General features: G+C 66.9%; 63 protein-coding genes (2 of these 63 cut by a window edge). 44 read left to right on the forward strand and 19 right to left on the reverse strand.

What is annotated here, in order from left to right; translation table 11 throughout:
• Positions 1–79, forward strand: partial view of a UDP-N-acetylmuramate dehydrogenase gene (locus tag NV2_RS20570; protein WP_373863595.1) — the 3' portion only. Its footprint begins 1028 nt before the window's first position; only the last 79 of its 1107 coding nucleotides appear in the window; its start codon lies off the left edge, out of view; it ends in the stop codon at positions 77–79.
• A 64-nt stretch (positions 80–143) separates the two neighbouring features.
• Positions 144–1379 (forward strand): L,D-transpeptidase, encoded by a 1236-nt coding sequence (locus NV2_RS20575; protein WP_067877111.1) that lies wholly within the window; start codon positions 144–146, stop codon positions 1377–1379.
• A gap of 31 nt (positions 1380–1410) precedes the next feature.
• Here NV2_RS20575 and NV2_RS20580 read toward each other — a convergent pair whose 3' ends face one another.
• The 3 genes from NV2_RS20580 to NV2_RS20590 are packed head-to-tail and all read right to left on the reverse strand — an operon-like array spanning position 1411 to position 4497.
• Positions 1411–2145 (reverse strand): SDR family NAD(P)-dependent oxidoreductase, encoded by a 735-nt coding sequence (locus tag NV2_RS20580; protein ID WP_067876874.1) that lies wholly within the window; start codon positions 2143–2145, stop codon positions 1411–1413.
• A gap of 53 nt (positions 2146–2198) precedes the next feature.
• The gene (kstD, locus tag NV2_RS20585) at positions 2199–3869 is read right to left on the reverse strand and encodes a 3-oxosteroid 1-dehydrogenase (RefSeq protein WP_067876876.1); all 1671 of its coding nucleotides are present in this window, start codon (positions 3867–3869) and stop codon (positions 2199–2201) included.
• Positions 3870–3903: 34 nt separating this feature from the next.
• A complete protein-coding gene (locus tag NV2_RS20590; RefSeq protein ID WP_174550610.1) occupies positions 3904–4497 on the reverse strand; it encodes a TetR/AcrR family transcriptional regulator in 594 nt (197 codons plus the stop codon).
• A gap of 181 nt (positions 4498–4678) precedes the next feature.
• Between NV2_RS20590 and NV2_RS20595 the strand changes: the two genes are divergently transcribed.
• From NV2_RS20595 to NV2_RS20610, 4 genes are all read left to right on the forward strand, one after another.
• A complete protein-coding gene (locus tag NV2_RS20595) occupies positions 4679–5503 on the forward strand; it encodes an alpha/beta fold hydrolase (RefSeq protein WP_067876879.1) in 825 nt (274 codons plus the stop codon).
• Positions 5504–5850: 347 nt separating this feature from the next.
• The gene (gene mshA, locus NV2_RS20600; protein WP_067876881.1) at positions 5851–7206 is read left to right on the forward strand and encodes a D-inositol-3-phosphate glycosyltransferase; all 1356 of its coding nucleotides are present in this window, start codon (positions 5851–5853) and stop codon (positions 7204–7206) included.
• Positions 7203–7724, forward strand: coding sequence for a type III secretion system chaperone family protein (locus tag NV2_RS20605; protein ID WP_373863596.1), 522 nt, complete (start codon positions 7203–7205; stop codon positions 7722–7724). The genes mshA and NV2_RS20605 overlap by 4 nt, the downstream gene beginning before the upstream one ends.
• A gap of 61 nt (positions 7725–7785) precedes the next feature.
• Positions 7786–8721 carry an ROK family protein gene (locus NV2_RS20610; protein WP_067876886.1) on the forward strand — a complete coding sequence of 312 codons (936 nt, stop codon included), beginning with the start codon at positions 7786–7788 and terminating at the stop codon, positions 8719–8721.
• Between the two features lie 3 nt (positions 8722–8724).
• Here the strand turns inward: NV2_RS20610 and NV2_RS20615 are convergent, their stop codons facing one another.
• A complete protein-coding gene (locus NV2_RS20615; protein WP_245662708.1) occupies positions 8725–8976 on the reverse strand; it encodes a DUF4287 domain-containing protein in 252 nt (83 codons plus the stop codon).
• A gap of 201 nt (positions 8977–9177) precedes the next feature.
• Between NV2_RS20615 and NV2_RS20620 the strand changes: the two genes are divergently transcribed.
• The 4 genes from NV2_RS20620 to NV2_RS20635 all read left to right on the forward strand — a co-directional run bounded on the left by NV2_RS20620 (position 9178) and on the right by NV2_RS20635 (position 14246).
• Entirely contained in the window at positions 9178–9915 is a 738-nt protein-coding gene (locus NV2_RS20620) for a phosphoglyceromutase (protein ID WP_067876892.1), read from the forward strand.
• 153 nt (positions 9916–10068) lie between these two features.
• Entirely contained in the window at positions 10069–12120 is a 2052-nt protein-coding gene (locus tag NV2_RS20625) for a CocE/NonD family hydrolase (protein WP_067876895.1), read from the forward strand.
• Positions 12121–12309: 189 nt separating this feature from the next.
• Positions 12310–13560, forward strand: a complete 1251-nt coding sequence (locus NV2_RS20630; protein ID WP_067876898.1) for a sensor histidine kinase — start codon at positions 12310–12312, stop codon at positions 13558–13560.
• Positions 13557–14246, forward strand: coding sequence for a winged helix-turn-helix domain-containing protein (locus tag NV2_RS20635; protein ID WP_067876901.1), 690 nt, complete (start codon positions 13557–13559; stop codon positions 14244–14246). Before NV2_RS20630 ends, NV2_RS20635 begins: the two co-directional genes overlap by 4 nt.
• 77 nt (positions 14247–14323) lie before the next feature.
• Here the strand turns inward: NV2_RS20635 and NV2_RS20640 are convergent, their stop codons facing one another.
• The 3 genes from NV2_RS20640 to NV2_RS20650 all read right to left on the reverse strand — a co-directional run bounded on the left by NV2_RS20640 (position 14324) and on the right by NV2_RS20650 (position 16208).
• A complete protein-coding gene (locus NV2_RS20640; protein WP_067876903.1) occupies positions 14324–14680 on the reverse strand; it encodes a hypothetical protein in 357 nt (118 codons plus the stop codon).
• A gap of 66 nt (positions 14681–14746) precedes the next feature.
• Positions 14747–15280, reverse strand: coding sequence for an NADPH-dependent FMN reductase (locus tag NV2_RS20645; protein ID WP_067876905.1), 534 nt, complete (start codon positions 15278–15280; stop codon positions 14747–14749).
• Positions 15281–15308: 28 nt separating this feature from the next.
• Entirely contained in the window at positions 15309–16208 is a 900-nt protein-coding gene (locus tag NV2_RS20650; RefSeq protein WP_373863597.1) for a DUF3109 family protein, read from the reverse strand.
• Positions 16209–16317: 109 nt separating this feature from the next.
• Between NV2_RS20650 and NV2_RS20655 the strand changes: the two genes are divergently transcribed.
• The 9 genes from NV2_RS20655 (at position 16318) to NV2_RS20690 (ending at position 24633) form a co-directional block, all read left to right on the forward strand.
• Complete coding sequence (locus NV2_RS20655; protein ID WP_067876907.1) at positions 16318–17313, forward strand: Ppx/GppA family phosphatase; 996 nt, start codon at positions 16318–16320, stop codon at positions 17311–17313.
• Between the two features lie 33 nt (positions 17314–17346).
• Positions 17347–18834 (forward strand): Rv0497 family membrane protein, encoded by a 1488-nt coding sequence (locus NV2_RS20660; RefSeq protein ID WP_067876909.1) that lies wholly within the window; start codon positions 17347–17349, stop codon positions 18832–18834.
• Positions 18835–18883: 49 nt separating this feature from the next.
• Positions 18884–19729 (forward strand): sugar phosphate isomerase/epimerase family protein, encoded by an 846-nt coding sequence (locus NV2_RS20665; RefSeq protein WP_084475192.1) that lies wholly within the window; start codon positions 18884–18886, stop codon positions 19727–19729.
• Positions 19730–19788: 59 nt separating this feature from the next.
• Positions 19789–20676 (forward strand): thioesterase family protein, encoded by an 888-nt coding sequence (locus NV2_RS20670; RefSeq protein ID WP_084475181.1) that lies wholly within the window; start codon positions 19789–19791, stop codon positions 20674–20676.
• Between the two features lie 96 nt (positions 20677–20772).
• The gene (gene proC / locus NV2_RS20675; protein ID WP_067876914.1) at positions 20773–21591 is read left to right on the forward strand and encodes a pyrroline-5-carboxylate reductase; all 819 of its coding nucleotides are present in this window, start codon (positions 20773–20775) and stop codon (positions 21589–21591) included.
• 178 nt (positions 21592–21769) lie between these two features.
• Positions 21770–21997, forward strand: a complete 228-nt coding sequence (locus NV2_RS20680; protein ID WP_067877125.1) for a helix-turn-helix domain-containing protein — start codon at positions 21770–21772, stop codon at positions 21995–21997.
• Between the two features lie 254 nt (positions 21998–22251).
• Positions 22252–22353 (forward strand): 30S ribosomal protein bS22, encoded by a 102-nt coding sequence (locus NV2_RS30965; RefSeq protein ID WP_003402602.1) that lies wholly within the window; start codon positions 22252–22254, stop codon positions 22351–22353.
• 241 nt (positions 22354–22594) lie between these two features.
• On the forward strand, positions 22595–23626 hold the full coding sequence (locus NV2_RS20685; RefSeq protein ID WP_067877127.1) for an NAD-dependent epimerase/dehydratase family protein: 1032 nt from the start codon (positions 22595–22597) through the stop codon (positions 23624–23626).
• Positions 23623–24633, forward strand: a complete 1011-nt coding sequence (locus NV2_RS20690; RefSeq protein ID WP_067876917.1) for a lysophospholipid acyltransferase family protein — start codon at positions 23623–23625, stop codon at positions 24631–24633. The genes NV2_RS20685 and NV2_RS20690 overlap by 4 nt, the downstream gene beginning before the upstream one ends.
• A gap of 30 nt (positions 24634–24663) precedes the next feature.
• Here the strand turns inward: NV2_RS20690 and NV2_RS20695 are convergent, their stop codons facing one another.
• On the reverse strand, positions 24664–25701 hold the full coding sequence (locus NV2_RS20695; protein WP_373863598.1) for an HAD family hydrolase: 1038 nt from the start codon (positions 25699–25701) through the stop codon (positions 24664–24666).
• Positions 25702–25781: 80 nt separating this feature from the next.
• A complete protein-coding gene (locus tag NV2_RS20700; RefSeq protein WP_067876920.1) occupies positions 25782–26042 on the reverse strand; it encodes a glutaredoxin family protein in 261 nt (86 codons plus the stop codon).
• Positions 26043–26316: 274 nt separating this feature from the next.
• On the opposite strand from NV2_RS20700, the gene NV2_RS20705 reads away from it, so the two are divergent.
• The 4 genes from NV2_RS20705 to NV2_RS20720 are packed head-to-tail and all read left to right on the forward strand — an operon-like array spanning position 26317 to position 31293.
• Positions 26317–27228, forward strand: a complete 912-nt coding sequence (locus NV2_RS20705) for a redox-sensing transcriptional repressor Rex (RefSeq protein WP_067877135.1) — start codon at positions 26317–26319, stop codon at positions 27226–27228.
• A complete protein-coding gene (locus NV2_RS20710) occupies positions 27225–28613 on the forward strand; it encodes a glutamyl-tRNA reductase (RefSeq protein ID WP_067876923.1) in 1389 nt (462 codons plus the stop codon). Before NV2_RS20705 ends, NV2_RS20710 begins: the two co-directional genes overlap by 4 nt.
• Before the next feature lie 59 nt (positions 28614–28672).
• Positions 28673–29725 carry a hydroxymethylbilane synthase gene (hemC, locus tag NV2_RS20715; protein WP_067877138.1) on the forward strand — a complete coding sequence of 351 codons (1053 nt, stop codon included), beginning with the start codon at positions 28673–28675 and terminating at the stop codon, positions 29723–29725.
• On the forward strand, positions 29722–31293 hold the full coding sequence (locus NV2_RS20720; protein WP_067876927.1) for a bifunctional uroporphyrinogen-III C-methyltransferase/uroporphyrinogen-III synthase: 1572 nt from the start codon (positions 29722–29724) through the stop codon (positions 31291–31293). Before hemC ends, NV2_RS20720 begins: the two co-directional genes overlap by 4 nt.
• A gap of 84 nt (positions 31294–31377) precedes the next feature.
• Here NV2_RS20720 and NV2_RS20725 read toward each other — a convergent pair whose 3' ends face one another.
• Complete coding sequence (locus tag NV2_RS20725; protein WP_157102996.1) at positions 31378–31713, reverse strand: hypothetical protein; 336 nt, start codon at positions 31711–31713, stop codon at positions 31378–31380.
• A 464-nt stretch (positions 31714–32177) separates the two neighbouring features.
• Here NV2_RS20725 and hemB point away from each other — a divergent pair, with 464 nt between their 5' ends.
• The 4 genes from hemB to NV2_RS20750 all read left to right on the forward strand — a co-directional run bounded on the left by hemB (position 32178) and on the right by NV2_RS20750 (position 35097).
• Entirely contained in the window at positions 32178–33155 is a 978-nt protein-coding gene (gene hemB, locus NV2_RS20735; protein ID WP_067876940.1) for a porphobilinogen synthase, read from the forward strand.
• A complete protein-coding gene (locus NV2_RS20740; protein WP_067876943.1) occupies positions 33152–33670 on the forward strand; it encodes a hypothetical protein in 519 nt (172 codons plus the stop codon). Before hemB ends, NV2_RS20740 begins: the two co-directional genes overlap by 4 nt.
• A 369-nt stretch (positions 33671–34039) precedes the next feature.
• Positions 34040–34861, forward strand: a complete 822-nt coding sequence (gene mce1N / locus NV2_RS32330; RefSeq protein ID WP_245662709.1) for a transport-regulating membrane protein Mce1N — start codon at positions 34040–34042, stop codon at positions 34859–34861.
• Positions 34861–35097, forward strand: a complete 237-nt coding sequence (locus tag NV2_RS20750) for a hypothetical protein (protein ID WP_067876945.1) — start codon at positions 34861–34863, stop codon at positions 35095–35097. The genes mce1N and NV2_RS20750 overlap by 1 nt, the downstream gene beginning before the upstream one ends.
• Before the next feature lie 9 nt (positions 35098–35106).
• Here NV2_RS20750 and NV2_RS20755 read toward each other — a convergent pair whose 3' ends face one another.
• Complete coding sequence (locus NV2_RS20755; RefSeq protein ID WP_067877143.1) at positions 35107–35490, reverse strand: hypothetical protein; 384 nt, start codon at positions 35488–35490, stop codon at positions 35107–35109.
• Between the two features lie 209 nt (positions 35491–35699).
• Between NV2_RS20755 and hemL the strand changes: the two genes are divergently transcribed.
• The 6 genes from hemL (at position 35700) to ccsB (ending at position 41844) form a co-directional block, all read left to right on the forward strand.
• Positions 35700–37004 (forward strand): glutamate-1-semialdehyde 2,1-aminomutase, encoded by a 1305-nt coding sequence (gene hemL, locus NV2_RS20760; RefSeq protein WP_373863599.1) that lies wholly within the window; start codon positions 35700–35702, stop codon positions 37002–37004.
• An 89-nt stretch (positions 37005–37093) separates the two neighbouring features.
• The gene (locus NV2_RS20765; protein ID WP_067877146.1) at positions 37094–37699 is read left to right on the forward strand and encodes a histidine phosphatase family protein; all 606 of its coding nucleotides are present in this window, start codon (positions 37094–37096) and stop codon (positions 37697–37699) included.
• Positions 37700–37725: 26 nt separating this feature from the next.
• Positions 37726–38304 carry a TlpA disulfide reductase family protein gene (locus tag NV2_RS20770; protein WP_067877149.1) on the forward strand — a complete coding sequence of 193 codons (579 nt, stop codon included), beginning with the start codon at positions 37726–37728 and terminating at the stop codon, positions 38302–38304.
• Positions 38301–39137: a cytochrome c biogenesis CcdA family protein gene (locus NV2_RS20775; protein WP_067876948.1), complete on the forward strand. Its 837-nt coding sequence runs from the start codon at positions 38301–38303 to the stop codon at positions 39135–39137. Before NV2_RS20770 ends, NV2_RS20775 begins: the two co-directional genes overlap by 4 nt.
• A gap of 8 nt (positions 39138–39145) precedes the next feature.
• The gene (gene resB / locus NV2_RS20780) at positions 39146–40849 is read left to right on the forward strand and encodes a cytochrome c biogenesis protein ResB (RefSeq protein ID WP_067876949.1); all 1704 of its coding nucleotides are present in this window, start codon (positions 39146–39148) and stop codon (positions 40847–40849) included.
• A gap of 2 nt (positions 40850–40851) precedes the next feature.
• Complete coding sequence (ccsB, locus tag NV2_RS20785; RefSeq protein WP_067876950.1) at positions 40852–41844, forward strand: c-type cytochrome biogenesis protein CcsB; 993 nt, start codon at positions 40852–40854, stop codon at positions 41842–41844.
• 10 nt (positions 41845–41854) lie between these two features.
• Here ccsB and NV2_RS20790 read toward each other — a convergent pair whose 3' ends face one another.
• Both NV2_RS20790 and NV2_RS20795 read right to left on the reverse strand, forming a co-directional pair.
• Entirely contained in the window at positions 41855–42490 is a 636-nt protein-coding gene (locus NV2_RS20790; protein WP_067876951.1) for a transcriptional regulator, read from the reverse strand.
• Positions 42487–42873 carry a MarR family transcriptional regulator gene (locus NV2_RS20795; protein WP_067877152.1) on the reverse strand — a complete coding sequence of 129 codons (387 nt, stop codon included), beginning with the start codon at positions 42871–42873 and terminating at the stop codon, positions 42487–42489. The genes NV2_RS20790 and NV2_RS20795 overlap by 4 nt, the downstream gene beginning before the upstream one ends.
• A 59-nt stretch (positions 42874–42932) precedes the next feature.
• On the opposite strand from NV2_RS20795, the gene NV2_RS20800 reads away from it, so the two are divergent.
• The 5 genes from NV2_RS20800 (at position 42933) to NV2_RS20820 (ending at position 47308) form a co-directional block, all read left to right on the forward strand.
• Positions 42933–44126 (forward strand): PEP/pyruvate-binding domain-containing protein, encoded by a 1194-nt coding sequence (locus NV2_RS20800; RefSeq protein ID WP_067876954.1) that lies wholly within the window; start codon positions 42933–42935, stop codon positions 44124–44126.
• A gap of 44 nt (positions 44127–44170) precedes the next feature.
• The gene (locus NV2_RS20805) at positions 44171–44773 is read left to right on the forward strand and encodes a histidine phosphatase family protein (protein ID WP_067876956.1); all 603 of its coding nucleotides are present in this window, start codon (positions 44171–44173) and stop codon (positions 44771–44773) included.
• Between the two features lie 125 nt (positions 44774–44898).
• Positions 44899–45735, forward strand: coding sequence for an alpha/beta fold hydrolase (locus NV2_RS20810; protein WP_067876958.1), 837 nt, complete (start codon positions 44899–44901; stop codon positions 45733–45735).
• 54 nt (positions 45736–45789) lie between these two features.
• Complete coding sequence (locus NV2_RS20815) at positions 45790–46191, forward strand: SgcJ/EcaC family oxidoreductase (protein ID WP_067876961.1); 402 nt, start codon at positions 45790–45792, stop codon at positions 46189–46191.
• Positions 46192–46351: 160 nt separating this feature from the next.
• Positions 46352–47308, forward strand: coding sequence for an intradiol ring-cleavage dioxygenase (locus tag NV2_RS20820; protein WP_067877155.1), 957 nt, complete (start codon positions 46352–46354; stop codon positions 47306–47308).
• Between the two features lie 183 nt (positions 47309–47491).
• Here NV2_RS20820 and NV2_RS20825 read toward each other — a convergent pair whose 3' ends face one another.
• The gene (locus NV2_RS20825; RefSeq protein ID WP_157102998.1) at positions 47492–47704 is read right to left on the reverse strand and encodes a hypothetical protein; all 213 of its coding nucleotides are present in this window, start codon (positions 47702–47704) and stop codon (positions 47492–47494) included.
• Entirely contained in the window at positions 47701–48000 is a 300-nt protein-coding gene (locus NV2_RS20830) for a hypothetical protein (protein WP_067876968.1), read from the reverse strand. The genes NV2_RS20825 and NV2_RS20830 overlap by 4 nt, the downstream gene beginning before the upstream one ends.
• A 105-nt stretch (positions 48001–48105) precedes the next feature.
• On the opposite strand from NV2_RS20830, the gene NV2_RS20835 reads away from it, so the two are divergent.
• The 4 genes from NV2_RS20835 to NV2_RS20850 all read left to right on the forward strand — a co-directional run bounded on the left by NV2_RS20835 (position 48106) and on the right by NV2_RS20850 (position 50699).
• Complete coding sequence (locus tag NV2_RS20835) at positions 48106–49284, forward strand: helix-turn-helix domain-containing protein (protein WP_067876971.1); 1179 nt, start codon at positions 48106–48108, stop codon at positions 49282–49284.
• Positions 49285–49357: 73 nt separating this feature from the next.
• The gene (locus tag NV2_RS32715) at positions 49358–49777 is read left to right on the forward strand and encodes a type II toxin-antitoxin system RelE/ParE family toxin (RefSeq protein ID WP_281198550.1); all 420 of its coding nucleotides are present in this window, start codon (positions 49358–49360) and stop codon (positions 49775–49777) included.
• Complete coding sequence (locus tag NV2_RS20845) at positions 49777–50091, forward strand: helix-turn-helix domain-containing protein (RefSeq protein WP_067876973.1); 315 nt, start codon at positions 49777–49779, stop codon at positions 50089–50091. The genes NV2_RS32715 and NV2_RS20845 overlap by 1 nt, the downstream gene beginning before the upstream one ends.
• Before the next feature lie 200 nt (positions 50092–50291).
• The gene (locus NV2_RS20850) at positions 50292–50699 is read left to right on the forward strand and encodes a VOC family protein (RefSeq protein WP_067876975.1); all 408 of its coding nucleotides are present in this window, start codon (positions 50292–50294) and stop codon (positions 50697–50699) included.
• Between the two features lie 142 nt (positions 50700–50841).
• Here NV2_RS20850 and NV2_RS20855 read toward each other — a convergent pair whose 3' ends face one another.
• The gene (locus NV2_RS20855) at positions 50842–51507 is read right to left on the reverse strand and encodes a DUF899 domain-containing protein (protein WP_067876978.1); all 666 of its coding nucleotides are present in this window, start codon (positions 51505–51507) and stop codon (positions 50842–50844) included.
• A 64-nt stretch (positions 51508–51571) separates the two neighbouring features.
• Between NV2_RS20855 and NV2_RS31750 the strand changes: the two genes are divergently transcribed.
• Positions 51572–51709: a hypothetical protein gene (locus tag NV2_RS31750; protein ID WP_168436205.1), complete on the forward strand. Its 138-nt coding sequence runs from the start codon at positions 51572–51574 to the stop codon at positions 51707–51709.
• Positions 51706–52350, forward strand: coding sequence for a histone deacetylase (locus NV2_RS20860; protein WP_067876979.1), 645 nt, complete (start codon positions 51706–51708; stop codon positions 52348–52350). Before NV2_RS31750 ends, NV2_RS20860 begins: the two co-directional genes overlap by 4 nt.
• An 8-nt stretch (positions 52351–52358) precedes the next feature.
• Here NV2_RS20860 and NV2_RS20865 read toward each other — a convergent pair whose 3' ends face one another.
• From NV2_RS20865 to NV2_RS20875, 3 genes are all read right to left on the reverse strand, one after another.
• Positions 52359–53363 carry a MerR family transcriptional regulator gene (locus tag NV2_RS20865; protein WP_067876981.1) on the reverse strand — a complete coding sequence of 335 codons (1005 nt, stop codon included), beginning with the start codon at positions 53361–53363 and terminating at the stop codon, positions 52359–52361.
• A gap of 22 nt (positions 53364–53385) precedes the next feature.
• Positions 53386–54033: a HEAT repeat domain-containing protein gene (locus tag NV2_RS20870; protein ID WP_067876983.1), complete on the reverse strand. Its 648-nt coding sequence runs from the start codon at positions 54031–54033 to the stop codon at positions 53386–53388.
• Positions 54034–54098: 65 nt separating this feature from the next.
• On the reverse strand, positions 54099–54633 hold the 3' portion of the coding sequence (locus NV2_RS20875) for a LysR family transcriptional regulator (RefSeq protein ID WP_067876986.1). The gene runs 338 nt beyond the window's last position; the window shows 535 of its 873 coding nt (coding positions 339–873); its start codon lies off the right edge, out of view — the gene reads right to left on this strand; it ends in the stop codon at positions 54099–54101.

Raw genomic sequence — 54633 nt, forward strand, 5'->3', positions numbered from 1 at the left:
GACCGTGCGCGCGGGAGTGGAACAGCGCTTCGGAATCCGGCTCGAACCCGAACCCGTCACAGTGGGCGTGCAGCTCTAGACAGTGGCCGACCCCACCATCCAGCGGTCTGGCGGTGTCACTGCTGGACGGTAGATTCGCGGAAGTGAACATTCGAGGAGTGACCGGCCGCCGAGCTGTTCTGGTCGGGGCAGGTCAGTTGGCGGTGGCCGCAGCGGTGGTCGGATGTTCCGACGGCGGCGGGTCGTCCGAGCCGAAGGAGTCCGAGCCGGTCGCGAAGGTGACGCTCGAGCCCGGCAACGGCGCCGAGAACGTCAACCCGACCACACCGATCTCCGTCACGGTGGCCAAGGGACGAATCAACCAGGTGACGCTGACCAACCCGGACGGTAAGCAGGTCGCCGGGCAGCTCGCGCCCGGAAATACCGCCTTCACGGTCAACGAGCCGCTCGGTTACGGCGCCACCTACACCTGGGCCGGCACCGCGGTCGGCACCGACGGCAAGACCGTGCAGATCGACGGGAAGTTCAGCACGCTGGCGCCGAATCAGGTCGTGTCGGCCACCATCAATATCGGCGACGGCCAGGAGGTCGGCATCGCAGCGCCGATCATCCTGCAGTTCAAGAAGCATGTCGAGAACAAAGAGGCCGTCGAGAAGGCGCTGAAGGTCACCACCACTCCCGAGACCGAGGGCGGCTGGGGGTGGCTGCCCGACGAGAACGGTGGGTCCCGGGCGCACTGGCGGCCGCGTGAATACTGGGCGCCGGGCACCGCGGTGACTTTCTCGGCCAAGCTGTACGGCCTGGAATTGAGCGAGGGTGATTACGGCAACTCCGACCTGACCTCGCAGTTCGCCATCGGCCGCCGCCAGGTCGTGCAGGGGAACGCGCCCACTCACCGTGTCCAGGTGGTCCGCGACGGTTCCACGCTGTTCGATTTCCCGTGCAGCTACGGCGAGGGCAACGAGCCGCGCAACGTCACTCGCTCGGGTATCCACGTGGTGACCGAGAAGTACGAGGATTTCATGATGTCGAATCCGCCGTTCTACGAGAATGTCCGCGAACGGTGGGCGGTACGCATCTCCAACAACGGTGAATTCATCCATGCCAACCCGGAATCATCGGGTGCGCAAGGAAATACGAATGTCACCAACGGCTGCATCAACCTGAGCAACAGTGACGCGCAGCAGTACTTCCCGACGGCCATGTACGGCGACCCGGTCGAGGTGACGGGGACCTCCATCGCACTGTCCGCCGCCGACGGCGACATCTACGACTGGACCATCGACTGGGACACCTGGAAGACCTTGTCTGCCATCAAGGGCGAACCGGCACCGGTGGTGTCGGCGACCCCGGTGCCGCCGGGCCCCGCCGGCGGGTAACCGAGGCGGGGTTCCGGGAAACGTCCGTCGCTCAGCTGCGTCGGGCGAAACGGCCCGCGCCGGCCTGGTCTCGCGGGCGAACGACGATGGTGTCCAGATCGACGTGGGGCGGGCGGCTCGCGACGAAGCCGATGATTTCCGCGATATCGGAGGCCACCAGCGGGTCGATGCCCTGGTAGACCTTGGCTGCTCGTTCCTCGTCGCCGCCGAAACGCACCAGCGAGAACTCGGTCTCCACCGCACCCGGCGCGATCTCGGTGAGGCGCACCGGCTTGCCCAGCAGTTCGCTGCGCAGCGTGCGGTGCAGAACGCCCTGCGCATGTTTGGCGGAGGTGTAACCGGACCCGTTGTCGTAGGTTTCGAACGCGGCGACCGAGGTGACGGTGACGATCAGCCCGTCACCGGAGTCGATCAGCTTCGGCAGCAGCGCCTTGGTGAGCCGCACCGTGCCCAGTACGTTGGTCTCCCACATCCAGCGCCAGTCGTCGAGATCGGCCTCGGCTACCGGGGCCAGCCCCTTCGCCCCACCGGCGTTGTTCACCAGCACGTCGACCCGCTCCACCGCCTCGGTGAATGCCCGGACCGAATCCTCGTCGGTGACATCCAGTGCGACAGCGGTCCCGCCGATCTCGTCGGCCAACTCTCGCAACCGCTCCACCCGACGTGCCCCCACATAGACGTGGTAGCCCTGTTCGGCCAGCTCACGAGCGGTGGCTGCACCGATACCCGAGCTTGCTCCGGTGACAACAGCGTGACGAGTGCTCATGCTGCGAGCCTAGCGGGGAGCGAGGGCAGGCCCGGCCGCGGTTCCGGAGGCTGCTATTGCGGCATTCCCGCCGCGTGGAGCGCCGCCAGGTAGCCGAAGACGATGGCAGGGCCGATCGTGGCGCCCGGGCCCGCATAGGTGTGTCCCATCACCGGGGCACTGGCATTACCCGCCGCGTAGAGACCGTCGATGACGCTTCCGTCTTCCCGCTCGACCCGGCCGTGCCGGTCGGTGACCAGACCGCCCTTGGTGCCGAGATCGCCGGGGACGAGCCGGGCCGCGTAGAAGGGGGCGACCTCGAGGGCACCGAGATTCGGGTTCGGCTGTTGGCGCGGGTCGCCGTAATAACGGTCGTAGGCGCTCTCGCCGCGGCCGAAGTCTGCATCGACCCCCGTGCCGGCGAAGCCGTTGAAGCGGGTGACGGTGGCGGTGAGCTGATCCGCGGGGACGGATATCGCCGCGGCGAGCTCGGGAATTGTTGTCGCCCTGGTCAATACGCCGGAGTCGAACCATCGCCGGGGTAGCGGCTGCCGCGGGGCCAGACCGGCGAACAGGTACCGGTTGCGGTAGCGCTGATCGAAGATCAACCAGGCGGGGAGGTTGACTCCCGGACCCGCTCCCCGGCCGTGTTCGCCACCGTACATGCGGTGGGTGGCCTCCACATACGGCAGTGATTCGTTCATGAAACGCCGGCCTTCGGCGTTGACGACGAGACTGCCGGGCAGATTGCGTTCGGACAGGCAGAACCAGGGCGTGCGGGGTAGTGGGATGGTCGGACCCCACCAGGCGTCGTCCAGGAATGCGGTGGCCGCGCCCAGCTCCATCCCGGCCTGGATCCCGTCTCCGGTGTTCGCGGCGGCGCCGACCGTCCAATCCGTCCCGATCGGCGCACGCTGATACTGCTTGCGCATCGTCTCGTTGTGCTCGAATCCGCCGCAGGCCAGCACGACACCTCGCCGCGCCGTGATCGTCTGTTCGACTCCGTTGCGGCGCACCAGTATTCCCGAAACCCGGGCGCCCTCGGTGCGGAGCTCGATCAGAGCGGTGTCCAGTAGCAGGGGAACTCCGGCCTCGGCCAAGCCGTGCCGCAGCATGGCACTCAATGCCTGCCCGCGCGCGAGCAGGTGTCGTCCCAGGATCGCACCTGCGAGCCAGCGGCCGCCGATCCGCGCCGCCCGCAGTGGAGTTCGCGGATTTCGCAGCCCGAGATGGATCTGGCGCACATCCGCCTGGGTGAGCACGAAATTCCGCGGCGCCTTCGCATAGTCCGGTTCCAGCGTGGCCAGTTCGCTGCCGAGGGCACGTCCGTCGTAGGGAGCCGGCTCGACCGAACGCCCGTGAGCCCGTCCGCCGGGTGCTTCCGGGTAGTAATCGCTGTAGCCGGGAACCCAGTGCATCGACAGCGGGGTGTGGCGGCGGAGAAATTCGAATGCTTCGGGCCCGCGGTCGATATAGGTGTCGATCAGCTCGTCCGGAACGTCCGCGCCGATGATGCTGCGCAGGTAGGTGCGTGCTGACTCGACATCGTCCGGCGGTGCTTCCCGCTGCAATACCGAGTTGCCCGGTATCCAGACGCCACCGCCGGATCGGGCCGTCGATCCGCCCCACCGGCTCGCCTTCTCGACGACCACGGCCGAGAGTCCGTGCCGGGCCGCGGTCAGTGCCGCAGTCATACCTGCCGCACCGGAGCCGACGACTACCACGTCGAATTCGTTGTCCTGCATGGGATGTGTTCCCGTCTGTCGGAATCGGTCGGGATCAGTGCCGGGTACGCCAGCGGGCGTCGAGAACAGCGGCGACCGCGCCTTCGACACATACCGTCAGCGAGGCGGCGGGATTGTCGGTGCTGCGCAGCCATTGCAGATAGCCGAACTCCGCCGCCGCGAGCATGAGATGAACCAGAAGCCCGGGGCTGCTGTCGGTTTCCGGGTCGGTGCCCATCCTGGTGGCGGTCAGTTCGACCAGCCGCAGTCGATGGTCGGGTGGGATCAATGCGACGCGCTCGAGCAGATGCGGTGCGGTCGCGAAGGCGGCGCGCCACTGCTCGAGCTCCGGTCCGTGCAGACCCGTGGAACGTTCGAGGATCGACCGGGACAGTGCAATATCGGCGGGCTCGCTGGCAGGACGCTCCTCCAGGATTCCGGCGATCCCGGCGCCGCCCTCACGTACCGGATCCAGCAGCAGATCTTCTTTGCTGCGGACATGCCGGAAGTAGGTGCTCGGTGACACGCCGGCCTCGGCCGCGATCTGATCGGTGGTGACCTCGTCGAATCCCGAGTGGATGAACAGCGTGAATGCCGCCCGCTGAATATCGGCGCGAATCTGACGCCGTTGCCTCTCCCGCAGGGACATCGCCACTACCTCCATCGTCCGGTTGCTCCGCCGTCCGGTTGCGCAACGCGCTCGAATCTTGGAAGTAGTGTGTACCTGTCTGACAGTTACTGTCAAGAAGGTGCTACCTTTCTATAAGGTGGTGGCTCGCTGGATTGCTGTCCTCGTCCTCGCCGAGATGCCGGCCGCTAATCTGGCCGCTATGGCGATTCGGGATGTGGTCAGCGCGGACGGGACCAGGATTGTGTACGAGGTCTCCGGGCCCGAGCAGGTACGGCCGCTGGTCCTGTTGCACGGATGGGCGGGGACGCTGCGGTGCTGGGGCCGGGCGGCCCAACTGCTGGCCGAGACGTTCCGGGTGGTCGCCGTCGATCTGCGGGGGCACGGGTACTCGGACGCGCCGGAAACCGGCTACGACAACCCGGAGAACTGGGCCGCCGATGTGGCCGCGGTGCTGGCCGCGGAGGGAATCGACAAGGATGCGGTGCTGCTGGGCTGGTCCTACGGCGGCATCGTGCTCAGTGATTACCTGACCGTCGTGGGGGCCGGTGCGCTGGCCGGTGTGGTGTACAGCGGTTCGCAGGCGAATATCGGCCGTGGTGTCGAGGGCGCGCAGACCGGCCCCGCGATGCAGAAGGCCATTCCCGACGTCTTCGAGGAGAGCGCCGGCCGTGCGATGCGCGGCTTCGCCGCCTTCGGCAACGCCAATACCGGCCCCGGCCGCGACAAGGGCAACGACGCACAGCGCCTGTTCGGCGGCAGCCTCGCCACCAGGCCGCGGGTACGCAAGGCGCTGTTCTACCGCACCGCGGACAACACGCAGACACTGCAGAACCTAGATATCCCGGTACTCGTCATGCACGGCACCGCCGACCCGGTGGTCCCGATCGACAACGGCCGCCACATCGCCGACACCGCCCCCCACGCCCGAGCGTCGTATTGGGAGGACGCCCAGCACGGCCTGTTCATCGAAGACCCCCAGCGCTTCGCGGACGAAGTCCGGGAATTCGTCAACAGCCTGGACTAGCACCACGGAGTGCGGACCGAGAAGGCCCCGCAACCTCCCCGATCGGTGCACCGCAAAGAATGGGTCGAGCCCCGCCCCACCCCGAAGGCGAAGCCGAGCCCCGAAACCAGCGCAACCCCCGAGGCAAACCTCCCTCAGCAAGCTCCTATCAAGGGTTTCGGCCCGCCTCGATTTTGGAGCGACGGAGGGAGGGAGCGAAGCGACTGAGCGTAGGAGTGAAAAATCGAGGCAAAGGGGGCCGAAACCCCGCCGCAGCGAAGCGGAGGCCAATAACACAGCTGTGACTGCCCTCACTTGGTGGGCAAGCGCATAACGGTTGACTCCTCGCTGAGTGCACACTGGCGTATGTGAGTAATCGCCCCGAGCATCGTCCGCATCGGATTGCGGTGTTGTCGGTGCACACCTCTCCACTCGCGCAGCCGGGTACCGGCGACGCGGGCGGTATGAACGTCTATGTCCTGCAGTCGGCGGTCGAGTTGGCGCGCCGGGGTGTGGAGGTGGAGATCTTCACCCGCGCGACGTCGTCGAACGACGAGCCGGTGGTGGAGGCTGCGCCGGGGGTATTGGTGCGCAATGTGGTGGCGGGCCCGTTCGAGGGGTTGGACAAGCATGATCTGCCGACGCAGTTGTGCCCGTTCGCGGCGGAGGTGTTGCGGCAGGAGGCGCGGCAGCTACCCGGTTATTACGACCTGATTCATTCGCACTACTGGTTGTCGGGGCAGGTCGGTTGGCTGGCGCGTGATCGCTGGCGGGTGCCGTTGGTGCATACCGCGCATACGCTGGCCGCGGTGAAGAACGCTTTCCTCGCGGAGTGGGATGCGCCGGAGCCGTTGTCTCGGGTGGTGGGGGAGAAGCAGATCATCGCCGAGTCGGATCGGCTGGTGGCCAATACCGGGCGGGAGGCCCGGCAGTTGGTGGAGTTGTACGGCGCCGAGCCGGAGCGGATCGATGTGGTGCCGCCGGGCGCGGATCTGGGCCGGTACTGTCCGGGGGACCGGGCGGCGGCGCGGGCCGAGTTCGGGATCGATCCGGATGAGCAGGTGGTGGCGTTCGTCGGCCGTATTCAGCCGTTGAAGGCGCCGGATGTGTTGGTTCACGCGGCGGCGGAGGTGTTGCGGGCCGAACCGGATCGCAGGCTACGGGTGTTGATCGTGGGTGGTCCGTCGGGGACGGGGTTGGAGCGTCCGGATGCGTTGATCGATTTGGCCGCGTCGCTCGGTATCTCCGAGCGGGTGACGTTCTTGCCGCCGCAGCCGCCGCATCGGCTGGTGCAGGTGTATCGCGCAGCGGATCTGGTGGCGGTACCGAGTCACAACGAGTCGTTCGGTTTGGTCGCGTTGGAAGCGCAGGCCAGTGGTACTCCGGTGCTCGCCGCTGATGTGGGCGGGTTGAGTACTGCCGTGCGGGACGGGGTTTCGGGGCGTCTGGTGGCGGGCCATCGGGCCGGTGCGTGGGGTGCGGCGTTGCGGGGGTTGCTCGACGAACCGGATCGGCTGCGGCAGATGGGGGCGGCAGCGGTGGAGCATGCGACGAAATTCTCCTGGGAACATACTGCCGACGGATTGCTCGACTGCTATTCGGACGCGTTGGCCACGGTGCGGGGTGTGCGTTCGCGGCTGCCGGGTACAACGACGCTGAGTGACAGTAATCAGGCCAGGTCGCGGGCGCTGTGGCGGCGCCGGATGGGAGTTGTGCGCCGGTGAGTGACACCATCGCGCAGACCGCGCAGTTGATCGATGACACCGTGCGCGAGCGGGAGATCGAGTACACCCGCGAGGGTGTCGATACGTTCGTGGTGGTGTTGCCGGGCGAGCGCAAGCTGAAGACGACGGTGATGTTGACCGTCGGTAAGCACGGGGTGCGTGTCGAGTGTTTCGTCTGCCGCAAGCCGGACGAGAATTTCGAGGGCGTCTACAAGTATCTGCTGCGGCGTAACCGCCGGCTCTACGGTATGGCGTACACGCTGGATCGGGTGGGCGATATCTATCTGGTGGGCCGGATCGCGACGCATGCTGTGACCGCGGACGAGTTGGATCGGATCTTCGGTCAGATCCTCGAGGCGGTCGACGGCGATTTCAATGTGTTGTTGGAGTTGGGCTTCGCGGAATCTATTCGCCGGGAATGGAAGTGGCGGGTTTCGCGGGGGGAGTCGCTGAAGAATCTGCGTGCTTTCGAGCATTTGATCGACGACGCTTCGGCAGCGGAGTCCGAGCGCCGCTGATCTTCGGCCGGCCGGGTAGCTCGGCAACGCGATTCGACTCGTATCGGGAGGCGGTTGCTGTATGGGTGTGCTTGCGTTGGATATCGGTGCCTCCAAATTCGCTGCTGCGGTAGTGGGTGCGGATGCGGTGCGGGCCGACGGGATCGGGATGCAGTTGCGTCACATCACCCGGATCGATGTGCCGGCGGGCGAGGTGTGGGCGGCTTGCCGCTCGTTGCTGACGCGGGTGGTCGAACTGGCCGGATCCGATGATGCTTGCGGCGGTGCGGGCTTCGAGGTGACTGCGGTGGGCATCGCGGCTGCCGGTCCGGTCGATCGGGACAGCGGCAGTACTGCTCCGCTGAATATCCCCGAGTGGTCGGCGGGGTTCCCCGTTGTGGATGCTGTCGGCGAACTCTTTCCGGGGGCTGAGATTCATTTCGCCATCGACGGCGCAGCCCTGGCTGCGGCGGAACTTCGGGTGGGCGGATTGCGCGGTGTCCGTCAGGGGTTGGCGATGACTGTGTCGTCGGGGATCGGCGGTGGAATCGTCAGCGAAGGGCGAGTGTTGCTCGGGCGCACCGGGAATGCGGGACATGTGGGCCACATTGTGGTGCCCGGCTGGGATGTGCCGTGCGCGTGTGGTGGGACCGGATGTGTGGAGGCGGTGGCGAGTGGCATGTCGTCGGTGCGCTGGGCCCGGGAACAGGGCTGGGCCGGCGCTACCGGCGCGGAGCTGGCCCGTGCGGCGAATTCCGGTGACCGCACCGCGCTGGCGGCCTTGGCGCGCGCCGGAACCGCGCTGGGACAGGCCGTTTCGGCTGCCGCCGCGACTCTCGACATCGATCGGGTAGTGATCGGTGGAGGTTTCGCCGAATCGGGGGCCCCGTTGTGGGATCCGCTACTGGCCGCGGTGCACAGGCATGCCCGGCTCGGCTTCCTCCGCGACCTGCAGGTGGAGAAATCGTCGATCACGGAGGGGGCGACGCTGGTCGGAGCGGCCGCCCTGGCCCGCTGATCCTCAGCTCTCACCTTTGTCGATGCTGCGCACATACGCGACCAGCGCATTCGCATGCCCGTGCCCGAGCCCGTGTTCCGCCTTCAACCACGCGACGATCTCCATGTGCTTGGTCGACTCGGCCCCGCGAATGATGTCGAACCATTCCTGAACCGGCCGCCCGTGCTTCTTCTCGATGGACGGAAAGTAGGAGGCGGGCCCTTTGACCATGCCGACCTGTCCGCCGGTTGCTGTGCTGCTCTGCCGTGTGCTCATGGCCATGTGGACGGCACCGCCTCCTGAAACTCATCGCCACCTTGCTGTGCTGTGCGTCACGATATGTGCTGCCCGGTGCCGGTGGGCTCGATGCGTAGGTGGCGGGCCAGGTGTACGACGTCTGTCCTCTCGCTGTGGGGTGCGCTACCGGGCATCTACCTGTGGTCGTAGCCGAAATACCGCTTTATTAGCATTGGCCCCATGACGTACACCCTCGTGTTGCTGCGCCACGGCGAAAGCGAATGGAATGCCCTCAATCTGTTCACCGGCTGGGTGGATGTGCACCTGACCGACAAGGGCATCGCCGAGGGGAAGCGCGCCGGCGAACTGCTCGCCGAGCAGGGCATTCTGCCCGATATCGTCTACACCTCGCTGCTGCGCCGCGCGATCAGCACCGCGAACTACGCACTCGACGCCGCCGACCGGCACTGGATCCCGGTGATCCGCGACTGGCGCCTCAACGAGCGGCACTACGGTGCGCTGCAGGGGAAGAACAAGGCGCAGGTTCGCGACCAGTACGGTGACGACCAGTTCATGACCTGGCGTCGCAGCTACGACACCCCGCCGCCGCCGATCGAGGACGACAGCGAGTACAGCCAGTCCGGCGATGCGCGCTATGCCGATATCGACGTCCCGCCGACCGAATGCCTGAAGGACGTCGTGGCCCGGATGGTGCCCTACTGGGAGTCGACGATCTCCCGGGAACTGATTGCCGGTAAGACGGTTCTGGTTGCGGCGCACGGTAATTCGCTGCGTGCGCTGGTGAAGCATCTGGACGGGATCTCCGACGAGGACATCGCCGGGCTGAACATCCCCACCGGTATTCCGCTGCGCTACGAACTGGACGAGAACCTGCGTCCGGTGGGACCGGCGCAGTATCTGGACCCCGAGGCGGCTGCCGCGGGTGCGGCCGCGGTGGCGAATCAGGGCGGAAAGTAGTCCGCCGCGTCGAACCGACAACTCCGAACGCGCCGTGGTTCCTCGGGACCGCGGCGCGTTCGTGATAGACGCGCTGTGCGGGAACTTTGAAACTTACTCGTCGGTAGATAGGCTTCCGGACGTTCGACCATTTCGAGAGGTGGATCACGTCCGATGAAGTACGCGTTGCGCGCCACAGTCGCGTCTCTCGCTGTTGCCGTCACGATCCCGTTCTTCGCGACGCCGGCCCAGGCCGGGCCCGTCGCGACCGGGCCGGACGGCGGTGCCGCCGGTGCGGCCTGGACCGCTGCCGAGGACGGTCCGCAGCAGTATCCGAATATCCACATCGACTGGGATGTGCCGATCACGATGAGCGACGGCACGGTGCTGAAGGGCAACGTGTACCGCCCGGCCGATGCCGCGAGTCATCCGATCGACACCCGCACCCCCGTGATCGTGAATATGACCCCGTACACCAAATTGGTGTCCAACCTGGCCGATCACGCCAACGCGATCCCGGGACTGTCGGATGCGCTGCTCAACCTGCTGCGCCAGATCGACCTCAGCGGAACCCCGCTGTCCGGTGTCACCGACCTCACCAAAGCGTTCGGCGGCGGTGAACTGCGCAACTTCTCGGTCGACCGGCAACTGATCAAGAGCGGTTACACCCAGGTCGTGGTCGATGTGCGCGGTACCGGCTTCTCCCAGGGGAAGTGGGATATGTTGCGCGACCGCGAGCAGCGCGACACCGTCGAGGTGATCGACTGGGCGAGCCGGCAACAGTGGTCGGACGGCAAGGTCGGGATGAACGGCATCTCGTATTCCGGCATCAACCAGGTACAGGTGGCCGAGAAACAGCCGCCGGCCTTGAAAGCGATCTTCCCGGTGGTGCCCGGTAGCGACCTGGTCGACGATGTACTCGCGCCCGGGGGCGGCTTCGGCTTCAACTTCATTCCGCTGTGGCTGACCGCGATCAACGGCCTGAAATGGGTGCCGGACGTGCAGTCCATCGTGACGGGCAAATTCGACGGCAAGTGGCTCGACGACCGGATCAGCGACCCGTACACCTATATGGACGTGCTGATCCACGCGTACACCAACACCAATATGGACACCCTGGATCCTCGGGTGAAGCAGATGTTGAACGAGATGTCCGCCGAACGGCAGGCATGGCTGGGTGATCCGAGCAGCATTCGGGTGCCGACCTTCGTCACCGGCGGCTGGCACGACCTGTTCACCTACTCCGAATCCAAGATCTACAACGAGATTCCGTTGCCGCCCGGACAGAAGCAACTGTTCATGGGCAATACCTACCACCTGAACTCGGGTAACGAGTACGGCAAGCCGGGACTGCCGCCACGCTTGGACGTGTTGCAGCGGGCCTGGTTCGACAAGTGGCTCAAGGGAATCGACAACGGTATCGACGGATACGGTCCGGTGACCCTGCGCCAGCAGGGCGGCGGCTGGATCACCCAGGGTGGCTTCGGCCCGTCGGCTCCGGCGGAGGAGGCCGCCCGGTATCGGCGGATGTACCTGTCGGGTGAGCGTAGTGGCACCGCCAACAGCGTCTACGACGGCTCGCTCACCAGTGAATTCCGCGGTGGCCCACAGCGTTTGACGGTGGCACCGGGGATCACCATGCTGTGCTCCAACGACGCCGCCCAGGCCACCGCCGGGGTGCTGTCGGTCATCGACGGCTGCGGTAAGGATTCGCGGATCGCGGAAACCAACGGGCTCACCTTCACCAGCGCGCCGGTCGCGGAGGAGACCACCATCTCCGGCCCGATCGCGGTGCGGCTCAATACGGTTCAGGACGCCTCCGACGGGTATTGGACGGTGACGGTCAACGATGTCGCGCCCGACGGGCAGTCGACCGTGCTGTCCTCGGGGCAGTTGATGGCGTCGCTCCGTCAGGTCGACGAGGCGCGCAGTTCCCGGTCCGAGAACGGTGACTACACCGATCCACGGGCCTACACCTCACTGGACAAGCGGCAGCCCACGATTCCGGGGGAAGCCACCGAGCTGAATATCGCCTTGTCCGCCACCCAAGCGGTGCTGGCTCCCGGACATCGGCTGCGTGTCGATGTCTTCGCCGGCAATTTCCCCAAGGGACTACCCATCGCGCCGATGCTCGCCGACACCGGCCTGAAGCCCGAGCACCTGCAACTGGACCCGAATGCGCCCAGCTTCGTGAACATTCCGGTCAAGGGGGACCCGCGCTGGTGAATCGCTAGGTGCCCAGACATGTCCCGGGTACGCGCCACGGTGTGCGTACCCGGGATTCTTCTTATCGGCGGCGCCACCGGCCAACTTTGAGTGAACACCCGGCCAACGGGCATGTAATCGCCCGTGACCTGCACGAAACATCGTCAACCCGGGTTCGGTAAGCGTATCGCCGACCGTACGATTCTTGGTGTGAGCGTTCCCCAGGCCGTGTTGCTGGCAGTCCTCGCGGCCGTTGTCGGCCTGGCTGTCGGCGGGCTCGTGGTTCCGTATGTGCACGCGCGGCAGGCCCGACGTCGTGCGGCCGAGTCCGGGCTGACCATGTCCCAGGTCCTGGATCTGATCGTACTGGCCTCCGAGAGCGGTATCGCGGTCGTCGACGAATACCGCGATGTGGTTCTGGTGAATCCCCGGGCCGAGGAGCTGGGCCTGATCCGCCACCGCATGCTGGACGAACGTGCCTGGTCGGCGGTGGAAAAGGTCATCGCAACCGGGATGGATGTCGAATTCGATCAGACCCTGAAGAATCCGCTGCCCGGGCGGGCCCGGATCGCGGTGCGTGGCGTGGCGCGGCCGTTGTCGCGGGAGAATTCCACCTTCGTGGTGCTGTTCGCCGACGACGATTCCGAGCAGGCCCGGATGGAGGCGACCCGTCGCGATTTCGTCGCCAATGTCAGCCATGAGCTCAAAACGCCCGTCGGCGCGATGAGTCTGCTCGCCGAGGCGATGCTGGAATCGGCCGACGATCCCGATTCGGTGCGTCATTTCGGTCAGCGACTCGTCAGCGAATCGAATCGGATGGGCAAGATGGTCACCGAATTGATCGCGCTGTCGAGGCTCACGGGGGCGGAGAAACTGCCGCAACTCGAGCACGTCGAGGTGGATGTCGTCGTGAATGCGGCCCTCGAGCGGTCCCGCACCGCCGCGGAGGCTGCCGGGATCACGGTCAGTACCGACGCCGACAGTGGCCTGGAAATCCTCGGGGACGAGACCTTGCTGGTGACGGCCCTGTCGAATCTGGTCGAGAACGCGATCAACTATTCGCCGAAGGGGTCGCACGTCTCGGTGAGCCGGTCACTGCGTGAGGGGCACGTCAATGTCGCGGTCACCGACCGTGGGATCGGCATCGCCAAAGAAGACCAGGAACGCGTGTTCGAACGCTTCTTCCGTGCGGACAAGGCACGTTCGCGCGCCACCGGCGGAACGGGGCTCGGGCTGGCTATCGTCAAACACGTGGCAGCCAACCACAATGGCGAAATCACGCTGTGGAGCAAACCGGGCACCGGCTCCACCTTCACGCTGCGCATTCCGGCCGCCGATGCCGGCACTCAGAATTCCGCCGTCACGGCGGAGAAGTACCCCACCGCAACCGGGGTGGGCAAGAACGACGGTCCGCGCCAGGCGGGGTGGACCAGACAAAACGGTGTGGAGGCAACCCGATGACCAGAGTGTTGATCGTCGAGGACGAGGAATCGCTGGCCGAGCCGCTGGCATTCCTGCTGCGTAAGGAGGGCTTCGAAGCCACCGTTGTGGGCGATGGCCCGTCGGCGCTGTCGGAATTCGATCGTTCCGGCGCCGATATCGTCCTGCTGGATCTGATGCTGCCCGGTATGAGCGGTACCGATGTGTGTAAGCAGTTGCGTGTTCGCAGCAGCGTGCCCGTGATCATGGTGACCGCGCGGGACAGCGAAATCGACAAGGTGGTCGGCCTGGAATTGGGTGCCGACGACTATGTCACCAAGCCGTATTCCTCCCGTGAGCTGATCGCCCGTATTCGTGCGGTGCTGCGCCGGGGCGCCGGTGAGGAAATGGATGCGGGATCGGAGAGCACCGTTCTGGAGGCCGGGCCGGTGCGGATGGATGTGGATCGGCACACCGTCCAGGTCAACGGCGGTGCGGTGACGCTGCCGCTGAAGGAATTCGATCTGCTCGAATATCTGCTGCGCAATTCGGGCCGGGTGCTGACCCGCGGACAATTGATCGACCGGGTATGGGGTGCCGACTATGTCGGCGACACCAAAACTCTGGACGTGCACGTCAAACGCTTGCGGTCGAAGATCGAGTCGGACCCGGCCAAACCCGAACACCTGGTCACCGTGCGCGGGCTGGGCTACAAACTCGAAGCCTGACCGTAGATTCGAGTTCCAGAGAAGCCGCGGACCGCAGCGGAGCGGGCCGCGGCTTTCTCGTCGCCGGGCAGGCCGAATCAGGGCATGTAGACCCAGGTGGTGCCCACGACGGGGATCTCGTACTTCTGCAGTGTGATCCACCCCAGATCGTCCTGCTGCATGCAGTCGTAGAGCGGGACCGTGGTGCCGTTGCCGCGGCAGGCGATGGTGTGCCCGGGAGCGACACCGTAGGGACTCAGCACGACCTGCTTGCCGGATGCCGCGGCCTGTCCGGTGTAGGCGACCGGATCGGTGTAGTTCACGAAATCCGCGGTGCGCTCGGAGAATTTCGAAGGGTCGGCATCGGCATGCGCCAGCGGTGCGGCGGCAATTGCGGCACTGGCGGCAAAGGCGCCGGCGGCCAGTACTCGGCGAATCGTGGTATTCCTCATCATGGCAATAGACGTATCACCGGCAGATGACGCGCGCATGGCGGGGGTATGGCCGGACGGGGTCGGCGATTACGCCCGCCGGCAACAGGCCGCCACCGCGGCGGCCGATTCGGTGAGTGCGGCGCGCACCGCGGCATCCGCCACCATGCCGTCGGCGCCGACCATACTGCTCGACACCGTCGTTCGCAGGCATGCGGATTCGATCTCGTTCGCACCCACATAACCCAGTACCGTGCGCAGCGAGTCCACCGCGCCCGCACCACGCGGGGGCGCGGCCACCGAAATCCACGCCACCGGTTTCTCGTGCAGGTCGGCCGTGCCGACGGTCCACTCCAGCAGATTCTTGAGACTGCCCGGCAGCAGGCCCGCGTATTCCGGCGCGCAGAACAGCACCGCGTCGGCAGCGGCCAGTCGTTCGCGGAGCCGCGCCACCGCCGGTGGGGAGGGCTGATCCCCTGGGACGAATGCCGGAATCGCGAGCAGCCCGTCGAACAGTTCGGTGGTGACACCGTCGGGCGCGGCATCGGCGAGGGTGCGCAGGGTTGCGGTATTGGTGGAACCGCTGCGAGTGCTTCCGGAGATCAGCAGGATATGAACGCCCACAGCGGTATCAAGCGCCGATGCGGGGGCACTATTCCGGGCTCGGCTGTTCCCGGCTCGACGGGGCGGATCCGGCTGCGGTCGTGGCCGGGTGGATCGCGATCAGGCCCAGTCCGGCGCGGCGTTCGCAGTGCCGGGCCAGTTCCCGGTAGGCGGGTTCACCGATCAGTTCGATCAGTTCGGGGGCATAGGACTGCCAGACCGGCTTGCTGCCGACGTGGGCGTCGGGCGAGCCCGAGCAGTACCAGGTCAGATCCAGTCCGCCCGAGCCCCAGCCGCGGCGGTCGTATTCGGTGAGGGTGGTGCGCAGGATCTGTTCGCCGTCGGGGCGGTCCACCCAGTCCTGGGTGCGCCGGATGGGCAGTTGCCAGCACACTTCGGGTTTCACCGTGAGGGGTTCGAGGCCCTTGCGCAGTGCCATGGTGTGCAGCGCACAGCCGATACCTCCCTCGAAGCCGGGGCGGTTGAGGAAGATGCAGGCGCCGTCGTAGCGGCGGGTGCGCAGGGCGGGCTCGTCGTCGAGGTCGTCTTCTTCCAGATACCGCTTCTTGCGGACCTTGCCGCTGCTGTCGCGGGCCTCGTCCATCAGCTGCCAATCCTGCGGGGTCAGCATCTTGACGGCCTTGTGCAGCTTCTTGCGGTCGTCGTCGTCACTGAGGAAGGCGCCGTGCGAACAGCAGCCGTCGTCCGGCCGGCCCTCGATGATGCCCTGGCAGGCCGGCGTTCCGAAGACACAGGTCCAGTGGGACAGCAGCCAGGTGAGGTCGGCTGCAATCAGATGCTCGTCGTTTGCCGGGTCGACGAACTCGATCCACTCCCGGGGGAAGTCGAGATCTACCTCGGGCGCCGGATCGATCTTCGTGGCTGGTCTCGGCGTCGCCGGTGCGTCGTTCGGCTCGGTATGGGCGTGCGCGGATGCTCCTGCGGTCACATCGCCAGACGCTAACAGTTTCGTCGTCCGGACCACAGTCCCGGCCCGGTGGGGCGCGTAGTTCCGGTTCGTCCTCCGGCCCTCGCGCCGGTCCCGGTACCGTGTTCCTGTGCGGCTCGGTGTCCTCGATGTGGGAAGTAATACCGTCCACCTGCTTGTGGTGGACGCGCATCGGGGTGCGCATCCGATGCCGATGAGCTCGACGAAGGCCACCCTGCGGCTGTCGGAGAATATGGACGACGCCGGATGCATCACCCCCGAGGGTGCGCTCAAGCTGACCCACGCCATCGCCGAATTCGCCGGCATCGCAAGGACGTCCGGCTGCGTCGAGTTGATGCCCTTCGCCACCTCGGCGCTGCGGGAGGCGGCCAATTCCGACGACGTGCTGGCCCAGGTCCGCGCCGGCTCCGGGGTCGATCTCCGGGTGCTGGCCGGGGTGGACGAGGCGCGGCTGACCTTCCTGGCCACGCGGCGCTGGTACGGCTGGAGCGCCGGGCGCATCCTCAATCTCGATATCGGTGGTGGCTCGCTCGAGATGAGCAACGGCTGCGACGAGGAGCCCGAAGTGGCGCTGTCACTGCAGTTGGGCGCGGGCCGGCTGACCAGAGATTGGTTGCAGGAGGATCCGCCCGGTAAGCGGCGGGTGGCGGTGTTGCGGGACTGGCTCGACGCCGAACTGGTGGTGCCGGCCAAACAGCTGCTCGCGGTCGGCCGTCCCGATCGCGCCGTCGGCACGTCCAAGACATTCCGCTCGCTGGCCCGGCTCACCGGTTCCGCACCTTCTTCGGCCGGGCCGCGGGCGCAACGCACCCTCACCAGTTCCGGTTTGCGGCAGGTGATCGCGTTCATCTCTCGGATGACCGCCGCGGACCGGGCCGAACTGGAAGGTGTCAGTTCGGATCGGTCACAGCAATTGGTGGCCGGCGCACTGGTGGCCGAGGCGAGCATGCGCGCGCTGTCGCTGGATACGCTCGAAATCTGTCCGTGGGCGCTGCGCGAAGGACTGATCCTGAGGAAACTGGATACCGACCTGGGCACGGACCCGGGTGCGGGTGGTACTCGGCCCATCGGTGTGCCGGGCCCGACCGAAGCCGTATCGCCATGACGCGGAACTCGGTCACATCGGAAAGGACCCAGCATGAGTGAGGATTCGACCCAGCTGTCGGTCGCTGAACTGCTGGCGCGTAACGGCCAGGGGACGCCGTCCTCCGGCGGCGGGCGCCGGCGGCGCGGTGGGCGCGGCATCGCGGTCTCCGATCTGACCGGGGACCTGCCGGAGGAACGGGAAGGTTCGTCCTCACATGCGGCGCCGGACGAGCCCGAGCAGCTGCCCGACTACCACTTGGCGTCCGGTTACGAGACCGAGTCGCCGGCATCCGGACCGATCAACTTCTACGATCCGCTGGCAGGCGACAGCGGTGCGGCCGGCGAACCGGCCTGGGCGCCGAGCTACGAGCCGGACAATTTCCGGTCCGCTCCGCCTGCTTCCACCCGGCATGCCGCACCCGAGGCGCCCGCGAATCCGTTCGGCGCCGAGCCCGGGTCGGCCCCGTCCGGTCGGCGGGCCCGCCGGGAACAGCGCGAAGCGGCCGAGCGGGAGGCTGCCGGTGCATCCTTCGGGGCGCCCGAGGCGCCGGTCGATCCGGGCCCGACCGGTCGCCGCCATCGTCCCGAACCCGATGAGCGCCGGACGATGTTCGTTGCCCCGGTACAGCCGGACCCGGGCCCGCCGACGATGGGCTGGGCGCCGCCGCCCGCGCCCGAACCCGAGGTCGGACGTGGGCAATTCGGTGGCGGTCCCGGTTTCGCGCCGCCACCGAACCCCACCGAGGTCTTCGGACGCAACGGGGCGGAGGGCCCGGCCCGCAACGGGGCCCCCGCGCCCGGTGGTCTGCCGGCCTGGTCGGCGCGCCGGCGCCCCCCGCCACCGCCCCCGGCTCCCGCCCCCACTCCCGCGCCGGCGCCGAATTCGGCTCCGCCGGATTTCGACCAGCACCCCGAGCCCGTCGAGGATCGGTCGCCCGGATGGTCGCTGGCCGAGCACGATCAGCAGTTGTTGTCGGGCCAGACCGTTGCCGGAGATCTGCTGCGCGATGCAGGCGATCAGGACAAACGTCGCGGATCCGGTCGCGATCGCGGCCCTCGGCGCGGTGTGATCGACCTGCTCGATCCGGCCGAGGCGCGAACCGAGTTCTACGCACCGGTCGAGTTCGACGAACCGGACGACGACTACGACGATGACGAGCTGTACGACGAGGACGAGGAACAGCCCGAGCGGTCACGCCGGTCGCTGCTCGACCGGGTCCCGCTGCGCGGCGCACTGCCGAGCCGGCTGCTGTCGAACCGGCTACCGGCAGGAGACACCAATCGCCGCCAATGGATGATTCTGGGCGGCCAGGCCGTCGGAGCGGCAGTAGCGGGAATGTTGCTGTTCAAGGGCTTCGAGAAGATGTGGGACGTCATGCCGTTCCTCGCTCTGGTGCTGGCGATGGTGGTGATCCTGGGATTGGTGGCGCTGGTTCGCGTACTGCGCCGCACCGACGACATCTTCAGCACGGTGATCGCGGTCGTTGTGGGGATCTTCGTGACGCTCGGCCCGCTAGCCTTCCTTCTCAGCACGAACTGAGCAGGGAGTGGCAGTGGGGCACAGCGATCAGGCGGGGACCGGCGTTCGGGTGGGTTTGTCGACGGCGTCGGTCTACCCGGAGAATACCGAGGCGGCGTTCCGGTACGCCGCCGAGCTGGGCTACGACGGGGTGGAATTGATGGTCTGGGCCGAACCGGCCAGTCAGAGCATCACCACGATCCGGTCGTTCGTGCGGCGCTATGCCGTGCCGGTGCTGGCGATACACGCGCCGTGTCTGCTGATCTCGCAGCGGGTCTGGGGGGCGGATCCGGTGTCCAAATTGGAGCGCAGTGTGCGCACCGCCGAGGCGCTGGGTGCCTCGACCGTGGTGGTACATCCGCCGTTTCGGTGGCAGCGCCGTTATGCGGAGAGTTTCGCCGAGCAGGTCGGCGAACTCGAGCAGAGCGGTCCGGTCGTGGTTGCGGTGGAGAACATGTTCCCGATGCGCGCCGATTCTCTGTTCGGCCGTCGCGCGGGTTCGGCCCGCCGGCTGGAACGCCGTGGTGGACCCGGGCTCGCTGTGACGACGTTCAGCCCGTCCTACGATCCGACCGACACCGGATACCGGAACTACACGCTGGATCTGTCCCATACCGCCACGGCCGGAATGGACCCGCTGGCACTGGCCGACCGTATGGGTAGTGGTCTGGCGCATCTGCACCTGGCCGACGGCAGCGGCGCCGCGCACGACGAGCATCTGGTGCCGGGCGAAGGTGCACAGCCCTGTGTGGAGGTCTGTGAATCGCTGGTGCGTAACGGTTTCACCGGCCACGCGGTCATCGAGGTGAACACCCAGAACGCTCGCACCACCGCCGACCGCGCCGCCATGCTCACCCGCGCCCTGACCTTCGCCCGAACCCACCTGAACAACCGGCCCGCGCTGGACCGGCGTTAGCCTCTATACGCTGTAAGGGCCGGACCGGTCCGACTTCCGGCGTAGCGAGAGGAGCTCGAGTGACGGCCACGACGTCGTATTCGTCCCGCCCGGATGTGGTCGATGCGCCGTTCAGTCGCGTCTGCGCGCTGACCGAGCTGGAGATCTCCGGTGATACCGCTCGCTACGGTGGCGTGATCGATCCGGTCTGGACGATCGGCTCCAAATTGCACGGCGGCACGATGGTCGCGGCATCGGCTGCCGCCGCCGTGGCGCGGCTGCGTACCGCGCATCCGGGGCTGGCGGAGATGTTCCCGGTATCCGCGAGCACCGATTTCCTGGGCGCACCCGATCCGGGTGCGGTCGAATTCGAGGTTCGTATCCGCAAGACGGGCCGCCAGATCTGCTTGGTGGACGCCGACCTGGTGCAGGGCGGACGCCCGCTGGTGCATTCGGCGTTCACATTCGCACATCTGGAGGGCACCGATCCGGCGTACCGCCGCGAGGTGGTCGCCGATATGCCGCCGGAGCCCCCGGCCGGGGCGATCGGCTACGAGAAGGATTCCCCGATGGGGCGTCTGGTCAATGTCGCCCAGGGCGCCGATGTGGCGATCGATCCGCAGTGGGCACGGTTCCTGTCCGGTGAACACGGCGAGCCGCGGCTGCGGTTGTGGATCAGGCCGCGCGATGCCGACGCGAGCGATCCGGACGTGGCCGCGTACTTCGCCATGATGGCCGGCGATATGAGTCCACCGGTGCCCGCGAATCTGGGTCACTTCGGCTGGGCGCCGACGGTACAGCTCACCACCTATCTGCGGCGTCGCCCGGCGCCGGGATGGCTGCGGGTGATCGCGACCGCCCAGGAGATCGGTGAGCGCATGTTCGACGAGGATCAGTTGGTACTCGACAGCACCGGCGCGGTGGTGGCACAGACACGCCAGCTGGCATTGATTCCGCTGCCGCGCTGACCCGGCGCCACCCTGCCGGTGGGGTCGCGATCGAAGGGGCGGATCTGCTCGCCCCTGTCCGGTGTCGGCGCCGCCACACGGATAGCCTCTACTGCCATGACGAGAATTGCGGTGATCGGTGGCGGACGGATCGGCGAGGCGTTGATTGCCGGCCTGCTCGAGGCCGGCCGGCCGGGTAAGGACCTGGTCGTGGTCGAGATGGTGGCGGCCCGCGCCCAGGTGTTGAGCGAGCGTTTCGGTATCCGGGTCACCGACAGTCTGGCCGAGGCAGCGGCGGGGGTGGACGTGCTGGTGGTTGCCGTCAAACCGCACGACGTGGATGCCGTGGTGACCGAGTTGGGCAAGCTCGAACTGGACAACGATCGAGATCAGGTCCTGGTGTCGCTGGCGGCCGGTGTCACCACCGCTCGGGTGGAGTCGAAGTTGCCGGCGGGTTTCCCGGTGGTCCGGGTGATGCCGAATACCCCGATGCTGGTCGGCCAGGGGATGAGCGCGATCGCGGCCGGCCGCCACGCCAAGGCCGATCAGCTGGAGATGGTGTCGGAGTTGCTCGGTGCCGTGGGCAAGGTCGTGACCGTCACCGAGAGCCGGATGGACGCGGTGACCGCGGTCTCGGGTTCCGGGCCCGCCTATTTCTTCCTGGTGGTGGAGGCCATGGTGGAGGCCGGTGTCGGGATGGGCCTGACTCGCGACGTGGCCAAGGAACTGGTGGTTCAGACCATGCTGGGTTCGGCGGCACTACTGGAGGAATCCGGTCAGGACCCTTCGGAGTTGCGGGCGGCGGTGACCTCACCGGCGGGCACCACGGCGGCGGCGGTGCGCGAAATGGAGCGCGCCGGGCTGCGCTCGGCGTTCTGGGAAGGGTTGAATGCGGCCCGGCAGCGCTCGGTCGAACAGGGTGCGACCGGCGAGTAACCACGGTGTGGCCGGCTGGGGCTGTCACCGGTCGATGTGACATCGGCTGGTGACAGTGCTATTTCTCCCACCCGTCGCAGCAATCCCACTGGTCACGCTAAGCTCGAGGTAGCACGTGCGTGTCTGTTCCGCCGGTGGGGAAGCCGGCGGCGCGGACGTGCCGGAGGTCAGTGACGCGATGATGTCTGGAAACAGCTCTGCTAGTTCCGGTCCCGTCCTGGGCGGCGGAGGAACACAGTTCCTCACTGTCGCCGAGGTGGCAAATCTCATGCGGGTTTCCAAGATGACGGTGTACCGGTTGGTTCATTCGGGAGAACTACCCGCTGTCAGAGTGGGGCGATCGTTCCGGGTGCACGCGAAGGCGGTGCACGACTACCTGCAGACGTCGTACTTCGATGCCGGCTGACGCCGGTGTTCGATAGTTCGGCACGTCAGCGGGAGCGGCGGCCGGCGGTGACCAGGAACGGGCACAGATGGTGCCCGTTTCGTTCGCCGTGGGTCGGCCCGGTACGATGAACCACCGTTGTGTTACCCGCTGCCGTTGCCTCGGTATCGGCAGCTGAACACTGGTTGCAGGCGGCCCGCCGAGCGAACCGGAAGATGGGCGTACGTAACCGGCGTGCGTGCCGAGGGTAGAGAGAGAACGCGAGGAACAACCCTATGGGTTCTGTGATCAAGAAGCGCCGTAAGCGGATGTCGAAGAAGAAGCACCGCAAGCTGCTTCGTCGCACGCGTGTGCAGCGTCGTAAACTCGGCAAGTAAGCCTTACGCGCTGAAAAATCGAATCGAAAGCCCGCTGTCGAGCCTCGACGGCGGGCTTTTGCTTCGTCCAACTTAATTTCGCGTTAGAACCCGGTTAACCCCTCGGCGGCCTCGGAATCTGCCGCTAGTCTGGTATCGGGGAACTCGGCCAAGCAGGGGTGTGCAGGTGGGATTCGGCGAAGGTTCGGACAGGCGGGACAGCGCGGCGACCGGTAGAAGTGACCGGCCGCCCACCGTTGCGCTGGTCACCGGCGCTAGCAGGTTCTTCGGCGGTAATGTCGTCACCCGGCTGGTCGCCGATCCCGCGATCGAACGGGTCATCGCGGTCGATACCCGGATGCCCAGCCATGATCTGCTGCGGCGGATGGGCCGCGCCGAGTTCGTTCGCGCAGACATTCGAAACCCTTTGATACGCAAGGTGATCGAGCGGAATCAGGTCGACACCGTGGTACATCCTTCGGTGCTGTCGCGTCCGCCCGCCGGTGGTGGCCGCGCGGCGATGAAGGATTACAACGTCTTCGGTGCCATGCAATTGATGGCGGTGTGCCAGAAGGCGCCCGGTGTACGTCGCGTGGTACTTCGTTCGTCCTCGGCAGTGTACGGCTGCGGTCCGAAGGACCCGGCGAAATTCACCGAGGAAATGAGTGCACGCACACCGCCGAGTGGATGGTTCGCGCGCGACATGATCGAGGTGGAGGCTTTCGCTCGCGGGCTGGCGCGCCGGCGCCCCGATATCGCCGCGGCGATACTCCGATTACCACCGATTGTGGGGCCCTGCCTGGCGGGGCGGGGTGTGCAGTATTTTCGTTCCCCGATCACACCGACGATTTTCGGTCGCGACCCGCGTATGCAGTTCTTGCACGAAGAGGATGCGATCGACGCGCTGGCCCATGCCGCATATTCCGCACCGGGCGGAACCTTCAATGTCGCGGGGGACGGTGCATTGGCATTGTCGCAGGCCATCCGCCGGGCCGGCCGCGTCGAATTACCAGTACCCATGAGTGTCTTCCAAACGGTGGGCCGGTCGTTCATGGGCCCGGTGATGCGTGAGTTCACCACCGAGCAGATCGACTATTTCCACTTCGGCTGTGGATTGGACACCACGAGAATGCGCACCGAACTCGGCTTCGCACCGCGCTGGACGACGGTGCAGGCGTTCGACGATTTCATCGGGGGCGCAGCGTTGCGACCCGTCATCGATCCGAACTGGATCGCCGCTGCAGAGAACAGACTCCTCGGCCTCGTCGGGGCCGAGACGGGAGCACATAGATGAACGACGTGGCCAAAGTCATTCACCTGCACGATACGGATTTCGAAACACGCCCACGGCCGGTTACCCGGCGCTGGCCCGGTGATTCCGCAGTGCAACCGGTGACATCACTGACCGAGCGGCTCGCCGAGGCAGCACCGCCACGCACGCTGGGAGATATGGTCCGGGGTGCGGTGGCGGAGGGAATTCGCGGCGGCGCGGAATTTGCTCGACGTCGGCTCACCGGCGATTATCCGGTCGATGAATTCGGCCTCGACGAACACTTGCTCGAGTCGGTGATTCTGCCCGCGCTGCGTCCGTTGTCGGAGTTGTGGTTCCGGGTCGAGGTCAACGGCATCGAGAACATCCCGTCGTCGGGCGGGGCCCTGGTGGTGTCGAATCATGCCGGTGTGGTGGCCCTCGACGCGCTGATGCTGCAACTCGCGGTGCACGACCGTCATCCGGACCACCGCCCGCTGCGGCTGCTGGCCGCCGACCTGGTGTTCGAACTGCCGGTGGTCGGTGGTATCGCGCGCAAGGCGGGACATACGCTGGCCTGCCCCGCCGATGCCGAGCGGCTGCTGCGGTCGGGCGCTGTGGCCGGTGTTTTCCCCGAGGGCTTCAAGGGCATCGGTAAGCCCTACTCCGAGCGCTACAAGCTCCAGCGCTTCGGGCGAGGCGGGTTCGTGTCGGCGGCGGTGAAGACAGGGACGCCGATCATTCCGTGCTCGATCGTCGGTTCCGAGGAGATCTATCCGAAGCTCGCCGACCTCAAACCGCTGGCTCGGCTGCTCGGACTGCCGTATTTCCCGGTGACACCGACCTTCCCGCATCTGGGACCGCTCGGGGTCGTCCCGCTACCGTCGAAATGGACCATCGAATTCGGTGCCCCGATCTCCACCGGCGAGTATTCGGCCGAGGCCGCCGACGATCCCATGACCATGTTCGAGGTCACCGATCAGGTTCGTGAAACCATTCAGCAGACGCTCTACAAACTGCTCACCAAGCGGCGCAATCCGTTCACCGGCTGAACCGGCCGCCGCGGATGCGGCGGCCGATGTTCACGCGTGCTGTTCGCGGCGCCGGGTCAGCACGGCCGCCGCGGCGCCACCTGCCGCACCCAATGCCAGTGCGGTCGGAACACCGATTTTCGCGGCCTTGCGGCCGGTGCGGAAATCGCGTATCTCCCAGCCGCGATTCTTCGCCACTTCGCGCAGGTCCGAATCCGGATTGATGGCCACCGAGGTGCCGGTCAGCGACAACATCGGGACATCGTTGTGGCTGTCGGAATATGCCGTGCAGCGCTTGAGGTTGAGTCCCTCGCGAATGGCCAGGGTACGTACCGCGTGGGCCTTGCCGAGGCCGTGCAGAATATCGCCGACCAGGCGGCCGGTGAAGACACCGTCGACACTTTCGGCGACCGTGCCCAGGGCGCCGGTCAGACCCAGTCGTTTCGCGATGACCTGAGCCAGCTCCACCGGTGTGGCGGTGACCAGCCAGACCTGCTGGCCGGCATCCAGATGCATTTGCGCCAATGCCCGGGTACCCGGCCAGATCTTGTCGGCGATGATTTCGTCGTAGATTTCCTCGCCCAGCTCGGCCAGTTCGGCGGTGGACCGGCCGGCGATGAATGCCAGCGCCTTTTCCTTTCCGCTGGCCATATCGCCCTGGCTTTCCTTCCCGGTGACCCGGAATTTCACCTGCTTCCAGGCGATATCGGCCAGATCCGAGGTCCGGAAATATTTCCGGACCGCAAGTCCCCGGGCAAAATGCACAATCGAGGCGCCCTGCACCATCGTGTTGTCCACATCGAAGAATGCGGCGGCAGTCAGATCCCGTGGCGGGCGTGCGTGCGGCGGCAATTCCGACGCGGATTCGGCCGTATCGGTTTCCGCCAATTCCGCGTCGTGCAGCGCGAGGGCCGCGTCCGCGCTGGCCTCGCCGGCGAGATTGGCGCGAACCTCTTCCTCACTGGGCCCGAACGGACTGCGCGCGATCCGTGTGAGCTGGTCCGACAAGCCTTGCCCCCAGCGGGCCGGGAATTCGCCGAACCTGCCCGCGATGAAACCCGTCCTCGCATCTTTCGATCGTTCCGGCACCAGTACCTCCGCTGTTCGCGCGATCACTCCAACATTAGCCGAGCGAAGCGCTGTTCCGATGGCTGCTCGTGGATGTGTGCTCAGTGACTCAAATCGGCGCGTAAGCGGGGCTCGTCGACATCGAAGTAACTGTGTTCACGGCCGTCCAGCAATACCACCGGCAGCCGGTCTCCGAACTCGGCACGCAGCGACGGATCGGTGGCCGCGGCCGCGTCGACGTCGATCGTTGCCGGCTGCAGACCGAAGTCGGCGCAGATCGCACGTAACTGCGTCAGCGCGACCGTGCACATGGCGCAGCCGTCGCGGGTCAGCAAAGTCACCGAATGTGTGGCGGTACTCATGCCGCCATTAAATGCCACGCCGCCGACAGAGTCGCCATTACCCGCTGAACAGGACGGAACAGTGTGATGAGTGGAGAGTGACTGAATTCACCGACTTTGTGCAGGGCTTCACAAGCGGTTACGGTGGGGAGCGAGCGACCCGCCTAGCCGCTGGCGGCGGACGCACCGCACCCGTGTACGAAAACGGATCCGAAGACCGATGCCTACCCCCGGCGTCGGCGGTGGACAAGCGAAGCCCGGATATCATCCCCGGCCGGACGAGGAGCCGAACGACGTGACAGAGCAGCATGAGACGCCCAGTGGCGCCTCCGGCAGAGCTCTGAACAGCGTTTCCGGCAAATCCATCAATAAGGACATCCCGCAGGCGACGGTGACCCGACTGGCCACCTACCTCCGAGTCCTCGCCGTCCTGGCCGACGAGGGTGTGCTCATCGTATCGAGTGAAGAACTCGCTGTCGCGGCGGGTGTCGGTTCGGCCAAGCTACGCAAGGATCTATCCTTTCTCGGCCCCAACGGAGTTCGGGGGGTCGGCTACGACGTGGCAAAGCTGCGCGCGCGGGTCGAGGACGTCCTCGGTCTGGCCGACGGGCACCGCGTGATTCTGGTCGGCGCCGGAAATCTGGGCCGTGCCCTGGCCGGCTACGGCGGATTCTCCCGGCGCGGCTTCACCACCGTCGGCATCTTCGACAACGATCCGGAATCGGTCGGCGCCTCGGTCGGTGGCCTGCGGGTGCGCGATACCGCGGAACTGCACAGCGCGGTTGCGGACCTGCGGCCCACGATCGCCGTGGTGACCGTGCCCGACTCCGCCGCGCAGAGCGTCTGCGACGAACTCGTCGAGGCCGGTGTGCAGTGCATTCTCAGCTTCTCCCCGGTGAATCTCGCGGTCCCCGCGACCGTCGAGGTGCGCCGGGTCGATCTCGCCGTCGAACTGCAGATGTTGTCGTTCGAGCGGGCCCGCAGCGCTGATCTCGAATCCGTGGACGGGCCCGCCGCCGTCGGCACTGAGCGGCCTGCCGCTGCTGTCGGCTCCGAGCGGCGTGCGGCGGGGGAGACCGTGCGCGCGGCATCCACCTCGATCGGTCGCCGGGTCGCCGGTCGCGCCGCCCGTCAGTCAACTCCCCGTCAGACAACCTCGCATTCGGCAACGGAGCCAACCAGCAAGGGATCGGTGGTCGCACCATGAGCGTGCTTCTCGTCGGAATTTCGCATCGCAGCGCCCCGGTTGCGGTGCTCGAGAAGGTGGCGGTCACCGAGGAAGACAGGCCCAAGTTCACGGACCGGATGCTGGCCTCGCAGCATGTCTCCGAGGCGATGATCGTCTCCACCTGCAACCGCGTCGAGATCTACGCCGTGGTCGACGCGTTCCACGGTGGTCTCGCGGAGGTCGGTGATCTGCTGGCGAAGCATGCGGATCTGCCACTGCCGGAACTCACCAAGCATGCGTACGTCCGCTACGGCGAAGCCGCGGCCGAGCACCTGTTCGCGGTGGCCAGCGGCCTGGATTCGATGGTCGTCGGTGAGCAGCAGGTCTTGAGCCAGATCCGTGCGGCCTACGCCGCGGCCGATGCGCAACAGGCCGCCGGGCGCACCATGCACGAGCTGGCGCAGCACGCACTGCGCGTCGGTAAGCGAGTGCATTCGGAGACCGGTATCGACCGGGCCGGCGCCTCCGTCGTTTCGGTGGCGCTGGACCGTGCCACCGCAATTCTGGGCGATCTGACCGGGCGGACCGCGGTGGTGGTCGGCGCGGGCGCGATGGGCAGTCTCTCGGTGGCGCATCTGGCGCGTGCCGGAATAGGCCGGATCGTGGTGGTCAACCGCACTCTCGATCGTGCCGAGCGCCTCGCCGCCACCGCGACCACGATGCACGGCGCGCCCGCCGGCGCAGTGGAGCTGTCGAACCTGGTCAACGCCATGGCCGACGCGGACCTCGTCATCACCAGCACCGGTGCGGTCGGCACGGTGGTCAGTCTCGCCGATGCCCACCGGGCGCTGAACGTCTCGCGGGCCGGACATCAGATGGTGATCTGCGATCTGGGCCTGCCCCGCGATGTGGATACCGCGGTGGCCGGGCTGCCCGATGTGTCCGTCATCGATATGGAGACCCTGCAGCGGGACCCCGCGGCCGGTGTGGCGGCGGACGACACCAGCGCCGCCCGTGGCCTGGTCGCCGAGGAGCTCGCCAAGTACCTGTCCGGTCAGCGGATGGCGGAAGTCACCCCGACCGTCGCGGCGCTGCGGCAGCGCGCGGCCGAGGTGGTCGAGGCCGAACTCATGCGGCTGGAATCCAAGCTTCCCGATCTGGACGATCCGCAACGTGAGGAAGTGGGCCGGACGGTGCGCCGGGTGGTGGACAAACTGCTGCACGCGCCCACGGTCCGGGTCAAGCAGTTGGCCTCGGTGCCGGGCGGCGGCAGTTACGCCGAGGCATTGCGCGAATTGTTCGAATTGAAACCTGGTGCGGCACAAGCTGTTGCGGCACCCATGGAAATCGCCACCGTCGGCGGCGAATTGGCCGACGATTTCACAACGAGCCATCTCGGAGACGAACAGGGGCATCCGCAGTGAGCGCTGATACGGCCGTCGCCATCGGAGACTCCACCGAGGTCGGCACCCAGGAGCAGAACATGACTCGACGTGGCACCACCGATGTGCCGTGGCGGATCGGTACCCGCGGCAGCGTTTTGGCCATGACACAGGCCGGTACCGTGCGCGATGCACTCATCGCCGCCGGGCAGAACGCCGAACTGGTGGTCGTGAAGACCGCCGGTGACAAATCCTCCGATCCGGTCGCGAAGATCGGCGTCGGAGTATTCACCGCGGCCCTGCGTGAGGAATTGGCCGCGGGCGCTGTCGATATCGCGGTCCACTCCTACAAGGACCTGCCCACCGCGTCGGATCCGCGGTTCACCATCGCCGCGATTCCGCCGCGCGAGGACCCCCGCGACGCACTGGTCGCCCGTGACGGGCTGGTACTGGGTGAGTTGCCGGCCGGATCCGTCATCGGTACCTCCGCCCCCCGGCGGGCCGCGCAGTTGCGGGCGCTGGGGCTGGGCCTCGAGATCGTGCCGCTGCGCGGCAATATCGACACCAGACTTCGTAAGGTCGCCGAGGGTGAACTCGACGCCGTGGTGATTGCGCGGGCCGGGCTGTCCCGCGTCGATCGCCTCGGCTCGGTCACCGAGGCACTGGAACCGGTGCAGATGTTGCCGGCACCGGCCCAGGGCGCGCTCGCGGTCGAATGCCGCAGCGAGGAAAGCGATCTCGTGACCATCCTGTCCGCCCTCGACGATGCGGGCACCCGTGCCCGGGTCGTCGCCGAACGTGCGCTGCTGGCAGAACTCGAGGCCGGTTGCACGGCACCACTGGGCGCGTTGGCCGAGATCGTCGAGTCATTGGACGATGATGGCCGGGTGTTCGAGGAACTGTCGCTGCGCGCAGGCGTGGCGGCGATCGACGGTTCGGACGTGATCCGGGCCTCGACGGTCGGCTCGCTCGCGGATGCCGAGCAGCTGGGCCGCGATCTGGCGCGTGAACTCCTGGATCTGGGCGCGCGCGACCTGTTGGCCGTGGAGGCCGACGGCGACCTGCCGGCCGCAGCGGCACACGGCGACCTGCCGGCCGCAGGGGCCGATAACACCGACTTCACCAATTCCAGCCCGATGGAGAACAAACCATGAGCGAGCGCAGCCGTGCCACCAAGAAGCATCCCGGACGGATTCTGTTCGTCGGGTCGGGTCCGGGTGACCCGGCGCTGCTCACGGTCCGTGCCCGCGAGGTACTGGGACGAGCGCGTCTGGCGTTCACCGACCCCGACGTGGACAAGGGCGTGCTGGCCATGATCGGCACTGCCGTGGAACCGGGACCGGAGGGCGAATCCGCCGTGGACGTGCGCCCCGCCCTCGGCGAGCCCACCGAGGTGGCCAAGACACTGGTGCACGAGGCCCGCGCCGGACACGATGTGGTGCGGCTGGTCTCGGGCGACCCGATGACCACCGATTCGGTGATCGCCGAGATCAACTCCGTCACCCGTTCCCATATGACCTTCGAGGTGCTGCCCGGGCTGCCCTCGGGTGCCACCGTCCCGGCCTATGCGGGGATCGCGCTGGGTTCCTCGCACACCGAGGTCGATGTGCGCGGTGATGTCGACTGGGCCGGGGTCGCCTCCGCCCCCGCGCCACTGATTCTGCACGCCACCTCCGGCCATCTCGCCGAAACCGCGAGTGCGCTGGTGGAGCACGGTCTCGCGCCGCAGACGCCGGTGGCGGTGACCGTCCGTGGCACCACCCGCCAGCAGCGCACCATCGAGGCGACGCTGGCCACCTTGAATTCCGCAGCATCCGAACTGGTCGGGCCGCTCGTGGTCACGGTCGGCAAGGAGGTCGAGAAGCGGGCGAAGATGTCGTGGTGGGAGTCGCGGGCACTGTACGGCTGGACCGTGCTGGTGCCGCGGACCAAGGAGCAGGCCGGCGAGATGAGCGAGAAGCTCGTCATGCACGGCGCCATCCCGATGGAGGTCCCGACGATCGCGGTCGAGCCGCCGCGCAGCCCCGCGCAGATGGAGCGCGCGGTGAAGGGACTGGTCGACGGCCGCTATCAGTGGGTGGTGTTCACCTCCACCAACGCGGTGCGCGCGGTGTGGGAGAAGTTCGGCGAGTTCGGACTGGATGCGCGGGCCTTCTCCGGTGTGAAGATCGCGTGTGTGGGTGAGGCGACGGCCGACAAGGTGCGGTCCTTCGGTATCACGCCTGAACTGCTGCCCAGCGGTGAGCAGTCCTCGGAAGGACTGCTGGCCGACTTCCCGCCCTACGACGATGTTTTCGATCCGGTGAATCGGGTGCTGTTGCCGCGCGCCGACATCGCCACCGAAACCCTGGCCGAGGGTCTGCGTGACCGGGGCTGGGAGATCGACGATGTCACCGCGTACCGGACCGTGCGTGCCTCGCCGCCGCCCGCGGAGACCCGCGAGATGATCAAGACCGGTGGTTTCGACGCGGTGCTGTTCACCTCCTCGTCCACGGTCCGGAATCTGGTGGGTATCGCCGGAAAGCCGCACGCGCGCACGATCGTTGCCTGCATCGGCCCCAGGACCGCCGAAACGGCCGTCGAATTCGGTCTGCGCGTGGATGTGCAGCCCGAGCTGGCTCAGGTCGGCCCGCTGGTCGACGCCCTGGCCGAGCACGCCGCCCATCTGCGCGCCGAGGGCCTGCTGCCCCCGCCGCGCAAGAAGAGCCGCCGCAGCCGCTGAGCGTGCCCGAATCACGTCCGTGCCCGCGATTGCCGACCAGGCAGTCGCGGGCACAGCGTGTTTTCGGCGTGACGTGTGCACCGTTCACACCCGGCGCACACGCATGAAGTCGCGGACGAGACTGCAGGTCTTGTTCGACGGCGGGCGGATGCCGACTGTTTCGGCAGTATCGCGGATGGTGTGGTTGTCGGCCAGGTTGGCGCGGTAGACGCCGGAGTCGAGCAGCGCGATGGCCAGGCGCATCGCCTTGAGCCGGCGGTTGTGCATGATGTACCAGGACCGTGGACGACCGGCGGGCAGCGGCTGCTTCGTGAGCGGAATGTAGGGGTCGATGCGCCCGGGCAGCGGCATTGCGGTGGTGCCGGCTGCGGGTGCGGTGGTTGTCGTCGTCGGTGCGGTGGGTGTGGGCACGGTGGACATCGGAATCCTCCCCTTCATAGCGGGACGCACCGGGACAAGTCGCGGCAGACGACCGAAGGCGGGACGGGTGTGGACCGACGAACCGTCCCGCCGCCGATCATTGTCGCCGGCACACCATGGGCAGTGGTGCACCGGCCGAGCCTGTTCGACTGTTGGCGAATCCCCTCGAACACATCTTCGATTCTACCGGAGGGTGCCGACAAAAACGATGCCTGCACAACGATTTTCGGTCGTCGGCGCGCAATCGGATCCGGTGCCGTCCGAGTCGGGGCGGTGCCGGATCGCGACGGTGCCGCAGTGCGCATCGAGTGCGGACCGCGACGGTGCTGAGGCGTCCGATCGCGGCGGTGTCGCAGTGCCTGTCTGCGGCGGTCTCGCAGTGGCTCGGGCGGTCGCTGTGATCCAGGTTGCTACCCGGTGGAGGTGGCCGTGACCTGCCCGGTGCCGGGGCGTATCGTGCGGTTATGACCGGATTGGACCGCCCGCGGCGGTTGCGTCGTACCCCCGCGATGCGTCGCCTCGTCGCCGAAACCACCTTGGAACCAAGGCATTTGGTGCTTCCCATGTTCGTCGCCGACGGACTGGCCGAACCGCGTGAGATCAGCTCGATGCCGGGGGTGTTCCAGCATTCGATGGATTCCCTGCGCAAGGCCGCAGTGGAGGCGGCGTCGGCGGGTGTCGGTGGCCTGATGCTGTTCGGTGTGCCGCGGCCGGAGGACAAGGATGCGGTGGGCAGCCAGGCCAGCGCACCGGAGGGCATTCTCAACCGCGGCCTGCGGGCGCTGGCCCAGGAGGTCGGTGGCGATACGGTCGTCATGGCCGATACCTGTCTGGACGAGTTCACCGATCACGGACACTGCGGCGTCCTCGCCGCCGATGGTGCGGTGGACAACGACGTGACCCTGGATCGCTATGTCGAGATGGCCCTCGCGCAGGCCGCGACCGGTGCCGAACTGCTCGGCACCAGCGGCATGATGGACGGCCAGGTCGGTGCGATCCGTGCCGGACTGGACGCCGCCGGATACACCGATACCGGGATCCTCGCCTACGCGGCGAAGTACGCCTCCGCCTTCTACGGGCCGTTCCGTGAGGCCGTGGGCTCGTCGCTGAAGGGCGACCGCCGCACGTATCAGCAGGACCCCGCCAACCGCCGGGAATCCCTGCGCGAGCTGGAGCTGGATCTGGCCGAAGGCGCCGACATCGTGATGGTCAAGCCGGCCATGTCGTATCTGGATATCCTGCGGGATGTAGCCGATCACTCGACGGTTCCGGTCGCGGCCTACCAGATCTCCGGCGAATACTCGATGATCACCGCCGCCGCCGAGCGCGGCTGGATCGACCGGCGCGGTGCGATCGAGGAATCGCTGCTCGGAATCCGGCGGGCGGGTGCGGATTTCGTCCTTACCTACTGGGCCACCGAGGCCGCACACTGGCTGTCGTGAACCCGGCGCCACTGCCGGCCGAGTCCGGTACCCCATCCAGACCCGAAGATGTGCGCACCGCCTGCCAGCTGTGGTGGGGCGTGGTGGCGCTGGGCATCCTGCGCCTGATCGTCGGCGCGGTCGACGGCCTCGGCAACCGGCACGAGATGGCCCGGTCCTTCCAGGACCAGCTGCGCGACGAGCAGTCGGAGTTCAGTCTGCCGCAGCTGGAGTTGGCGGTCACGATCCTCGAGGTGCTGATCCTGGTCTTCGGCCTGGGCGTCGCGGTCGGTGCGGTCGCGGTCGTACACCAGCTCGGGCTCGGAAGGCTCTGGGCTCGAACGATCACGGATATGGCAACCGTTGTCCTGGTCTTCGGTGCGATCGGTTCACTGTTCGGGCTCGGGTCCGTCTCCGGCGGTGCGACGATGCTCACCGGGGCCGTCGCCATCTTGCAAGCTGTCCTTGCTGGTGGTGCTGTATTTCTTTGTCGCAGAAAGGATTCCGCAGCGTACTTTCTCGCGAACGGGCGCTGAGTCCGGTGCGGAATTTGTCACATCCGGGCCGAGATGTATGGTGAGGGTTGTCACAGAGAGCTCGGGAACTGAAAGTCGTTGGTTGTGCGTTTTAGCTCGGATGGGGTTTTTCGATCGGTGGCCACATCGATCGGTCACCACGCCGGGTATGCGGTACAGATGGCTTCGGTGGATCGGAGACATCGATGCGCGTGGTGATTCAGCAACGGCAAAGTGTTCGACGCGACGTTGTGGTGATGGGTCTGTTGCTGCTTTTCGCGGTACTCACCCTGGCAGTCCTGCTGCTCCCGGGTACGGTCGGCTGACTTCACCGCCGCCCGCTCGGCTGTTCGCGCAAGGCCGCATGCGCGTCGTATTCGGAGGTTTTGCGTGAACGACGCCCATCCCGTTGTGACCCCAGCGCAGGAGCCGGTGCTGTTCAGCGAGCCCGGCGGCCGCTGGCGTACGGTTACCTACGGCCCGCTGCTCTGCCTGATCGTTCTGATTCTGGAATTGGTCATCGGGCGTGGTGCCATCCACTGGTTCGGTCTCACCTTCTGCGCGGCACTGCTCGCCGGATTCGTTGCCCTGCAGGTCGTGGCTGGCAGACGGCACGTCAGCGTCGAGCTCACCGAATCGAGCCTGCGCCAGGGCACCGAAACGGTGGCGCTGGATTCCATTGCGCGAGTCTTTCCGGAACACGACGACGAATCCTGGGACGACGATTCCTGGCAGTCGGCGCGCGCGCTGGGCGAACTCACCGGCGTGCCACGGCGGCGCACCGGGATCGGCTTGAAGATTCGCGGTGGCGGGATGGTGCAGGCCTGGGCACGCGATCATCGAGAACTCCGGGCGCAGTTGACTACCGCCGTGGAGCAGGCAGCCGAGAAGCGAGCGGCGAAGCCCGGGGAACCCGGCAAGCCGGCCGAATCGACGAAGGCGGCCGCGTCGAAGAAATCGACATCGAAGCAGGCACCGAAAGCGGCGAAATCACAGCAGTCCGGGCAACCACGGGACGGTGGGACCGACCCCGACAACGGCGGGCACACCGCGCGGCCCGCGACGTCCGCGAAGCCCGCCGAGCCTGTTTCCCCGGGCGCCGACACCGCTGTTTCCCCGCGCGCCGACGGCGCTGCCGCTCCGCGTGCGAATGCCCCCGCGGTATCTTCGACCAGCGAAGTGCGTACCGAGAGCGAGGAGGAGGCCGGTTGATGCGGCGGGTGTGGATCGCGCTCGATCTGCTGCTGGTGGTGGTGTGCGCGGTGGCCGCGGTGCCGAGCTGGCGTCAGGGCGTCCACACCACCTGGTTCGCGGCAGTCGGTGACCAGCCGGCCTTCGAATCCACGCACTACACCGGCCCCTGGCTGGCTCTGGCCGCACTACTTGTCGCCGCCGCGGGACTTGCCGCTATCGATCTGGTGGTGCGCTGCGCGGTACAGCCGCGGTAGCTCTCGCCGTCAGCCCCACCGCTGGTAGACGTCGAGCAGTCGGGTGCCGTGCGATCCCGGGGCGTTCACCAGCACCACGATGCTGCCGTCGGGACGGTCCGCCGCTTCCATGATCACCTGCCGCAGCGAGGCGTGTACCGCGCCGTCGGGACTGTGATAGAGCTCCGAATCGGGTTTCAGGCCCGCGCCGATCCGGTCCGGCGGCACGACCATGGTGACCAGTGCCGGAATCGGTCCGTCGGCGACGGCACCGGTCTCCTCGTGGCTGAGCATGATTCCGGCCCGGCCCTGGTCCGGTTGGACGATCGGTTCGACGGCTGCTGCCTGGGTCGCGGCCACGACCGCGCCGGCGAGGGTCGTCATCAGGGCTGCTCCGAATACCGCTGTACGCATGAACCCTCCCGGCTCGCGCATGAGTGTGGGGTTTCGAGATTACGCAGCGACGCTCGCGCGGGGCCGGTTTCGGGACGAAATGCGGGCGGCGTGTTGCCCGCCCGGACCTGTGCGTTGGCTCACCCAACTACACCCTGTCGTCGACGCCCGCGGCGGGTGCTGAGACACTGGTTCTCGTGAGTTCTTCTCCGCGCGTGAACCAGGTAAACGTGCCGATCTCCGCCCAACTCTTCGAACGGGCCGCCGCAACTATTCCCGGCGGTGTGAACTCGCCTGTGCGGGCCTTCGATTCGGTCGGCGGCACCCCGCGTTTCATCACCTCGTCGCGAGGTTGCACCCTGACCGACGCCGACGGCAACGACTATGTCGACCTGGTGAGCTCCTGGGGTCCGATGATCCTCGGTCATGCGCATCCGGCGGTCGTCGATGCCGTGCAGCGGGCCGCGACCGGGGGGCTGTCCTTCGGCGCCCCCACGGAAGGGGAAATCGAGCTGGCCGAGGCCATCGCCGCGCGGGTCGATCCGGTGCAACGGGTGCGCCTGGTGAATTCCGGTACCGAGGCCACCATGAGCGCGGTGCGTCTGGCGCGCGGTTACACCGGCCGGAGCAAGGTCGTCAAATTCTCCGGCTGCTATCACGGGCATGTCGATGCACTCCTGGCCGACGCCGGTTCCGGGGTCGCCACCCTGGGCCTGCCCACCTCGCCCGGGGTGACCGGTGCGCAGGCCGCGGACACGATCGTGCTGCCGTACAACGATCTCGACGCGGTGGCCGCGGCGTTCGCCGAATATCCGGACCAGATCGCCTGTGTGATCACCGAGGCTGCCGCCGGAAATATGGGCGCGGTGCCGCCGCTGCCCGGTTTCAACGCCGGTCTGCGCCGGCTGACCAGCCAATACGGTGCCCTGCTCATCATGGACGAGGTGATGACCGGCTTCCGGGTCAGCGCGTCCGGCTGGTACGGCCTGGATCCGGTCGAGGCCGATCTGTTCACTTTCGGCAAGGTGATGAGCGGCGGTCTGCCTGCTGCGGCGTTCGGTGGCCGCGCCGAGGTGATGAATCATCTCGCACCGGTCGGCCCGGTGTACCAGGCCGGCACACTGTCGGGTAATCCGGTGGCGGTCGCCGCCGGGCTCGCCACACTGCGCGCCGCCGATGCCGCGGTGTACGCCGCGCTCGATCGCCATGCGCAACGCCTCGGTTCGTTGTTCACCGAGGCCCTCACCACGGCAGGCGTCCCCCACACCGTCCAGTTCGCGGGCAATATGGTGAGCGTGTTCTTCTCCGAGGATCCGGTCACCGACTACGCCACCGCCAAAGCTTCCGACACCTGGCGTTTCCCGGCCTTCTTCCACACCTTGCTGGAAGCCGGTATCTACGGGCCGCCGAGCCCGTTCGAGGTCTGGTTCGTTTCGGCCGCGCTCGATGAGGACGCATTCGACCGCATCGCGACCGCACTGCCCGCCGCTGCTGCGGCAGCCGCGGCCGCCACACCCGAAGGATCCCGAGCGTGAGCGAACCACCGAAAGCAGGGACGGATTCCGGGAGTATCCCGGCACTGCCCGGCGATGTCGCCTCCGATACCGAAACCATCGTGCACGTGATGCGTCACGGTGAGGTGCACAACCCGAAGGGCATCCTCTACGGCCGGCTACCGGGTTTCCACCTGTCGGTGACGGGCCGGTCGCAGGCGACCACGGTGGCGCGCACCCTCGCCGATCACGATATCCGTCTGGTGGTGGCCTCCCCGCTGCAGCGCGCGCAGGAGACCGCAGCGCCGATCGCGGCCCGCCACGATCTCACGGTGCGTGGTGACGACAACCTGATCGAGGCCGGCAACACCTTCGAGGGGCTGCGGGTGTCGGTCGGCGACGGCGCGCTGCGCAAACCACGGCACTGGTGGAAGCTGCGCGATCCGTTCACCCCGTCGTGGGGTGAGCCGTATCTGCAGATCGCACATCGCATGCTGGCCGCGGTCAACAAGGCCCGGGTGGAGGCCGCCGGACACGAGGCCGTGGTGGTGTCGCATCAGCTGCCGGTGTGGACGTTGCGGCGCTTCCTCGAGGGCAAGCGGCTGTGGCACGACCCCCGGCAGCGGCAGTGCTCCCTGGCTTCGCTGACCTCGCTCGTGTACCAGGGCGATACCTTGATCGACATCGTGTACTCCGAGCCCGCTGGTGGCTCGGACCCCATGGTGACCGGGGCGTGAGCGGGGCGGTCCGGCGTCTGCTGCCGATGTTGCTGGCTTGCGTGGCGGTCGTCGCCGCGCTGGCCGGTTGTTCTTCGGGCAAGGATGCGGTGGCCCAGGGCGGAACCTTCGATTTCGTATCGCCCGGCGGTAAAACCGACATCTTCTACGACCCGCCGGACACCCGCGGCACCATCGGCAAGCTGGCCGGGCCGAATCTGGTCACCGGGGACAAGATCTCAGTGGACGACTTCCCGAATCAGGTTGTCGTGCTGAACCTGTGGGGGCAGTGGTGCGGTCCGTGCCGGGCCGAGGCGCCCGCCCTGGAGCAGGTCTACGAACAGTCCAAGGACAAGGGCGTCGCGTTCCTGGGGATCAATGTGCGTGACTATCAGCAGGCCCGGGCCCGCGATTTCGTGATCGACAACAAGGTCGGTTACCCCTCCGTCTACGACCCCGAGATGCGTACCCTGCTCGCGCTCGGCGGCAAATTCCCCACCAGTGTCATCCCGACCACCCTGGTGCTCGACCGGCAACATCGCGTCGCCGCGGTCTTCCTGCGGTCACTGCTGGCCGAGGACCTGCAACCGGTGGTGGACCGGGTCGCCGCGGAGGGCCGGCAGTGACGGTTCTGGCTGCTCCGGCATTGGCCTCGGTGGGTGATTCGTTCCAGCAGACCGCTGCGTCCGGTCCGCTGCTGCTCGCGCTGGGCGCCTGCGTGCTCGCCGGACTGGTGTCGTTCGCCTCGCCGTGCGTGGTGCCGCTGGTGCCGGGCTATCTGTCGTATCTGGCCGGAGTGGTGGGCGCCGAGGCGCCGCCGGTGACCGTGGACGAAGCCCAGGGCACTCGTACCGCAGTGGCACTGCGCGCCGGACGGATGCGGGTCGCTGGTGCCGCCGGGCTGTTCGTGGCCGGCTTCACCGTGGTGTTCGTGCTGGCCACCGCGACCGTATTCGGTGTCATCCAGACCCTGAACGTCAATCGTGAACTGCTGCAGCGCATCGGTGGTGTGGTCACCATCCTGATGGGCCTGGTGTTCCTCGGACTGGTCCCGATGTTGCAGCGTGACACCCGGATGCACCCGCGCCGGCTCACCGGAGTCGTCGGTGCGCCGTTGCTGGGTGCGGTCTTCGCGCTCGGCTGGACGCCCTGTCTGGGGCCGACACTGTCGGGCGTGATGGCGGTGTCCGCCGGAACCGAAGGCGCGACCGCGGCCCGCGGTGTCGCCCTGATCGTGGCCTACTGCCTCGGGCTGGGGCTGCCGTTCGTGATTCTCGCGTTCGGCTCCGTCACTGCACTGCGCGGGGTCGGCTGGCTCCGCCGCAATTCACGCACCATCCAGATCATCGGTGGCATCCTGCTGGTCGCCGTTGGTATCGCGCTGGTCACCGGTATGTGGGACCAGTTCGTCGGATGGATCCGCAATGTATTCATCTCCCAGGTAACCCTGCCGATCTGAGCCGCCCGATGACTGCCACCAAGACCTCCCCGCCCCCCGCCGCCACACCGCCGCGGCAATCACTGCCGCGCCGGGGGCTGGCACTGCTACGCAACACCTGGCGCGGGCTCACCAGTATGCGCACCGCGCTGATGCTGCTGTTCCTGCTGGCACTGGCCGCCATCCCGGGAGCATTGCTGCCGCAGCGCAGTCTCAACGCGCAGAAGGTCGACAAGTACATCGCCGATCGCGGCATGCTCGGTCCGTGGATGGACCGGCTGCAGCTGTTCGACGTGTTCTCCAGCTTCTGGTTCACCGCGATCTACGCCCTGCTGTTCGTCTCGCTGGTGGGCTGCATCGTGCCGCGCGTCTTCGATCACTACAAGGCGCTGCGCACCCCGCCGGTCATGGTGCCGCGCAACCTGGGTCGGCTGCCGCACCACGACACGACCACGGTCGACGGCACTCCGGCCGAGGCGATCGAGCAGGCACAGCGGGGACTGCGGGGCTGGCGCGTGGTCACCCGTGACGAGAACGAGGTGCGCAACGCCCGTCCCGGCGAGGTGACCCTGTCCGCGGAGAAGGGCTACCTGCGCGAGCTCGGCAACCTCGTCTTCCACCTGGCCCTGGTCGGTCTGCTGGTGGCGGTGGCGGCGGGCAAACTGTTCGGCTACGAGGGCAATGTCATCGTGGTGGCCGACGGTGGACCCGGATTCTGCACCACCTCACCGGCGGCCTTCGACTCGTTCCGGGCCGGGCAGGTCAACGACGGCACCGGACTTACACCGATCTGCGTGCGGGTCAAGGATTTCGACGCCGACTACCTACCCAACGGGCAGGCGGAGATGTTCACCGCGAACATCGAATACCAGACCGGCGAGGATCTGACGAACGACACCTGGCGTGACACCACGATCCAGGTCAACCATCCGCTGCGCGTCGCCGGTGACCGGGTCTACCTGCAGGGGCACGGGTACGCGCCCACGTTCACCGTCACCTATCCGGACGGGACGAAGCGCACCCAGACGATCCAGTGGCGCCCCGACGACGCGACCACCTTCCTGTCCAGCGGTGTGATGCGCTTCGATCCGCCGGGCGGCATGTACCCCGACGAAACCGAGCGGCGTAAGAACCAGCTCGCGATCGAGGGCCTGTTCGCCCCGACGTCGTTGATGCACGGAAACCTGCTGACCTCCTCGTATCCCGAGATGCGGGATCCCGCGGTAGCGATCGACATCTATCGCGGCGAGACCGGCCTGGACACCGGACGGGCGCAGTCGCTGTTCGCACTCGACGGGGAGATGATCAAGCAGGGCCGGCTGGTCAAGCAGGAGCGGGTGAATCTGCAGCCGGGAGAATCGTCGACCCTGTCCGACGGGACCAAAGTGACGTTCGACGGTGCGAAGGAATTCGCGAATCTGCAGGTCTCGCACGACCCGGCGCAGAACTGGGTGCTGGTGTCCGCGGTACTGATGATGGCCGGGCTGCTGGTCTCGCTGCTGGTGAAGCGCCGCCGCATCTGGGTGCGCGCCTATCCGCAGGACCCGGACGACGACGGTTCCGATAAACGACGTACTGTAGTAGAAATGGGTGGGCTGGCCCGCACGGACCAGGCCGGCTGGGGCGGTGAGTTCGACCGCCTGCGAACACGGCTGCTGGGTTCGGACTCCACAGCAGGCGCCAACCCCACAGAGCAGCGCCCGGTCACCCGGACCGAGAGCACGGGAGAGTGAACATGCCGATCGACGAGACCCTCGCCGGTTACAGCAATCTCGCCTTCAAGACGGCGTTCGTCGTCTACCTGCTGGTACTGGCGATGTTGATCGTGCAGTACGCCTCGGCGAAGAAGAAGGTCACCACCGCGCAGGAACGTGAGCGCGAACTGGTGGGTGCGGGTGCGCCCGGTGCTGCGGGTGCCGAGCGGCCGCAGGTCCCGGGACGCATCGAGCCGGTCGCCAAGCGCTCGCTGCCCGAACAGTTCGGCAACATGGCTTTCGCGGTCGTGTTCGTGGCCGTCGGTCTGCACGTGGCCTCGATCGTGCTGCGCGGCTTCGCGACTCACCGCTTCCCGCTCGGCAACATGTACGAGTTCATCACCATGGCGACGGCCGCCGCGGCCGTCACCGGCCTGGTATTCATCAACGAGCGCCGCTACCGCTCGATGTGGGTCTTCCTGCTGGTCCCGATCCTGATCCTGATGTTCCTGGCCGGGCAGGTCCTCTACGCCGACGCCGCGCCCGTGGTGCCCGCACTGAAGTCCTACTGGCTGCCGATCCACGTCACCATTGTCAGTATCGGCAGCGGCATCTTCATGCTGTCCGGTATCGCGAGCATGCTGTTCCTGCTGCGCATGCATCAGCAGGAGGGTAAGGAGTCGAGCAACCTGCTCGGTATGCTCGCCCGCCGCCTCCCCGATGCCCGCACCCTGGATCGCCTCGCCTACCGCACCACCATCGTCGCCTTCCCGCTGTTCGGCACCGGCATCATCCTCGGCGCCATCTGGGCCGAATCCGCCTGGGGCCGCTTCTGGGGCTGGGACCCGAAGGAAACGGTCTCCTTCATCGCCTGGGTCATCTACGCCGCCTACCTGCACGCCCGCGCCACCTCCGGCTGGCGCGAAACCAAGGCCGCCTGGATCAACGTGGCGGGCTTCGTGGCGATGCTGTTCAACCTGTTCATCATCAACATCGTGGTGAGCGGGCTGCACAGCTACGCCGGCCTGAACTGACGCCGGCGGTTCACATCTCGTTGCCTCGGTCGATGCCGAGGGTGGCGATGAGGTCTTCGTGGAGCTGGAACCAGACTCGGTGGCACGAGTCGAGGTCGGTCTTGTCGATCCATTCGGGCTGCCCGTTCCGAGCCCGGTGTAATGCGGAATCGTAACGGGCCGAGTAACCGTCGAATCTGCCCAGGACGGCCGACAGGCGTTCGGTCACGGGGGCCAGTTCGCCGCCGAGTGCGGTGAGTTCGTCGAGGACACGCTCGTCCCAGCGGTGGTCGGTGTGCTCGTTCGGGGCGAACTTGTCGGACTCCGTCGGCCTGATCTGCCAGTCGGTGACGGCACGTAGCAGGCGGGCGTTGAGTGGACGGAAGTCACGGTAGACCGCGGCGACGGCGTGTTCCGGGTCGGCGGTGCGGCGTTCTGCGGCGAGCCGACGTTCGTTCTCCGCTTTGCCCGAGTCGGTCAGTGACCAGCCGTCGAGGTCCGCGAACGCGACATGCTGGACCCAGCCTGCACCCGCTGCCTCGTGTAGTGCCCGGGCGGTGGCGTCGCGACCGGTCTCGAAACGGTCCCCGATCGCGGTACTGCCGGCGAAGCCCAGCAGCCGCACCGCGTGCAGGATGAGCAGTTCCGGCGTGGACCGATATGTCATGACTGCTTGTCCTGTCGTGCGCTGAGTCGGTTGACGTATTGCTGGACTGCCTGCGGTGAACGAAAGCCCATCGCTTCGGCAATCTGTGCCCAGGTCAGTCCCTCGTTTCGAGCAGTGAAGAGCAGTCCGATCTCCACGCCGTCCAGCTCCGCCCGGGCCGCCGGGAGCAGTGTGAGAGCGCCCAGGAGCTCGTCCGGGGTGAGCTCGGCGGAGCGCCAGAGCGCGTACTGCGTCAGGTCGACCGCGGTCGGCGGGACGGGGGCCGGACGCCACGGCCGCGGCTCGAGTTGATCTGCACCCCGGTTCAGCAGCCGCTGCTGGGCATCGCGCTCGCGTTGCCACTGCGCCTGGTCGGCGCCCGCGATGTCGTGCTTGCGTTCCATGCCGCCCATCCTGCTAGCATCAACGAAATGTTGTCAACATTGTGTTGAAAGCTGGTGTGATGCTGACGGCGCTTTCGGATGCGACCCGTTCGACCTGCGGCGGTAAAGCGGCGACGCTGGGTGTGCTGTTGCGTGCCGGGGTGCCGGTGCCCGAGGGATTCGTGGTAGCTGCGTCGTCGGTCGCGGAAACCGTCGCCGGCACCCGGCCCGAGATCGTCGCCGGCGCCCGGCCCGAGGTCGAGGCCGGGCTGCGCTCGGCGATCACTCGCGCGCTCGACCGGCTGGGGGATCCTGTGGTCGCGGTGCGCTCGTCCGCGAGCGACGAGGACGGCCGACACGCGTCGGCGGCGGGCCAGTACGAGAGTGTCGTCGGTGTGCGCGGCAGCGACGGCGTATGCGCGGCTATCACCACCTGCTGGGATTCCGCCCGCGCCGCACGGGTCGCCGCCTACCGGCGGCAGACCGGTCAGGACAACGCTCCCGGAATGGCGGTGCTGGTGCAGCGCGTGATCGAGGCCGAGGTATCGGGCGTGCTGTTCACACCCCAGCGTCCGGGCGGATCGACCCGGATCGAAGCCGCGTGGGGGCTGGGCCTCGCCGTCGTCAGCGGGACCGTCACACCCGACAGCTATGACGTGACAGCGGACGGCGATGTCGATTGTGTGGTCGGCAGCAAACGAACCCGGATCGACCTGACCCCCGAAAGCGGCGGCGTCGGTACGAGCCTTGTGGGGGAACAGGCGCGCACCGCGCGAACACTGCAGGACAGCACGGTGCGGGTGCTGGCGGGGATGGGACGCCGGATCGCGGCGATGCTCGGCGGTCCGCAGGATATCGAGTGGGCGATCGCAGACGATGCGATCTGGATCCTGCAGGCGCGCCCGATCACAGCCGCCGTGCCGGCGAGCCGCACCGTCGATCAGGTCGTCCCCAGCCGGGCATTGGCCGGAGTGCCGGGCTCTCCCGGACTCGTGACCGCGACCGCGCGCATCGTCGGGAGCCCGGACGACTTCCACACCGTCCGTCCCGGCGACGTCGTGATCTGCCCCTGCACCGATCCGGCCTGGACACCGCTGTTCACCATCGCCGCCGGTGTCGTCACCGAGACCGGCGGCGCACTCTCGCACGCCGCGATCGTTGCCCGTGAATACGGCATCCCCGCCGCGCTCGCCATCCCGAATGCGACGACCCACATCCGCAGCGGCGATCGGGTCGCCCTGGACGGCACCGCGGGGACGATCACCGTCCTCTGATCCCACCGAGAAAGGACAACGGGAGCAGTCTCCCGGGCACACTGATGGCAGCCAGGTATCTCTACCTCGCACGACACGGTGCCGCCGATGCCCTCGGCAACCTCACGGGCACCGGCCGCGAGCAAGCCCGGCTCCTCGGCGCGCGCCTGGCACCGCTGCCGATCACCGCAGTCCGGCACTCCCCGCTGCCGCGTGCGGCGGACACCGCGAGAGAACTCGACCTGTTCCTGAGCGGGAGTGCCCCGGTAACCGAGGCCCCGGAACTCGTCGACCATGTGCCCTACGTGCCGGCCCCGGATGAGACTCCACCGTCGTGGGTGCCGTTCTTCGACGGCTACGACGCGGCGGAAGCCGCCGCGGGGCACGCGATCGCGCAGGCTCTCACCGCGCGGTTCGCGACCGCGCCCACCGGCCAGGAGGATGTGCACGAGGTGCTGATCACCCATGCCTACCCGATCGCGTGGCTGGTCCGTGATGCGCTCGATGCCCCTGCGGTGCGCTGGCTGGGCCTCAGCAGCGCCAACGCCGCGCTGACCGTGATCGAATACCGGCGCGGCGCGCCACCGAACATCAGTATGTTCAACGACATGAGTCACCTCCGGCCCGAACTGCGCTGGACCGGGTTCCCCGAGGCCCTGCGCGCCTGAGGGATTTTCGGTTCCGGAGAGGGAGCACCGATGCATGCCGGTTGTCGGAGGCCGGTGCTTGACTATGTCATCAGCGCGAATCGACCATGGCTGCGCCTCGGGCGGCCGATCGAGAGGGACAGCACGTGAGTGAATGGCAGTTGGGCGAGACGTTCCGCAGTATTCGCGGGGAGGTGCGCTGGGACCGGCTGGGGGAGCCGGGCGGCGAACCGGTCGTACTGCTGCACGGGACGCCGTTCTCCTCCTATGTCTGGCGCCATATCGCGCATTCGCTCGCCCGGCACTATCAGGTGTTCGTGTGGGATATGCCGGGCTACGGTGCGTCGGAGAAGGCTGCGGGGCAAGATGTTTCGCTGGCTGCACAGGGGCGGGTATTCGCCGAGTTGCTGACGCATTGGGGGTTGCGTGACCCGCTGGTGGTCGCGCACGATTTCGGCGGTGCCGTCGCGCTACGCGCCCACCTGCTGCACGGCGCCCACTATCGCGCGCTCGCACTGGTCGACCCGGTGGCGTTGGCGCCGTGGGGATCGCCGTTCTTCCGGTTGGTCGGCGAGCATTCCGAGGTCTTCGAACAGTTGCCGCCGGCGCTGCACGGTGCACTGGTGCGCGAATATGTGAGTTCGGCCAGCAGTCCCGGACTGCACCCGGACGTGCTGGATCGCCTGGTCGCCCCGTGGCTCGACGAACAGGGGCAGGCGGCCTTCTATCGGCAGATCGCGCAGGCCGATCAGCGCTACACCGACGAGGTGCAGGAGCGATATCAGGAGTTGAGCATGCCGACGGTGGTGTGCTGGGGACGCGAGGACACCTGGATCCCGATCGCGAAGGGGGAGGAACTCGCCGCCCGCATTCCGGACACGCGACTCGAACCGATTTCGGGCGCAGGACATCTCGTGCAAGAGGACGCGCCGGCCGAACTCACGGCGATACTGCTCGAATTCCTGGAATCCCAACGGCTGTGAGTCCCGCCATAATCCTTTGACCTCGAGTGAACTCGAGGTGCGAGTGTCCATGTCATGAGTACTGAACCTGCCGATACCGAACTCGCAGCCATCCACGCCGTGGTCGCCGCGGTGCAACATGCTCAGCGCAACGAAAGCGTCGACGACTTCGTCGCACTCTTCCGCGCCGACGCGATCTGGACCACGGGGCACGGCAAACGCCTGTTCGGCCGCGATGCCATCGCCGAATTCACCGCCACCGTGCTGCCCGGTGCGATGAGTGGCGGCCTCGTGCCGACCTACGAGGTCGAGCATGTGCTGTTCGTCCGCCCCGACGTTGTCGCGGTGAAGGCGCGCCAGAGCTACACCGTCAACGGCGAACCCGGGACCTCCCAAGGCTCACCCCTCTATATCCTGACCAAGGAGGCCGGTCACTGGCTCATCACCGCCGCCCAGAACACCGAGGTCGTGGTCTGAGCCGCCGCCTGAAATCGTCGCCTGAAGTCGTCGCCTTCCTGAATCGGTCGGATCGGTGGTGGTGCTCGGTGCTCACAGCTGATTCACAGCCGGTCCCCACGTGGCCTCATGGTGCGTGGCCGAAGATGAGCCCATGGAGACCGATGATTCGCATTCGAAGATGAACCGGGAGGTGCTGCGCAGCCGCACGCGGGTGAGCCGGCGTAGAGCGCTGATGCTCGGCGGGACGGTCGGGCTCGGCGGTGTGCTGGCGGCGTGTGCGACCGATCAGCGCTCTACACCGGCAACGGCATCGACAGGTGCGGCCACGGCCGCTCCGACCACCGCGGCGGCACTGCTGGACACCGCACCACGCTGCGTGGCGACCACGGAGGAGACGCAGGGGCCGTACTGGTTCGATGTGGATTCGATTCGCGCCGATATTCGCGAGGACCGCCCGGGTGTGCCGTTCCAGTTGGCGATCCGGGTGCAGAACCTGAAGGCCTGTGCCGCAGACGGTTCCGGTGCGACCGCAGTCGGCAATGCCGTCGTGGAGCTGTGGCATTGCGATGCCGGTGGGGTCTACTCCGGCTTCGAGACGGGGTCGAATTCCGCCAATGCGGGCGGGCCCGGTGGCCCGCCGCCGGGCGGTGGTCCCGGTGGCCCGGGCGGTCCCGGTCGGATGCCGCCGAACGGCCCTCCCGGTGCCGACCCGATGGCCAACCCCTCGGGGGAGAAGTCCGATGGGTCCTACAGCGTCGGCGATTCCGAGTCGAAGACCACCGACGACGGCACCTACCTGCGAGGCGCTCAGGTCACCGATGCGAACGGCATCGTGAACTTCACGACGATCTTCCCCGGCTGGTACGTCGGCCGCACCACCCACATCCACCTGAAGGTGCACGTCGACAAGGCCACTGTGCTCACCACCCAGATCTATTTCGACAACGACCTGAAAGCGAAGATCTACGCACTGAGCCCGTACTCCGATCACGCCGGCTGGGAATCCAACACCCAGAACGACAACGACGGAATCTTCGACGAGTCCGGAATGGTCACGGCGAAATGGAAGGACACCGCTACCCCGACCGCGAACAGCACCCTGCTCGGCGCCATCAATCTCGGCGTCGATACCTGAGGTGCGTACTGTCCGCCTGGATCGAGCCCGAAAGCGTCCGCGCCTGGTGACATCGACCGCCGCCTGATCTTGCTCGCTATTCCTGTGCACCGGGCTCGTCCGGTTCGTCGGCGCTGTCCGTAGGCCAGAAGACGGCCCACACTAGGACCACCAGGGGGAGGCCGGCAGCGAGGATCAGGCCGATCATCGCGGAGTGGGGGGTCTCGCGCCGCCGCGGGCGGTGAGCCGCCATCTGCTGTGGTGGTGGGTCGCCGCGATCAGGCCGCGGGCGTGCAGGCGGGCGAGTGCATGGCGGGTCGTCCAGCCGGGCAAGGTGGTGCTGCGCTGGATCTGAGTGGTGGTGAGGATGCCGCCCGGTGCCAGGGTGGCGAGGATGATGCGTTCGGCGTTGTTCACCTGCCGCCTCCGGCCCACCGTGCGAAAGACAGGCGTGGGCACGCGGTTTCGACGTCTGCGAGTTGCATGATGCGGTCGAGTGTCAGTGCGTCGAGATGAGCCGGAGTGGGCATCACGAGCGCATCCACATCCGCTGTGCGGACTTGATCGAGCAACGGAATCGTGCCCGTCGTACCTGGCCAGAGGAGGGTGTAGCCGAGTCGTCTCGCCAGTCGTTTCACTTGCGCCACATCCCATCCGGGTGCGGTGCTGACGTCCGGGTCGATCCAGGCCAATGCCGTCGGACGTGCTCTCATCGGGACCCCTCCTGTCTGTGTATTTCAGATTCGTCGCAGGTGAGGGCGCCGAGGAACAGCGAAGGGACAGGGGACAGCGGCCGGGTATCGATCTAGGCTCGTGTAATGAGCGAACACGTGGGGCGGCGGATCGCGTCGGAACGCAAGATTGCGGGTTTGGGGCAGCGCCAGTTGGCTGCGCGAGCGAACTATTCGTTGTCGATGGTGAAGGCCGTGGAGCAGGGGCGCGAGGTCGCCTCACCGGGGTTCGTCGCGGCTGTCTCCAAGGCATTGGGGGTCGAGCCGGACCGGTTGCAGGGCACGCCGTACCTCGATGCCTTGGAAGAGGACGGACAGCTGGAAGGGTTGCCCGACATGCGTGCCGTACTCGCTGAAGGAGCATACGTCCAGGCACTCGAGCCACCTACGGTCGCGGAGTTGCGCAGCGAGCTCGAGGCGGTCGAGGTCTGGCTACACAATGACCGGACGCGCCGCGCTCTTGCGGTGCTCCCCAGTTTGATTCGTCGGTTGACCGGTGCGGCCGAGTTGGCGACCAGTGATTCCGAACGCGCGGAATCGAACAGGATGCTGTGCGCGGCTTATGTCGCCGCCGAAGGGGCTTGTTGCAGACTGGGGTACTCGTCGTTGACGGCGTTGATCCTCGATCGCCTCGATGTAGTCGCGGCGCGCACCGACGATCCCGGATATGCGGTTCGCAGCTTGATGAAGCGTTCGCGCCTACTCATGGCGCACGGTTCCACCGATGTGGCGTTGTCTTTGGCGGAGCGCGGCCTCGCGCTGGTACCCGGGCCGAGTGCGGGCGAAAAAGTTCTGCGCGGTTACGGTCATCTGCGCGCGGCGGTCGTAGCGGCACGAGGACGACGGCTGGAACTGGCGCAGAGCCATATCGCAAGGGCGCGAGAAATAGCACGGCCGATGAGCGGCGAAAGCAATCTGTACACCACGGATTTCGGCCCAGGCAACGTGGAAATTCACGCCTGCGCAGTTGAATTGGAGGCTGGAGACCCAGGGAAGGCAGCCCGCGAGGGGGCCGAACTTCGGGTGCCTACTGATGTCGCCGCACCACGGGCGGGGCACCATTGGCAGGACAACGCCCGCGCATGGTTGATGTCGGGTAAACCGGACCGCGCCCTCGCCGCCCTGAACAAGGCCCGCGCCGCCGCGCCGCAGCAGACTCGCCTGCACCCATCGGTCCGGGAGACCGTGTACGGAATTGCCGCAGCCCAGCGCCGCCAGTCCGACAGCCTGCTCGGCTTCGCCTCCTGGCTGGGCGCGGGGTTGTAGAGGCCATTGCATTCGTGGGTGCGGGCCTGGTGGGCAGGGCGGTTGACTGTGCGGCTCGCGGTGTTAGCGGACTGTGTTGCCGTTGCAGGTCGGAAAACGCGTTTGCCTACAGCTATACTGTTACTTGTATAATTGCAGGGGGAGAGACCTTCGCCCTCGTAAGCCGCTCGAGTTCGTAGGACGTTCCCTGGAGGAGCTGCGCGATTTTCCTCCGGATGCGCGTGGTGCAGCCGGATACCAGTTGGACCAAGTGCAGGCCGGGGCGACGCCGGTAACTGCGAAGCCGATGCCGGAGGTCGGTAAGGGGTGCTGGGAGATCCGTGTGGCGGAGGACGATGGGTGGTTTCGAGTGTTTTACGTGGCAAGCTTGGGGGACGTGATCTTCGTTCTACACGCGTTCCAGAAGAAGTCCAACAAGACGCCGGGGCATACCATCGAAACCGGTAAGAGGCGATATCGCATGGCGGAAGCGATCGCCGCGGAGGAGGAGTGATGGTACAGCGGTTCGAGTCGGTGTGGGATGCGCTCGGCGACACCCCCGAAGAAGCGGAAAACATGAAAGCGCGTTCGTCGTTGATGATCGCAATCAATGAACGAATCGACGAGTTCGGGTGGTCCCAAACCGTGGCTGCGAACAACATCGGAGTGACACAGCCGCGAGTATCCGATCTGCGTCGTGGCCGAATCAGCAAGTTTTCCCTGGACGCGCTGATCGGAATAGCGAATAAGGTCGGCTTGAGTGTGAGGCTGCAGGTGGAACCCGTTGACCCGGATGACACGTTGTCGAAGGCGGCTTGTCGTCAGTGAAGGTTCTCCTGATGGGCGCCTGGCTCTCCCGCACCCGTTTCCGGTGGTTGGTGTTAGAGTCGACGACGTGACTGCCGGGTCGGCTATATGCCGTGAGCGAGACGGGTTTCCGGCGGCTCCTTGATCGCGCGGCGGGCTCGGAGCCCGCCTTCCTCCATGACGCACTCGAATTGAACGTTCATGGAGAAAAGGAGTTTCACATGTCGGATGTACAGGTGGATGTGCGCTTCGACCACACCATCGTTGCCGCCAAGGACAAATACGAGTCCGCGCGGTTCTTCACCGAGATCTTCGGCCTGCCCGAGCCGCAGGAAGCCGGGTTCTTCCTCGCGGTTTATCTGAGCGACGGGCGGGTGCTCGATTTCGCCGAACCGCCGGTCGATTTTCCCGGCCAGCACTATGCGTTTCAGGTCAACGACGAGACGTTCGACCGGATCATGGAACGAATCCGGGCGCGCGGCATCACGTATTGGGCGGACCCGCGCCAGAGCCGGCCGAACGAGATCAACACCAACCACGGTGGTCGAGGCGTATATTTCGACGATCCGTCCGGTCACCATCTGGAAGCGCTGACCGCCCGCTACGACGGCTACCCCAGCCTGAGCTGACGATCAGCGCGCTGCGTCCCGGAGGGCACCGGGCTGCGCCGACGGCGGTTGGCGCAGCCCGCGGCAGTGTCCGCTCCGGGCCGTGGCCGCACACCGCGCAGAACTCGACGCTGACGTGGTCCGAGCTTGCTCGGCTGGGCGCTCAGTACTCGTCGCGTTTACGGGGCCAGTCGTCGAAGGTGTCGCCGCGCCCGTTGGGGGCGCGGTCCAGCAACTGCCAGGTCGCGTTGAGGGCGTCGGTGCCGCGGTCGTAGGTCGAGTAGGTGTGGTAGACCGTGCCATCCTGCAGGGCGAAGCAGCTCAGCGCCATCAGTTCCATGACGTCGAGCATGTCGCCCGGACGCTTCGGACTGGGGATCTGCATGATTTCGTAGAAATCGTCGTTGAAACCGTTGTCGCCCATGGATACCCAGTCGATATCCCAGCCGAAGCGGGCCTTGTACTCGTTCAGCGTGGCCAGGGGCGAGCGGGAGGCGAGCAGGAAGGTGACATCGCGGTGCGCCAGATGGGGGACCGCGCCGACCAGGTTGTCGGTTTCGAAGGTGCACCCGGGACAGCCCTGTGGGGTCTTCGGGCCGTGCATGAAATGCCGGATGATCAGCTGAGAGCGGCCGTCGAACAGTTCGGCCAGCGTCTTGCTGCCCGCATTGGTGTCGAAGCGGTACTCCTTGGTCACCGGCACCCAGGGCAGTGCCTGCCGCTGCCGTGCCAGCTCGTCGGTGCGGCGGGTGAGAGCCTTCTCCTCGGCGCGCAGGTCCTCGTACGCCGCGCGCCATTGCTCTCTGGTGCCGACCTCATGTGTCGCCATGGCTGTCCTTCCACGATTCGACGGTCTCGCAAGGTAGGACGTCCCGGGTCCGTCGGATTCATCGGTGCGCGGCGGCGAGATCGGAAACCTGTCGGTACCTCGTGGAACCGGTTTCGGTACCCCCATCGATCCGGCCGGTTTCGACGATCCGGAAAAATTGCTGGACCATCTGCGTCAACGCATCGAGGAGCTGCGCGAGTGAGTTCGGATCGGGTCTGGTACGCCGCCTACGGGTCGAATCTGTTCGAGAAGCGATTCACCTACTACCGGGCGGGAGGTAATCCGCCGGGGACACCGCGCATCTATCCCGGATTCACCGACCCCACGCCGCCGGCGCGCAGCGGGCCGCTGACGTTGCCCGGATGCATCTACTTCTCCGGCGACAGTCCGGTGTGGACCGGTGGGGTCGCGTTCTACGCGCACCGGCCACCCGCGGGCTGGCCGACCGGTGCCGCCGCCCGCGGATATCTGCTGACCGTCGGGCAGTTCCGCGATCTGATGGCGCAGGAGATGCACCGCGGTCGTGGCGAGGTGCCGGATTTCGAGCCGGCGGAGGTCGTCCGCCGGGGGTTCCTCCCGCTGGGGGAGGGGCAGTACGAAACCGTCTGGCACGTCGACGATCTGGACGGCTATCCGGTACTGACCTTCAGCTCGCCCTGGGATCCGGGCACGGTGCCGTTGGACAAGCCGTCGGCGAGATATCTCGGGATGCTGGCCGCCGGGCTCGCGGAATCCCATGGCTGGGATTCCGCGCGCATCGTGCGGTATCTGTCCGAAAGGCCAGGTGTGCAGGGGAACTGGGATATCGAGGAGCTCCGTACCGTGGTTGCCACGCACCCTTGAAAGCGTAGTCAGTTCCGGGCTTCGCGTCGTGTCCGAAGCCGCAGGATGGCGGTGGCCGTGCCCGCGACAACCGGATCGGCATCACCGGTCAGGGTGGTGAGATCTGCTGTGGTATCGGGGATCTCGGCGAGCGCCTGGGTCAGTCGCAAGCGGGTCGCGGCGTCGGTGCTGTCGTCGAGTTCGGTGCGAACCGCCCGGACGATTTCGGTGCCCAGATCTGGATTCTCGGCGAGTAGACCGAGTGTTTCGGCGGCTTCGACATCCGACCGTCCGGCGGTGATCATCTCGAGTAGCGCCGGTATGGCTTCGGGGAGGTGACGACCACCGAGGGTCAACGTGGCACGATCACGCACTGTCGTATCGGGGTCGGTGAGGGCGGTACCGAGCAGCGTCGACGCGGCCTCCCCGGGCAGCGCCGCGATGGCGACGACTGCCCGCCGGCGTACGTCGGCATCCGGTGAATCCAGGCCCGGCTCCAGCTCGGCGAGTGCGGCGTCGCCGGCGCGGGCCAGCGACCACTGCAGCGCACCGGCGACATTCAGATTCTCTTCCGACAGCGCCGCTTCGGCGAGTGCCTGCACCGGCAGTGCGGCGCCCTCGTGTGCCAGGACCGCCTGCTGCCGGTGTCCGGTGGATTCGGATTCCAGCGCACGCAACAGCGCGACGGTGTGCAGGACCTCGTCCCATTGCGCCGGGCCTGCCGCCTCGACGCGTTCCAGCGTGTCGAGCAGTTCGGTTTCGGCGGCGATCCGGGCCCGGGTGTGCTCGACCAGTTCGCCCATCAAGGTGTCCGGTGTGAAGTCAGGATCGTCGAGGGCCCGCTTGGTATCGCTGAGTGTCATCCCCAGCGTGCGCAGGCTCTCGACGTGGAAGAGCCGACGGATGTCGTCGGCGGAGTACTCGCGGTAACCGCCGGTCGTGCGCCCGGTCGGCGACACCAGGCCCAGCTGGTCGTAGTGGCGCAGCATGCGGGCGCTGACCCCACTGCGGCGCGAGACCTCGCCGATCAACATCGCGTCGGCTCCCTTCGTGTCCTCAGCTGTCCGGACCCGTGACGGATACCCGTTTGGCCAGTTCGAGCGACAGCGTAAACGCGCTGTCCGGGTCCGATCGCAACCTGTCCGTCGCCTCGGCATGTGCCCTGACATACGGATCGGGCGACGTCGACGCGGCTTCGAGGACCGGTACGGCGGCGTCGCCCAGTCCCGCCAGCGCACGGCTCAGACTGCGCTGCATGTCGTGCCCGCCGCGACCGAACTCCTGTGCCAGCTCGGCCGCCAGTTCGGACTCGGCATCCGGCGGTACCAGCGCCGCGGCGGCCCGCCATGCACTGAGCGCGACGTCGTCGTCGGTCTCGTGCAGCATCGTCGCCACCCGCGGCCACGCACTGTCGTCTCCGATCTTGGACAGGGTATGCAACGCCTGACTGCGCGCCTGCGCGATCTCGGAGTCGAGTTCGATGAGCAGCCGGGGCACTGTGTCCGGTGCCGGCAGTCGGCACAGTGCCCAGGTGAGCATGTCCCGCACGAAGAAGTCCGGTTCCACCGCACACCGGTCCACCAGCACCTCCAGCAGTTCTGCGGCACCGCGCGTCCCGGCCGCCAGTGCGGCCCGTAACCGAATCGACGACTCGGGATCGGTCAGTGCGGTGACAATGCGAGCCTCCGGCTCGTAGTGGTTCATGACAGACCCACCTCCTTCACCGACGATTCGACTCCTTGTCACAGTGTGAAGGTCAAGCCATCGCCTCATACCTGGGTCGAAGCGGTGTGCAAAGCCAGGCGGGCCGCGGCGACAGCGGGGTGGTCGAGGGTGCCCGAGCGGTAGGCGATGTGGGTGCGGCGCAGGAATGGCATCGGGCTCAGGTGCACGGTGGCGTTCACTCGTGCCGGAATGGCGAGCTCGGGAATGAAGGCCACGCCCTGGCCGGCCGCGACCAGGGCGAAGACGGTGCCGAAATCATCGGAGCGGTGCCGGATGCGCGGAGCGAAACCGGCTGCTTCGCAGGCCCGCACGGTCATGGTGTGGCAGAGGGTTCCGGGAGTGCCCGCGATCCACGGCGAATGGCGGTATTCGGTAAGTGGTTTCGCGGTGCGAGCCGCGAGGTAGACCGGCTCCTCGAAGTACGGTTCGGTGTCCAGGCCGGGTTCCCGCCCGGCGGGTACATAGTCGTACTCCTGGATCAGTGCGATATCGAGCGAACCGGTGCGCAGCGCACCCGGTACCTCGGCCGGATCCAGTTCGGTCACCTGGAGTTCCAGCCGCGGGTGGTCGCGGCTCAGG

This window comes from Nocardia vermiculata NBRC 100427 (genome assembly GCF_001613265.1).
Classification (GTDB): Bacteria; Actinomycetota; Actinomycetes; order Mycobacteriales; family Mycobacteriaceae; genus Nocardia; species Nocardia vermiculata.

What these genes read in the sequence shown, in the direction of transcription:
- NV2_RS20580 (WP_067876874.1), bottom strand. Translation starts at nt 2,145, where the DNA reads ATGAGCACTCGTCACGCTGTTGTCACCGGAGCAAGCTCGGGTATCGGT.
- kstD (WP_067876876.1), bottom strand. Translation starts at nt 3,869, where the DNA reads ATGCAGGACAACGAATTCGACGTGGTAGTCGTCGGCTCCGGTGCGGCA.
- NV2_RS20590 (WP_174550610.1), bottom strand. Translation starts at nt 4,497, where the DNA reads ATGTCCCTGCGGGAGAGGCAACGGCGTCAGATTCGCGCCGATATTCAG.
- NV2_RS20595 (WP_067876879.1), top strand. Translation starts at nt 4,679, where the DNA reads ATGGCGATTCGGGATGTGGTCAGCGCGGACGGGACCAGGATTGTGTAC.
- NV2_RS20610 (WP_067876886.1), top strand. Translation starts at nt 7,786, where the DNA reads ATGGGTGTGCTTGCGTTGGATATCGGTGCCTCCAAATTCGCTGCTGCG.
- NV2_RS20615 (WP_245662708.1), bottom strand. Translation starts at nt 8,976, where the DNA reads ATGAGCACACGGCAGAGCAGCACAGCAACCGGCGGACAGGTCGGCATG.
- NV2_RS20620 (WP_067876892.1), top strand. Translation starts at nt 9,178, where the DNA reads ATGACGTACACCCTCGTGTTGCTGCGCCACGGCGAAAGCGAATGGAAT.
- NV2_RS20625 (WP_067876895.1), top strand. Translation starts at nt 10,069, where the DNA reads ATGAAGTACGCGTTGCGCGCCACAGTCGCGTCTCTCGCTGTTGCCGTC.
- NV2_RS20635 (WP_067876901.1), top strand. Translation starts at nt 13,557, where the DNA reads ATGACCAGAGTGTTGATCGTCGAGGACGAGGAATCGCTGGCCGAGCCG.
- NV2_RS20640 (WP_067876903.1), bottom strand. Translation starts at nt 14,680, where the DNA reads ATGATGAGGAATACCACGATTCGCCGAGTACTGGCCGCCGGCGCCTTT.
- NV2_RS20660 (WP_067876909.1), top strand. Translation starts at nt 17,347, where the DNA reads ATGAGTGAGGATTCGACCCAGCTGTCGGTCGCTGAACTGCTGGCGCGT.
- proC (WP_067876914.1), top strand. Translation starts at nt 20,773, where the DNA reads ATGACGAGAATTGCGGTGATCGGTGGCGGACGGATCGGCGAGGCGTTG.
- NV2_RS20680 (WP_067877125.1), top strand. Translation starts at nt 21,770, where the DNA reads ATGATGTCTGGAAACAGCTCTGCTAGTTCCGGTCCCGTCCTGGGCGGC.
- NV2_RS30965 (WP_003402602.1), top strand. Translation starts at nt 22,252, where the DNA reads ATGGGTTCTGTGATCAAGAAGCGCCGTAAGCGGATGTCGAAGAAGAAG.
- NV2_RS20690 (WP_067876917.1), top strand. Translation starts at nt 23,623, where the DNA reads ATGAACGACGTGGCCAAAGTCATTCACCTGCACGATACGGATTTCGAA.
- NV2_RS20700 (WP_067876920.1), bottom strand. Translation starts at nt 26,042, where the DNA reads ATGAGTACCGCCACACATTCGGTGACTTTGCTGACCCGCGACGGCTGC.
- NV2_RS20710 (WP_067876923.1), top strand. Translation starts at nt 27,225, where the DNA reads ATGAGCGTGCTTCTCGTCGGAATTTCGCATCGCAGCGCCCCGGTTGCG.
- hemC (WP_067877138.1), top strand. Translation starts at nt 28,673, where the DNA reads ATGACTCGACGTGGCACCACCGATGTGCCGTGGCGGATCGGTACCCGC.
- NV2_RS20720 (WP_067876927.1), top strand. Translation starts at nt 29,722, where the DNA reads ATGAGCGAGCGCAGCCGTGCCACCAAGAAGCATCCCGGACGGATTCTG.
- NV2_RS20725 (WP_157102996.1), bottom strand. Translation starts at nt 31,713, where the DNA reads ATGTCCACCGTGCCCACACCCACCGCACCGACGACGACAACCACCGCA.
- hemB (WP_067876940.1), top strand. Translation starts at nt 32,178, where the DNA reads ATGACCGGATTGGACCGCCCGCGGCGGTTGCGTCGTACCCCCGCGATG.
- NV2_RS20750 (WP_067876945.1), top strand. Translation starts at nt 34,861, where the DNA reads ATGCGGCGGGTGTGGATCGCGCTCGATCTGCTGCTGGTGGTGGTGTGC.
- NV2_RS20755 (WP_067877143.1), bottom strand. Translation starts at nt 35,490, where the DNA reads ATGCGTACAGCGGTATTCGGAGCAGCCCTGATGACGACCCTCGCCGGC.
- NV2_RS20765 (WP_067877146.1), top strand. Translation starts at nt 37,094, where the DNA reads ATGCGTCACGGTGAGGTGCACAACCCGAAGGGCATCCTCTACGGCCGG.
- NV2_RS20770 (WP_067877149.1), top strand. Translation starts at nt 37,726, where the DNA reads ATGTTGCTGGCTTGCGTGGCGGTCGTCGCCGCGCTGGCCGGTTGTTCT.
- resB (WP_067876949.1), top strand. Translation starts at nt 39,146, where the DNA reads ATGACTGCCACCAAGACCTCCCCGCCCCCCGCCGCCACACCGCCGCGG.
- ccsB (WP_067876950.1), top strand. Translation starts at nt 40,852, where the DNA reads ATGCCGATCGACGAGACCCTCGCCGGTTACAGCAATCTCGCCTTCAAG.
- NV2_RS20790 (WP_067876951.1), bottom strand. Translation starts at nt 42,490, where the DNA reads ATGACATATCGGTCCACGCCGGAACTGCTCATCCTGCACGCGGTGCGG.
- NV2_RS20795 (WP_067877152.1), bottom strand. Translation starts at nt 42,873, where the DNA reads ATGGAACGCAAGCACGACATCGCGGGCGCCGACCAGGCGCAGTGGCAA.
- NV2_RS20800 (WP_067876954.1), top strand. Translation starts at nt 42,933, where the DNA reads ATGCTGACGGCGCTTTCGGATGCGACCCGTTCGACCTGCGGCGGTAAA.
- NV2_RS20805 (WP_067876956.1), top strand. Translation starts at nt 44,171, where the DNA reads ATGGCAGCCAGGTATCTCTACCTCGCACGACACGGTGCCGCCGATGCC.
- NV2_RS20815 (WP_067876961.1), top strand. Translation starts at nt 45,790, where the DNA reads ATGAGTACTGAACCTGCCGATACCGAACTCGCAGCCATCCACGCCGTG.
- NV2_RS20820 (WP_067877155.1), top strand. Translation starts at nt 46,352, where the DNA reads ATGAACCGGGAGGTGCTGCGCAGCCGCACGCGGGTGAGCCGGCGTAGA.
- NV2_RS20830 (WP_067876968.1), bottom strand. Translation starts at nt 48,000, where the DNA reads ATGAGAGCACGTCCGACGGCATTGGCCTGGATCGACCCGGACGTCAGC.
- NV2_RS20835 (WP_067876971.1), top strand. Translation starts at nt 48,106, where the DNA reads ATGAGCGAACACGTGGGGCGGCGGATCGCGTCGGAACGCAAGATTGCG.
- NV2_RS20845 (WP_067876973.1), top strand. Translation starts at nt 49,777, where the DNA reads ATGGTACAGCGGTTCGAGTCGGTGTGGGATGCGCTCGGCGACACCCCC.
- NV2_RS20850 (WP_067876975.1), top strand. Translation starts at nt 50,292, where the DNA reads ATGTCGGATGTACAGGTGGATGTGCGCTTCGACCACACCATCGTTGCC.
- NV2_RS20855 (WP_067876978.1), bottom strand. Translation starts at nt 51,507, where the DNA reads ATGGCGACACATGAGGTCGGCACCAGAGAGCAATGGCGCGCGGCGTAC.
- NV2_RS20865 (WP_067876981.1), bottom strand. Translation starts at nt 53,363, where the DNA reads ATGTTGATCGGCGAGGTCTCGCGCCGCAGTGGGGTCAGCGCCCGCATG.
- NV2_RS20870 (WP_067876983.1), bottom strand. Translation starts at nt 54,033, where the DNA reads ATGAACCACTACGAGCCGGAGGCTCGCATTGTCACCGCACTGACCGAT.